Source organism: Mesorhizobium sp. ESP6-5 (genome assembly GCF_020164695.1).
Classification (GTDB): Bacteria; Pseudomonadota; Alphaproteobacteria; order Rhizobiales; family Rhizobiaceae; genus Mesorhizobium; species Mesorhizobium australicum.
On record NZ_JAIUGR010000010.1, the window covers coordinates 1 to 57095 of the forward strand.

The window sequence follows — 57095 nt, forward strand, 5'->3', positions numbered from 1 at the left end:
GCGAGGCGTCACCCGCGGCCGAACCGGCAACCTCCAGACAATTCGTCCCGACACCGAAATAACCAGCCCATTCAAACTATAAAAACAAAACCCCGCCAAAATTGACGGGGTTTGTCAGCAGTCTGGCGGCGCCGCGCGGCGCCGCTTCCGTCTCGGGAGGAGACTTTAGATTTTATGCGGTCGTCAGGCTGCCGTCTTGGCCTCGATCTGCTTGGCCTTGGCCGGAGCCGAGGTGATCGCGATCTTGCGCGGCTTCAGCTCTTCGGGAACGTTGCGCTTGAGGTCGACGAAGAGCAGGCCGTTCTTCAGCGCGGCGCCGACGACTTCAACGTGATCGGCAAGCTGGAAGCGGCGCTCGAACGCCCTGGAGGCAATGCCGCGATAGAGCAGTTCGGAACCCTCGCCGGTGCCCTCGTCCTTGCGCTCGCCCTTCACGGTCAGCACGTTACGGTGAGCTTCGATCGAGATTTCCTCGTCCGAGAAGCCGGCGACGGCCATCGAAATCCGGTAGGAATCCTCGCCGGTGCGCTCGATGTTATAGGGCGGGTAGGTCTGCGCGCCGTCGGGCTGCGCAAGCGAATCCAACATGGTGAAGAGACGGTCGAAGCCGACGGTCGAACGGTAAAGCGGGGAAAAATCAACGTGACGCATGAGGTGTTCTCCTGTTGAGCAACATGGTTTGCGTATGGTCGGTGCGAAACCCGCGAGCGGCGTTTCGGGAGGACCAGCGGCCCCGATTGGCGACCGCAACCCACATCTGGGGAGCGCTCGAAAGCATTTCAAGTTTCGTTTGACGGCAAAAAAGAACGAGGCAGCCAACCTTTAATGAACGGCAGATGAACCGGTGCTTCGGCGCCCGTTCAGACAGCCAGCGCTAAAGTGGCTTTCAAGATCAAGGATTGGCGGCGCCGGATCTGCGAAGGTGCCGCAACGAGGCCGAACCGGGTGTTAACGTCCCTTCCTCCCGGATCGACAGGGGCCGGAAGCGCGCTCAAAGCCGCTTCCGGCCTTACCCGTCGCAGTCCTCCATAACCCGGATTTGCTTTGCTTTTGATGTGTTGGCGTCTATCACCGTGACGAGGCCAGCCGCGACCGGCTGGCGCGCAAGGACGCCGAGCACAAAGCGCCGAATGACGGATCTTTTCCACGACACTCCGCTCTTCCACGAAACCGAGGGCAATCCGCGACCGGAAAACGCCACCGGCGGCTTTTTCACCACGCGTGACGGCAAGAAAATACGTTATGGCCTGTTCGCCGCGGTGGCGCGGCCGATGCGGGGCACCGTGGTGCTGCTCGGCGGCCGCAACGAGTGCATCGAGAAATATTTCGAGACCATCCGTGACCTTGCCGCGCGCGGCTTTGGTGTCGCCATCCTGGACTGGCGCGGTCAGGGCGGTTCGGACAGGCTGATCCGCGATCGCCAGCGTGGCTATGTCAGGTCGTTCCGCGACTATACGGCTGACCTGGAGCAGTTCTTCGAAGAGATCGTGCTGCCGGACTGCCGCGGACCGTACTATATCCTCGCCCATTCGGCCGGCGCTGTGATCGCGCTGCTTGCCGCGCCGTCGATGGTAAACCGCGTGCGGCGCATGGTGCTGATCGCGCCGTTCCTGACATTGCCCGACCTGCCGGTCTCGATAGGGACGGTGCGCCGGATCTGTTCGTTTTTCTGCGCCCTGGGGCTCGGCTGGCTCTATGCCGCCTGGGGTCCAAGGCCGAGACACACGCTGCCCTTCGAAGCCAACAAGGTTACATCGGATCCGCAACGCTATCGCCGTAACACGCGCATCTATGAAGAATATCCGCAAATGGCGCTCGGCGGCCCGACGATCCGCTGGCTGCAGGCGGCGGCGAAGGCATCGGCAGCCGTCAGCGACCCCGACTTCATGGCCCGCATTCAGGTGCCGCTGCTGATCATCGCCGCCGGCGCCGACCAGGTCGTCTCGACCAGGGCGGTAGAGGCATATGCGAGAAATCTACGGCTGGGTTCGCTGTTGATGATCGACGGTGCCAAGCACGAAATCCTGCAGGAAGCCGATCTCTACCGCGAACAATTCCTCGCCGCCTTCGACGCCTTCGTCCCCGGCTCAGATGACCCGACAGCCTGACGGGCCGCGGCTCTTCCGCGAGAGGGCGTAGCTGACACTCCCTTTTTCAGGAAGGAGGCGCTGGCGGCGTTCAGGCAGACCTATGGGCGTACGCCGGCGGCATTCCAGCGGTCGAGAAGCCGCCGACCGGAGGTGATGTCAGCCGCGCAGGGCAGCCATGGCGGCGGCATGAAGCTCCGGTGTGGCGGCCGCTAGAACGTCGCCGCCATTCTCCGCCGGCCCTCCGTCGAAAGTGGTGACGACCCCGCCTGCCTTCTCGATGATCGGGATCAGCGCCACGATGTCGTAAGGCTTCAATCCAGGATCGGCGACGATGTCGACGCTCCCCGAGGCGATCATGGCGAAGGCATAGCAATCGGCGCCATAGCGGGCGAGCTGGATTTGCCGCTCGAACGCGTCATAGCGATTGCGCGCTTCGCCCTTGAACAGCGCCGGCGTTGTGGTGAACAACGTGGCCTCGGCCAGCTTCGTCGTCTTGCGGGTCGTCAGCTTGCGGGGGCCTCCCGGCCCCTCATAGTGGGAACCGGAAGCGTTGGCGTAGAACAGCTCGCCGGTGAAGGGCTGGGCCATCATGCCGGCGACCGCGTGACCATCGACCGTCAGCCCGACCAGCGTCCCCCACACCGGCAGGCCGGAGATGAAGGCGCGGGTGCCGTCGATCGGATCGATCACCCAGACATGCCGGCTGGAGATGTTCTCGCTGCCGTGCTCTTCGCCCAGGATGCCGTGGTCGGGATACTCAGCCGATATCAGCGCCCGGATGGCGCGCTCGGCCTCGCGGTCGGCCTCCGTGACCGGATCGAAACTGCCTTTTTCCTTGTTGGCGACCGCGCCCTGGGCGCGGAAGCGCGGCAAGGTCTCCGCCGCCGCCGCTTGCGCGATACGGCGCATGAAATCGATGCTGATGTCCAACTGATTCTCCCGCTTTGCAGCGCGCCCGAGCCGGGGCTTGCCGCGACTTCACCGCCAAGACAAGCTTGTCTATCGATTTATCCGCCGCGACAACTGTTGCCGGAATGTCACTCCAACGTCATCGAAACGCAATTTCCACATCACTCTGAATTAAAAAAGCCTAAACGTCGCTTGACATTTGTGCGCTGCACAATACCCTCAATCTCGGACAGGGTTTCCTGTCCATGCCCTCCTTGGGCGTTTCCTCCCTAGACTTCGACCGTATCGTGCAAACGATGCGGTCTTTTTTTCACGGCCGCTCCTGGAACGGGCCGTCCAAAGAAGCACACAAAAATCTTGGGCAACGGCACGCACGGGACAAGGCGTGGTCTTCACTCCGCGGCCAGCGGCAGATCGATGAAATGATGGTCCGGCATCGCCATCAGGTCGGCTGAAAACCGCGTCAGGTCGTCGGCCAGCGCGTCGAAGCCGGCGGCTTTCTCGAATGTCCGCTCATTCATGTAGAGCCCGCGATTGACCTCGATCTGCAGCGCGTGCAAATGACGCGCCGGACGGCCGTAATGCTCGGTGATGAACCCGCCGGCGTAAGGCTTGTTGTGGGCAACCGTATAGCCCATCGCGGTCAACAGGCCGATCGCGGTTTCGGTCAGGGCCGCGGTGGCCGAGATGCCGAAACGGTCGCCGATGATGAAATCCGGCCGCAGCCCGTTGTCCCCGACACGGATGCTCGCCGGCATCGAATGGCAATCGATCAGCACGGCAAAGCCGAACCGGGCGTGGGTCCTGGTCAATAGCCGCTTCAGCGTTTCGTGATAGGGCTTGTAGACGGCCTCGATGCGGGCAACCGCCTCGGCGAGCGGCAAGCGGCCCGAATAGATGTCGAGCCCCTCGCCCACCAGCTTCGGCACGGTGCCGAGCCCGCCGGCCACGCGCGCGGAGCGGATGTTGCAGAAGGACGGCACCGGCTCGGCGAACATGCGCGGGTCGAGTTCCCATGGCTCGCGGTTGACGTCGAGATAGGCGCGCGGGAAATTCGCCGCCAGCAGCGGCGCGCCGAGCGCCACGGCGCCGCCGAACAACTCGTCGACATAGCAATCCTCCGAGCGGCGGATGGCATTGCGATCGAGCCTTGCCATGGCAAGGAAGCGTTCGGGATAGTAGCGGCCGCTATGCGGCGAGTTGAAAAGGAAGGGGACGCGCTGCTCGGCGCCCGACCGGATTTCGAAGGGTGGAAAGACCGAAAAATCCTCGGCTGCCGTCTTCAATTTGAACGAACCCGAAAACACCAGTGCATCATGGCATGAAACTGCCACCTTGCTGACCGCATGTCCAGCATTTCGGCGGTCGTGCCGCTGGGCAAATGTGGGTCAGGCGCGTCCGCGTTCACTTGATGTTTACTCTCACCTCCTCATATACAGGATGGTTAACGGGCCTGCCCCACGGCAGTCTCCGGCGGGTGATTCGGACGGGATAACATGGCACGCATTCTTCTGGCGGAAGACGACGACGATATGCGTCGGTTCCTCGTCAAGGCGCTGGAGCGCGCCGGCTATCAGGTCAGCGATTTCGACAACGGCGCCAGCGCCTATGAGCGGCTGCGCGAGGAACCGTTCTCGCTGCTTCTGACCGACATCGTCATGCCGGAGATGGACGGCATCGAACTGGCGCGTCGCGCCACCGAAATCGATCCCGACCTCAAGGTCATGTTCATCACCGGTTTTGCCGCCGTCGCGCTGAACCCGGATTCCAAGGCGCCGAAAGACGCCAAGGTGCTGTCCAAGCCCTTCCACCTGCGCGATCTGGTCAACGAGGTCGAGAAGATGCTGCAAGCAGCCTGAGCCGCTCTTCCGCAAGCCGCCGGACGTCGGTCCACAGCCGCGGCGGGACGACGTGTTTTTCCTCTTTTCCTGCTATTGACGCGCCTGACCAAAAATGGTGTATGCGCGGCTTCGGATGGGCGTGTAGCTCAGCGGGAGAGCACTGCATTGACATTGCAGGGGTCACAGGTTCAATCCCTGTCACGCCCACCATCCAACCCAGATATTCGGACCTTGCATCAATACGCGAGCGTCTTGGCGCTCACCGGAATGGACGACGGGTGATCCGATCGCGAAACGCGTTTTAGGCCCCCGCGACAGCACACAGGCTTTTCATCCGCGAAATGGCAAGGTCGGGGTCGGCCAGCAATCCTGCCTGGTCGGCGAGGCGAAAGACGTCGGCATAATGGCGGATGCCGCGCGCCGACTGCATGCCGCCAACCATCGAGAAATGGTCCTGGTGGCCGTTGAGCCAGGCCATGAAGACAATGCCGGCCTTGTAATATTCAGTCGGCGCCTCGAAGATTTTTCGTGACAGCGGCACGGTCGGCGCTATCAGCGCGTCGTAGCCGGCACGATCGCCGGCAGCCAGCTTCGCCAGCGCGGCATTGGCGGCCGGTGCGATCGCGTCGAAAATGCCGAGCAGCGCATGCGAGTGCCGCTTGCCGTCACCGGCGATCAGCTCGGGATAATTGAAGTCGTCGCCGGTGAACATCATCACGCCGTCCGGCAGCCGGTTCCTGAGCGCCACTTCCTTGCCGGCGTCGAGCAGCGATATCTTGATGCCTTCGACCTTGCCGGCATTGCGCTCCATGATGGCGATCACCGTATCGAGCGCGGTCTCGAAATCGTCACTGCCCCAGTAGCCTTTCAAGGTCGGATCGAACATGTCGCCCAGCCAGTGCAGGATGACCTTGCCGGAGGCCTGGCCCAATATGCGGTCGTAAACCAGGGCGTAATCGTCCGGCCCCTTCGCCACGGCCGCCAGCGCGCGGCTGGCCATCATGATCGCCTTGCCGCCCTGGCTTTCGATGAAAGCGAACTGCTCCTCATAGGCGGCGACCACGTCGTCGACCGTCCGGGCCTTCGACGGCGCCAGATGGTCGGTGCCCGCACCCGAGGCGAGATCGGCGCCAGCGACGGTCCGCGCCTCCGCGATTGAACGGCGGATCAATTGCTGCGCATTCGTCCAATCGAAACCCATGCCGCGCTGCGACGTGTCCATTGCCTCGGCGATGCGGAAGCCGAGCCGCCATAGATGATGACGAAACGCCATCGTCCTGTCCCAATCGACAACGGGCCGCGACCATGGATCTGTCATTCCCAGCGGATCGGCGACGACATGCGCGGCGGCATAGGCGATGCGCGGAAACCGCGCGCCGATCACCGGCTGGACCGGCTGTCCGACAAGGGCGTAGGGTGTGCTGCGGCCACCCTCGCCAGGCAAGGCAATGTCCATGGACGTCTCCCTTCGCAGCCCATTTAAATGGAACGTTCCAATAAATCAAGAAACTTTAGGATTCGAACTGGCCAGCCTAGGCCAATGCTGCACTGCAAACAGAAAGGCCTTGGATGTCCTGCTATTTGACCACCTATGGCGACTTCTTTTTGATCGGGAAAAAATCCCGATTGACTCATCCAGGAAACAAAGATTAGAACGTTCCAATAGAATTCGATTGAAAACCGGGGAGGATATCTGGATGGCCAGCCGGCCGAAGGCGACGATCTTCGACATCGCCCGCGAAGCAGGCGTGTCCAAATCGACGGTGTCGCTCGTGCTCCAGGGCAGCGGCCTGATCCGCCCCGAAACCGCGGTCAAGGTGCGCAAGGCGATCGAGGATGTCGGCTATGTCTATAACCGCGGCGCCGCCAATCTGCGCAAGGCCCACTCCAACGTCATCGGCATGGTCATCAACGACCTCACCAATCCGTTCTTCGCCGAGATGGCGGTCGGCATGGAGCGGGTCTTCCAGTCGGCCGGCATCGTGCCCTTCATCGCCAACACTGCCGAAAATCCGGTGCGCCAGGAAGAAGTGCTGAAGTCTCTGATGGAACAGGGCGTCGCCGGGCTCATCGTTTCCCCGGCGCGCGGCACGACGCCAGGGGCGTTCCGGCGGCTGGAAATAGCCGGTCTGCCGATTGCCTTCGCCATGCGCCGGCTGCCTGAAAGCCGCATTCCGGTGATTGCTCCCGACAATCATCGGGGCGCCTATCTCGCGACTTCGCATCTCGTCGGCAAGGGGCATCGCCGCCTGGCCTTCTTCGGCGGTTCGTCCGACCTCGTCGTTTATCATGAGCGCCTGGGCGGCTTTCGCGAGGCCTGCGAGACGCTCGGCATCGACGCCCGCGATGCGCTTATCATCGAGGGCGAGACCAACCGCAAGGGCGGCATGGCCTGTCTGGAAACGTCGCTGGCAATGGCCGAGCCGCCGACCGCGGCGCTGTGCTTCAACGATGCCGTTGCCTTTGGCGTCATGCTGGCGCTGCGCAAGCGCGGACTTGAGCCGGGCGCGGATTTCGCTGTCGTCGGCTTCGACGATGTGGTCGAGGCCGAACATTATATGCCGCCGCTGACCAGCGTAGCGGTGGACTCCGCCGGTCTCGGCGAACGCGCGGCCCACGTCATGATCAAGATGATCCAGTCGCGCACCACGCGGGCCGAGGATCATGTCGGCGCCGTCAATCTCGTGGTCAGGGAAAGCTGCGGCCCGGATCGCCGCACGCGAAAAAGGCCCGTGGCGGCGGGAACCGCGACATGAGCGTCAAATGGGGGCTGATCGGCGCCAGCACGATCGCCCGGCAATTCATGATCGATGCCATTCGCGCTCAACCCGATGGCGAGATCGCGGCTGTCATGAGTTCCAGCGCGGAACGCGCCACGGCCTATGCAAGGGAAAATGGCATTCCAGCCGCCGTATCGAATCTCGACGCCTTGCTCGGATCCGACATCGACGCCGTCTACATCTCCAGCACCAATGAACTGCATTTCGAACAGGCGCTGGCCGCCGCCAAGGCGGGAAAGCATGTGCTGTGCGAGAAGCCGCTGGCGCTGACCAGCGACGACGCGCGCAAGATGGTCGCCGCGGCCAAGGCGGCTGGCGTCGTGCTCGGTACCAATCATCATCTGCGCAATGCCGGCGCGCACCGTGCCATGCGCGACGCCGTTGCCGCGGGCCGCATCGGCAACCCCATTGCCGCGCGTGTCTTCCATTCCGTCTACCTGCCCGAAAACCTGCAGGGCTGGCGCATCGCCAGGCCCGAGGCGGGCGGCGGGGTGGTGCTCGACATCACCGTGCACGATGCAGACACGCTGCGCTTCGTGCTTGGCGACGATCCGGTCGAGGTTTCCGCTTTCACGCAATCCGCCGGCATGGCCGGGAGCGGGCTGGAAGATGGCGCCATGTGCGTCTGGCGCTTCAAATCGGGCCTTATCGCGCAATCGCATGAGGGATTCACCACCAGATTTGCCGACACCGGCTTCGAGGTGCATGGCTCGCAGGGCTCGCTCATCGCCCGCGATGTGATGACGCAGAAGCCGGTCGGCTCGGTCCTCCTGCGCACAACCAGCGGCGAAGAACAGTTGAGCTTCGACCGCGAGGACCTCTACGCCAGGTCGGTACGCGGGTTCCATGCCGCGGTCCGTGGCGAGGGCCAGCCTTCCGCCACCGGCGAGGACGGCATCTGGTCGCTCGCCTCGGCCGAGGCGGCATTGCAATCGGCGGCTTCCGGCAGGACCGTCAAGATCGACCCGAAACTCGGGAGCATGAATTGAGCAAGGTCGTCTCATCGGCGCAGGCCGCCAGCCTGATCAAGGACGGCATGGTCGTCTCGGTGTCCTCGTCGAGCGGCCTCGGCTGTCCGGACGCCGTGCTCGCCGCGATCGGCGAACGCTTCGATGGCGAGGGCCATCCGAAGGATATCACCACGCTGCACCCGATCGCCGCCGGCGACATGTATGGCATCAAGGGCATCGATCATCTGGCGAAGCCCGGCCTCTTGAAGCGTACGCTGTGCGGCTCCTATCCGTCAGGTCCCTCCTCCGCCGAGCCGCCGCAAATCTGGAAGATGATCGGCGACAATTCAGTTGCCGCCTATAACGTTCCATCCGGCATCCTGTTCGACATGCACCGAGAGGCCGCCGCCAAGCGGCCGGGCGTGCTGACCAAGGTTGGCCTCGACACTTTCGCCGACCCGCGCCACCAGGGCTGCGCCATGAACGCCGCCGCCGCCGAGCCGATCGTGTCGGTGCAGCAATTCGACGGCGAGGAATGGCTCTATTTCCGTGCCATCGTGCCCCAGGTCTCGATCATCCGTGCCACCACGGCTGACGAGCGCGGCAACCTTACCTACGAGCATGAGGGCGCCTATCTCGGCGGGCTGGAGCAGGCGCTCGCCGCCCGCAACAATGGCGGCATCGTCATCGCGCAGGTCAAACGCGTCGTCGAGAACGGCACGTTGAAGCCGCATGATGTGCGCGTACCGGGCGTGCTGGTCGACCATATCGTCATCGCGCCGGACCAGTTGCAGACGACGCTGACGCCTTACGACCCCGCGATTTCGGGTGAAATCTTCCGGCCGCTGTCGAGCTTCCGCACGCCGGAGATGAACGTTCAGAAGGTGATCGCGCGCCGTGTCGCCATGGAGCTTCGCGATGGCATGGCGGTCAACATCGGCTTCGGCATTTCGGCCAACGTGCCGCGTATTCTTCTGGAAGAAGGCCAGCACGGCAAGGTCACCTGGCTGATCGAACAGGGCGCGGTCGGCGGCGTGCCGTTGCTCGACTTCAAGTTCGGCTGCGCCTCCAACGCCGAGGCGATCATGCCCTCGCCGCACCAGTTCATCTATTTCCAGGCCGGCGGCTTCGACGCTTCGCTGCTTTCCTTCCTGCAGATCGACCGCCACGGCTCGGTCAACGTGTCCAGGCTTTCGGCGCGGCCGCATGTCACCGCCGGCGCCGGCGGCTTCGTCGACATCACCTCGCGGGCGAAGAAGATCGTCTTTTCCGGCTTCTTCAATGCCGGGGCCAAGCTGTCGCTCGCCGATGGCGGCATCCGCATCGACGCGGAAGGCAAGGTCAAGAAAGTCGTCGAGGAGGTTGAGCACATCTCCTTCTCCGGCAAGCGCGCCGTCGCGCAGGGACAAGACATCACCTATGTCACCGAGCGCTGCGTCATGAAGCTGACGCCCGATGGGCTGATGGTGACGGAACTGGCGCCGGGCATCGACCTCGATCGCGATGTGCTGGCGCAGGCCGAGATCCCGCTCAACGTAGCCAACGACCTCAAGCTGACGCCGGCGGCGCTCTACCAGGATCGGCCGATCGGCCTGTCGCTGAATGGCGGCGCCTTGCTCGGAGGCGCGCATGGCTGAGCGTCTCGTCACCTTCGAGCAGGATGGCGCGATCGGCATTGTCACCTTGCGCCGTCCGGAAAAATTCAACGCGCTCGATATCCCGATGCTGCGCGCGCTGGAAGCGGCGCTGGACGAGGCGGAAAGCGCTCAGGAGGTCCGCGTCGTCCTCATATGCGGCCAAGGCAAGGGGTTTTGCGCCGGCGGCGACGTCGAGGCCTGGGGGAGCATGAGCGCCGCCGATTTCCAGGTGCAATGGGTGCGCTACGGCCACCGTGTCTTCGACCGGCTGGCGCGGCTGCGGCAACCGATCATCGCCGTTCTGTCCGGTCATGCGCTCGGCGGCGGGCTGGAACTGGCTGTGGCTTGTGATTTCCGCGTCGCGGAAACGCAGGTGAAGCTCGGCTTCCCCGAGACCTCGATCGGCGTCGTCCCCGGCTGGTCCGGCACGCAGCGCGCGGTGCGTCGCTTCGGCGCCCAGACGGTGCGTCGAATGGCTGTCGGTGGCGAGATTTTCCTGGCGCCGGAAGCGCTTGCGCTGGGTATCGTCGACCGCGTCGTCGAAACCGGCAAGGCGTCGGATGAAGCCAGGATCTGGGCTGAAAAAATCGCCGAACGCGGACCGCTGGCGACCGAAGCCGCCAAGCTGATGATTGCGGTGGCGGAAGGCGAGGAAAGTGCCGCTGCGACAGAGGCCTTGGCCAGCGGCTTCATGGCGCTCACCAGCGATCTCAAGGCCGGCGTCGGCTCCTTCAAGACCAAGCAGAAGCCCGTGTTTTCGCGTTCGTAGGACAGAGTGGAAATCACATGAATGCACCTCTGAAGATTTCCATGCCTGCCGAGGCCTCCGTGGCGCCCAAGGCATACAAGCTTCTGATCGACGGCAAGCATGTCGATGCCCGCGATGGCCGCATGCTGGAACGCAAGAGCCCCGGCCACGGCTTCATGGTTTCACACTATGCTCAGGCGGGTGCTGCCGAAGTGGAAGCCGCGATGCAGGCGGCGCACAGGGCCTTCGAGACCGGCCCCTGGCCGCGCATGCAAGCGTCCGAACGCGCCGCGATCCTGCTCAAGGCCGCCGACCTGATCGAGATCCGGCTGGAAGACATCGCCCGGCTCGATGCGCTGGAATCCGGCAAGCCGATCGCCCAGGCGCGCGGCGAGATCGGCGGTGCCGTCGACATCTGGCGCTATGCCGCCTCGCTGGCCCGCACGTTGCACGGCGAAAGCTACGCCAATCTCGGCGATGCCATGCTGGGCGTCGTCCTGCGTGAGCCGATCGGCGTCGTCTCGATCATCACGCCGTGGAATTTCCCGTTCCTCATCGTCAGCCAGAAACTGCCTTTCGCGCTCGCCGCCGGCTGCACGGCCGTGGTCAAGCCAAGCGAAATGACGTCGGCCTCGACCTTCGTGCTTGGCGATATTCTGTTGGAAGCCGGCGTTCCCGCTGGCGTCGTCAATATCCTCGCCGGTCTCGGCGCCGATGTCGGCGCGCCGATGGTCAGCCATCCCCTGGTCGAGATGGTTTCGTTCACCGGTTCCACTCGTGTCGGCAAGATGACCATGGCTGCGGCCTCGAATTCCCTTAAGAAGGTTTCGATGGAACTCGGCGGCAAGAACGGCCAGATCGTCTTCCCCGATGCCGATCTTAAAGCCGCTGCCGATGCTGCGGTATTCGGCGGCTTCTTCAACGCCGGCGAGTGCTGCAATGCCGGCAGCCGGCTGATCGTGCATGAGGCGATCGCCGACGACTTCCTGGGCGCCGTGAAGGCATTGACCGCCAGGGTAACCGTGGGCGATCCGCTCGACGACCTCACCAAGGTCGGCGCGATGATTTCGTCAGACCATTTGGCCAAGGTGACCGACTACGTCGCGGCCGCCGCGAGCGAGGGCGGCAGCATCTACAGCGGCGGCGCGCAACGCCCTTCCAATGCCGGCCAATATCTCGATCCGACGATCTTACGCAACGTCACCGAAAACATGGCGGTCGCACGCGAGGAAGTGTTCGGACCAGTGCTCTCGGTGCTGACTTTTGAATCGATTGAAAAGGCGTTGCGCATCGCCAACAACACGCCCTATGGTCTATCGGCGGGTGTGTGGAGCGCCAGCATCGACACCTGCATGTCGGTGGCGCGGGGCGTGCGTTCGGGGACGGTCTGGGTGAACACGTTCATGGAAGGTTATCCAGAACTGCCGTTCGGCGGCTATAAGCAGTCCGGTCTGGGCCGCGAACTCGGCAAGCGCGCTGTCGAGGATTATACCGAGGAAAAGACAATCCAGTTTCATCGCGGCCAGCGCACCGGTTGGTGGGTCGGCTGAGTTGGGAAGAACCCGGTGGGCTGCCACCGGTCGTGTAATGCAACAAGGGAGGAAGTACATGTTGCGCAAACTGCTTATCGGAACGGCGCTCGCTTCGGGCCTGGCTTTCGCGGCCCATGCCGAGGACGTCAAGGAAGTGCAGATGCTGCATTGGTGGACGTCGGGCGGCGAAGCAGCTGCTCTCAACGTGCTCAAGGGCGATCTGGCCAAGGAAGGCTATGCCTGGAAGGACGTTCCCGTGGCCGGCGGCGGCGGCGATGCCGCCATGACCGCGCTGAAGGCGATGGTCGCGGCCGGCAACTATCCGACCGCCTCGCAGATGCTCGGCTACACCGTGCTCGACTATGCCGCTGCCGGCGTGATGGGCGACCTCACAGAGACGGCGAAGAAGGAAGGCTGGGACAAGTCGGTTCCGGCCGCGCTGCAGAAGTTCTCCGTCTATGACGGCAAGTGGGTTGCCGCTCCGGTCAACGTCCACTCCGTCAACTGGCTGTGGATCAACAAGGCGGTGATGGACAAGATCGGCGGCACCGAGCCTAAGACCTTCGACGATTTCATCGCCCTGCTCGACAAGGCCAAGGCGGCTGGGGTCACCCCGCTCGCGCTTGGTGGCCAGAACTGGCAGGAAGCGACCATGTTCGATTCCGTCGTGCTGTCGACCGGCGGACCTGAGTTCTACAAGAAGGCGATGAACGACCTCGACGACGCGTCGCTCAAGTCCGACACGATGAAGAAGTCGTTCGACAATCTGGCCAAGCTCGTCACCTATGTCGACCCGAACTTCTCTGGCCGCGACTGGAACCTCGCCACCGCGATGGTCATCAAGGGCGATGCGCTGGTGCAGGTCATGGGCGACTGGGCCAAGGGCGAGTTCCACGCCGCCAACAAGACACCGGGTACGGACTTCCTCTGCTATCGCTTCCCGGGCACCGACGGCTCGGTGATCTACAACTCCGACATGTTCGGCATGTTCAACGTTCCGGACGACCGCAAGGCCGCCCAGATCGCTCTGGCCACCGCCACCTTGTCGAAGAGCTTCCAGTCGGCCTTCAACGTCGTCAAGGGTTCGGTTCCGGCCCGCACCGACGTGCCTGACACCGACTTCGACGCTTGCGGCAAGAAGGGTATCGCCGACCTGAAGAAGGCCAATGAAGGCGGCACGCTGTTCGGCTCGCTGGCCCAGGGCTATGGCGCGCCTCCGGCTGTCGCCAATGCCTACAAGGACGTCATCTCGAAGTTTGTCCACGGTCAGATCAAGACCTCGGACGAAGCCGTGACCGAACTGGTCAAGGCGATCGACGACGCCAAGTAAGCGCCGGCCACAAACACCTTCCCCGCTCCGGCGGGGAAGGTTTCCGGTCCGTGAGGCCGATCGGCCGGATGCCGACGGGAGGAACCCCATGAGCAGTGTAGCGACAACCCAGATCAAGCTGACGCCGGAACGGTCGCGCACCTCGGTGCGCTCGCGCCTGCAGGATGCCTTGCCCAAGATCGTGCTGGCGCCGAGCTTCGCCATCACCATCGTCTTCGTCTACGGCTTCATCCTGTGGACGATCTATCTGTCCTTCACCAACTCCAAGACCTTCCCGTCCTATGCCATAACAGGCGCACGCGCCTATCAGCGATTGTGGGGCTGGACCTTCGACACCGACCCGCCATCGAGCTGGTACACGTCGATCACCAATATGGGCATTTTCGGCTTTCTCTACATCTTGATCTGCCTGGCGCTCGGCCTGTTCCTGGCCATCCTGCTCGATCAGAAGATTCGCGGCGAAGGCGTTTTGCGCCCCATCTACCTCTATCCGATGGCGCTCTCCTTCATCGTCACCGGCGTTGCCTGGAAATGGTTCCTCGACCCCGGCCTAGGTCTCGAACAGACGCTGCATCAATGGGGCTGGACGAGCTTCCATTTCGACTGGATCAAGAACAAGGATTTCGTCATCTACACCGTGGTCATCGCCGGCGTCTGGCAGGCCTCCGGCTTCATCATGGCGATGTTCCTGGCCGGCCTGCGCGGTATTGACGGCGAGATCATGAAGGCGGCGCAGATCGACGGCGCCACCACCTTCCAGCTCTATCGCCGTATCGTCATTCCGCTCTTGCGGCCGATCTTCCTGTCGGCCTTCATCGTGCTCGCGCACCTTGCCATCAAATCCTATGACCTGGTCGTGGCACTGACCAGCGGCGGCCCCGGCGGCTCGGCCTGGTTGCCGTCCAACTTCATGTATGAATACACCTTCAAGCGCAACGAAATGGCCGTCGGCTCGGCCAGCGCCGTGATCATGCTGATGACCATCGTCGCCATCATCGTGCCCTATCTCTATTCGGAACTCAGGGAGAAGTCGCGATGAGCGCCGTGACCACTCCCGCCCGCCAGGCCAGCGGCATGAACGTCAAGATCGTCAACCGCATCGTCATCTACGGGCTTCTGGCGCTGTTCGCGCTGTTCTACCTGATGCCGCTGTTCGTCATGCTGGTGACCTCGTTCAAGACCATGGACGAGATCCAGAACGGCAACATGCTGGCGCTGCCAAAGGCGCCGACCTTCGACCCCTGGCTGAAGGCCTGGGGTGAGACCTGCGTCGGCCTCACCTGCGCCGGCATCAAGGGCTATTTCTGGAACTCCATAAAGATGGTGGTTCCGGCCGTGCTGATCTCGACCATGCTCGGCGCGCTCAATGGCTACGTGCTGACCAAATGGCGTTTCCGCGGTGCGACGCTGGTGTTCGGGCTGATGCTGTTTGCCTGCTTCATCCCGTTCCAGTCGGTACTGTTGCCGATGGCGACGATCCTGGGCAGCCTCGGACGGTTTGGCGTGACGCTGCAGAACACGGTCGGAACCAGCTTCGGCCTCGGCAACCCGACGGTGAACCTGGTGTTCGTCCACGTCGTCTACGGCATCGGCTTCACCACGCTGTTCTTCCGCAACTATTACGAGGCGTTCCCGACCGAACTGGTCAAGGCCGCGCAGGTCGACGGCGCCTCTTTCTTCCAGATCTTTCGGCGCATCATGCTGCCGAATTCGATGCCGATCTTCGTCGTCACCGTCATTTACCAGTTCACGAACATCTGGAACGACTTCCTGTTCGCCTCCGCCTATGCCGGCACCGGCGACGCCATGCCAATGACGGTGGCGCTCAACAACGTCGTCAACACCTCGACAGGCGTCGTCGAATACAACGTCAACATGGCGGCCGCGATGATCGCGGCACTGCCCACCCTTCTCGTCTACGTGCTCGCCGGCCGCTACTTCGTGCGTGGCCTGATGGCGGGCGCGGTCAAAGGATAACCCAATGGCTTTTCTGGAAATTGATGGTCTGAGGAAGCGTTTCGGCCAGGTCGAGATCCTGAAGGGGATCAATCTCGAACTGGAAAAGGGCGGCTTCCTGGTGCTGGTCGGTCCTTCCGGCTGCGGCAAATCCACCTTGCTCAACACCATCGCCGGACTGGAGACCATCACCTCCGGCGATATCCGCGTCGATGGCCGCACCATCACGGATCTGCACCCGTCCAAGCGCGACATCGCCATGGTATTCCAGAGCTACGCGCTCTACCCCAACATGACGGTCGCCGGGAACATCTCCTTCGGCATGGAGATGCGCGGCGTGCCGGCCGACGAACGCCAGAAGGCGATCGACAAGGTGGCCAAGGTGCTGCAGATCGGCCATCTGCTGAACCGCAAGCCGAGCCAGCTTTCGGGCGGCCAGCGCCAGCGCGTCGCCATGGGCCGGGCGCTGGTGCGCGACCCCAAGCTGTTCCTTTTCGACGAGCCGCTGTCCAACCTCGACGCCAAGCTGCGCGTCGACATGCGCATCGAGATCAAGCGCCTGCATGCCACCACCGGCACAACCATCGTCTATGTCACCCACGACCAGATCGAGGCGATGACGCTGGCGACCAAAATCGCCGTCATGCGCGATGGCGAGGTGCAGCAATTCGGCACGCCGGCCGAGATCTACAACAACCCCAGCAATGTCTTCGTCGCCGACTTCATGGGTTCGCCGGCGATGAACCTGATCCCGGCGACCATCGACGGCAATGGCAGCGACCTGGCCGTCGTGCTCGATCGCGAGGCACGCCAGCCGATCACTCTGCCGATGGCCAACGCCCCGGCCGGATTGTCGGCGTTCAAGGGCAAGCCGGTCATCTTCGGCGTTCGCCCCGAGGCGCTCACCGATCCGGAAGGCGCGGAGCGCAACGCCTCGCAAATCGCCACCGCCGATTGCCATATCGAGGTGGTGGAGCCGGCCGGTTCCGATACCTTCGCCGTCACCAACCTCGGCGGCAAAGGCGTGGTGGCGCGGCTGCGCGCAGATGCCAACATCCAGCCCGGCACCAACACGCCGCTCGCCTTCAACCTGACCAAGGCGGTGTTCTTCGATCCGGCGACCGAGAGCCGTATCCGCTGATGTGCGTCGCCCAAAAGTGGGTCCGGTTTTGGGGCAACGACATGCATCAAGACAATAGACCTAAAGCGCGTCGCATGTGTCCATTCAAAAGCGGCGCGCTTTAGGCCATGACAAACCCGGATATCGTCATCATCGGCTCCGGCATCGGCGGCGCCACGATCGCCTCCGGCTTAGCCGGCAGCGGCGCCTCGATCCTGATGCTGGAACGCGGCGAGCCGCTGCCGGCAACGCCGCATGCACGCGACACGCGCTCGATTTTCGTTGATGGCCACTACCGGCCGAAGGAGATGTGGCGTGAGGCCGGTGGCGCCGCATTCAACCCGGGCAATTACTACTATGTCGGCGGCAATTCGAAATTCTTCGGCGCGGTGCTGATCCGCTACCGCAAAGAGGATTTCTCCGCCATGGAGCACTTCGGCGGCGTCTCGCCGGCCTGGCCGTTTTCCTATGACGAATTCGAGCCTTGGTATTCCAGGGCAGAGCAGCTGTTCCGCGTGCGCGGCACGCTTGGCGAGGACCCGACCGAGCCGTTCCACTCGATCCCCTATTCCTACAAGCCAGTGCCGGACGAGGCGCCGATCGCCCGTGCCCGCGCCGAGCTCAAGGGGCTGGGCCTGCATCCGGCCTCGCTGCCGCTTGGCGTCGATATCGGCACCTGGCTCAGGGAAGGCAGGACCGGCTGGGACGCTTTTCCGAACACTGGCCAGGGAAAGATGGACGCCCAGACCGCACCGCTGGCGGCGGCACTGAACGATCCTAACATCAAGCTCGAAACCGGCGCCTATGTCGAATATCTCGAGACTGCTCCGGACGGTAAAACCGTATCAGCGGTTCATTACCGCCAGAGCGGCGAGCTGAAAAAGCTGTCGCCAAAACTGGTCATCCTGTCGGCCGGCGCGGTCAATTCAGCGGTCATCCTGCTGCGCTCGCCCTCACCCAGCAATGGCAAGGGGGGCGGCAAAGGCCTGGCCAACCGCTCCGACCAGGTCGGCCGCAACTTCATGAACCACAATTCGAGCGCCATGCTGGCGATCGATCCGCGCCGCCGGAACGATGCCGTCTACCAGAAGACGCTGATGCTCAACGATTATTACCTCTCCGACGGCAAGGGCGGCAAACCGCTCGGCAATGTCCAGCTTCTCGGCAAGATCGACGGCAACATGCTCAAGGCCAATGTGAAACGAGTGCCGAAATTCGCGCTCGATTTCATGGCCGGCCATGCGGTCGACTGGTACCTGATGTGCGAGGACCTGCCAGATCCCGAAAGCCGCATCATGGCCGACGGCAAGGACATCGTCATGCAATGGCGGCGCTCCAACATGCAGTCGCTCGACGGGCTGACCAAGGTGATGCGCGAGAATTTTCGCGCCTGCGGTTATCCCCTGGTGCTGTCGCGCCCTTTCGACAAACGCACGCCCTCGCACCAGTGCGGCACGGTGAAAATCGGAGAGGATCCGGCGACGTCGCCGCTCGATCCGTTGTGCCGTGCCTTCGATCACCGGAACCTGTTCGTCGTCGACGCCGGTTTTCTGCCGAACTCGGCCGCCGTGAACCCGGCGCTGTCGATCGCCGCCCAGGCGCTGCGTGTCGCCGAACACATCCGCAAGACGGACCTCGCCGCATGACCCGCCCGGCGGCCATCGTCACCGGCGGCGCGCGCGGCATCGGCCTTGCCTGCGCCGAAGCGCTGGCCGACGCCGGCTTCGACATTCTCGTCGCTGACCTTGCCCAAACAGCCGCAGGCGAGCTCGCCACTGACATAACCGCACGCGGCGCCAAATTCGCCTATGTCAGCTGCGACATCGCCGATCTTTCCGCCCACGCCGCCCTCGTCGACTCTGCCATGCGCGCGTTCGGCCGCATCGATTGCCTGGTCAACAATGCCGGCGTCGGCGCCGTGGTGCGGGGCGACCTGTTGGACCTCAAACCCGACAATTTCGACCGCGCGCTCGGCGTCAACCTGCGGGGCACCGTCTTCCTCAGCCAGGCGGTCGCCAAGGCGATGCTCCGCCAGCCCAGCGATGATGCGAAATCGATCATCACCATCACATCGGTCAGCGCCGAGATGGCCTCGCCGGAACGCTCCGAATATTGCATGTCGAAGGCAGGGCTTTCGATGTGGGTGAAGAATCTGGCGCTCAGGCTCGCCCCGGAAAACATCGGCGTGTTCGAGCTGCGGCCGGGCATTATCCGCACCGACATGACGGCGGGCGTGACCGCCAAATACGACGCTTTGATAGACGGCGGCCTGGTGCCGGCGAAACGCTGGGGCGAAGTTTCCGACATCGGCGCCATGGTGGCCGCGCTCGCTGCCGGGAGACTGGGCTTTTCGACCGGCTCGATCATCAATGTCGACGGCGCGCTTTCCGTGCCTCGGCTATGAACGGATGAGACAATGACCGACTACATCATCGTGGGCGCCGGCCCTGCCGGCTGCGTGCTGGCCAACCGGCTGAGTGAGGATCCCTCCAACTCCGTGCTGCTGCTCGAAGCCGGTGGCAAGGATTGGCATCCCTATATCCACATGCCGGCGGGCTTTGCCAAGATGACCAAGGGCATTGCGTCCTGGGGCTGGTCGACGGTGCCGCAGAGAAACATGAACGACCGCGTCTTCTGGTACACGCAGGCCAAGGTGGTCGGCGGCGGCTCCTCAATCAACGCCCAGATCTACACGCGCGGTAATGCGCGCGACTACGACGCCTGGGAGAAGGAGGAAGGGCTGGCCGGCTGGGGCTACCGCGACGTGCTGCCCTATTTCAAACGGGCCGAAAACAACCAGCGCTACGCCAACGATTTCCACGGCGACCAGGGCCCGCTCGGCGTTTCGAACCCGATTGCGCCGCTGCCGATCTGCGAAGCCTATTTCCGCGCCGGCCAGGAGATGGGCATTCCCTTCAATCCGGATTTCAACGGCGCTGCCCAAGAAGGCGTCGGCTATTACCAGCTGACCCAGAAGGATGCCCGGCGCTCCTCCGCCTCGGTCGCCTATCTCAGGCCGATCCGCGCTCGCAAGAACCTCACCGTCAGGACCGACGTACTGGTCACCCGCATCGTCATCGAGAACGGTCGCGCCATCGGCGTCGAGGTGGTCGACAGGCCGGGCGGCGAAACAAAAATCCTGCGCTCCGACCGCGAGGTGATCGTCTCGTCCGGCGCCATCGGTTCGCCTAAGCTTTTGATGCAGTCGGGCATCGGCCCGGCCGACCATCTGAAATCGGTCGGCGTCACGCCGGTGCATGACCTGCCCGGCGTCGGCTCCAACATGCAGGACCATCTCGACCTGTTCGTCATCGCCGAATGCACCGGCGACCACACCTATGACAATTATGCCAAGCTGCACCGCACGGCCTGGGCTGGCCTGCAATATCTGCTGTTGAAGAAGGGGCCGGTGGCGTCCAGCCTGTTCGAGACCGGCGGCTTCTGGTACGCCGACCCGACCGCCGCCTCGCCCGATATCCAGTTCCATCTGGGCCTCGGCTCCGGCATCGAGGCTGGCGTCGAGAAGCTGAAAAACCCGGGCGTCACCTTGAACTCGGCCTTCCTGCGCCCGCGCTCGCGCGGCACGGTGCGGCTGAAAAGCGCTGATCCCTCCGACCACCCGCTGATCGACCCCAACTACTGGTCCGATCCCTATGACCGCGACATGTCGCTGAGAGGGCTGCGGCTGGCGCGCGAGATCATGCGGCAGAAGGCGCTTGCCCCTTACGTGCTGCGCGAGGTGCTGCCCGGCCCGTCGCTCGCCAGCGACGATGAGCTGATCGACTATGCCTGCCGCACCTCCAAGACCGATCACCATCCTGTCGGCACCTGCCGCATGGGCCATGATGAGATGGCGGTGGTGACGCCGGACCTGAGACTGCGCGGCATCGAGGGCCTGCGCGTCTGCGACGCCTCGGTGATGCCCCGCGTGCCTTCCTCCAACACCAATGCGCCGACGATCATGGTCGGCGAAAAGGGTGCCGACCTGATCCTCGGCCGCGAGCCGCTGCCGCCGGCAGTGTTTTCCGGCAATCGTGCTGCATAGGGAGTGGTAAAATGATCAGGCACTGCGTTTTCGCCAGATTTCGCAGCGATGTGTCGTCGACCGAGCGCACGGCCATCCACGCCGGCCTCGAGGCGTTGCGACAGGTGGTCGAAGGCATGGACACCGTCCAGTTCAGCACCAATGTCAGCCCAGAGCCTTTCGCGCGCGGGTTCACCTATGGCTTCACCATCGATTTCCGCGATGCCGCGGCGCGCGACGCCTATCTCGTCCATGAGGCGCATCAGCGTGCCGGCGCTCGCCTGGTCGCGGCTCTCGAAGGCGGCGCGGACGGATTGATGGTCTTCGATCTCGATCTTACGAAAAAGTGACCGCCGGCCTTTCGAAAGCCGGCCGATCGCTGTTCTCTTTTGCCGACAGGGCGACATATCGTTCCTTTGGGGGATGCAAAGGAGGACGCCTTGAACCTCACTACCGAGCAGAAGAAAACCGTCCTGGCCTCATTCCTGGGCTGGACGCTCGATGCTTTCGATTTCTTCCTTCTGACATTCCTGCTCACCGATATTGCGACTGAATTCCAGACGGATGTCCCGGCAGTGTCAAAGGCACTGTTCCTGACCTTGGCCACGCGCTTCATCGGCGCGTTCTTCTTTGGCATGCTAGCCGACAAATACGGGCGCAAGCCCATTCTCATGCTCAACATCGTCAGCTATTCGGTGATCGGGGCGCTGGCCGCCTTCTCGCCCAATCTCGGCATCTTCCTGGCGCTGCGCGCGCTGTTCGGCATCGCCATGGGCGGCGAATGGGGCCTCGGCAGTTCACTCGCCATGGAATCCGTCCCGCCGAGCGCCCGCGGCATCGTCTCGGGCATCCTGCAATGCGGCTATCCGGCCGGCTACCTGCTGGCGGCGGTGGTCTATGGCCTGCTCTACCAGCAGACGATCGGCGGCTACACGATCGGCTGGCGCGCCATGTTCCTGCTCTCCTTCGTCCCGGCGCTGGTCGTCCTGTTCATCCGCTCGCATGTGCCGGAATCTCCTGCCTTCGTCGAGGCACAGAAAACCGCTCGACCGGGGATGCTGGAGACCTTGCAGAAGCACTGGGGCGTCGCGCTCTATGCCGTCGTGCTGATGATGTTCTTCAACTTCTTCAGCCATGGCACGCAGGATCTCTACCCGACCTTTTTGAAGAAACAGCACGGCTTTGACCCACACACGGTGAGCTGGATCACCATCGTTGCCAACATCGGTGCCATCGTCGGCGGCCTGGCATTCGGTGCGCTGTCGGAGAAGATCGGCCGCATCAACGCCATTACACTCGCCTGCATCATCGCCCTGCCGGCGATCCCGCTATGGGCCTACAGTTCCACGCCCTTCATGCTGGCCATTGGCGCCTTCGTCATGCAGGTCGCGGTGCAAGGCGCCTGGGGTGTCATCCCGGTCCACCTCAACGAGCTTTCTCCCGGTGCGGTGCGCGCCACCTTGCCCGGCTTCATCTATCAGGCCGGCAATCTCGCCGCTTCCTATGGCGGTCCATATCAGGCCGGGATCGCCGAAGCCCCCGGCGGCAGCTATGGCTATGCGCTGGCGCTTTTTGCCGGTGTGGTCGCCGTCTGCATCATCGTCGTCATCCGCTTCAGTCCGGAGCGGCGCGGCCAGGTAATGACGGTGCTCGGCTGAGAGGTCAACCCATCCTCAACGCGATGACGCCTGCAACAATGCTGAGCGCGGCAGCGCCGCGCCAGCCTGTCATCTTCTCGCCGAGGGCGTAGACCGAGATCATCATGGCAAACAGGATCGAGGTCTCGCGCAGCGACGCCACCGAGGCGATCGGCGCCCTGGTCATCGCCCACATGACAATCCAGTAGGCGGCGCCGGAAAGCACCCCGGTGAACAGTCCCGTCTTCCAGTCGCGCGCCAGAACGGGAAGCGCTTTGGGCCCTCGGAAAACGAGGCACAGCACCAGCGCGCCAAATGCATCGCAGATGAACAACCAGGCGGCATAGCTTTGCGCCGTTGCCGCCAGCCGCGCGCCGCTGCCGTCGGACAGCGTGTAGCTGGCGATGAAGATCGACGTGCCCAGCGCATAGCCGACCGCGCCCAGGTTCAGCTTCTCCAGATGCGCGCCACCGCGAAACGACATCACCAGCGTGCCGGCCGATAACAGCAGGATGCCAAGGATGGCAAGCGGCGCTGGCACTTCGGCGACGACGAACATGCCGCCAATCGCGGCCAGCAGGGGTGCCGTGCCACGCGCCAGCGGATAGGTCTGGGCGAAATCGCCGGCCTGGTAGGCGCCGATCAGGAAGGTGCGATAGCCCATGTGGAAGATCACCGAAGCGATGATGTAGGGCCAGACCTCCGCCTTCGGCAACTCGACGAAGGGCAGCACGACGAGGGCAGCAGTGCCCATGCCGAGCGTCATCAGCGTGATCGACAGGAAGCGGTCGAGATGCACCTTGACCAGTGCGTTCCAGATCGCGTGCATGGCGGCCGCGGCAAGCACCGCGAAAAAGACGAAAAGCGTCATGGGGAGCTCATCGACCTCCCAAGCCGAAGGGCGTCTCGAGATCGATGTCGACCCGGACCGGGAAGTGGTCGGAAGCCACCTCGCCCATGTCTGATCCAACAGAACGCACACGCCCGGCCAGCATGCCGCCGACGAAGCAATGATCAAGCCGGCGCTTTGCCAGTCTGCCGTCGATGATCTTCTCATGCGTATGGAAATCCGCCACCGGCTCGCTGGCGACAGAAGCGGCATCGACGAAGCCGTCGAGATAGGCAGCGCCCCGATGATAGGGCGTGCTGCCGACAATGCGGCGATATTCGGCGCTGCCGGGTTCCATGTTGAAATCGCCCATCCAGATCGTCGCCAGCGGATTTTCCGGCTCGACTTCCCCATGTGTCCAGTTACGCGAAGGTTCATCGTTCGCTCCGCTCCACGGTCCGCCTTCCGATGGTGCCCGGCGATGCTCGGCCATGAGATAATCGATCTGCTCCAGCCGCTCTTCCGCCGCGATGTGCGCGAGATGCAGCGACAGCACCCTGACCGGCCCGGCCGGCGTGCGGATCATGCATTCGAGGGCGGCGTTGCGGGTGTTGAGCGGCCGCAGCGTGCGGCGCATCGGCAGCGCGTGCAGTCGCGACCAGACGATCGGCAGCTTCGACATAACCATGGTGCCGAACTGCCGGCGGCGATTGACCAGGCGGCCGTCGCGCAGCTCGCTGGCATCCATGTCGAAGGCTGGGCCGTAGACCCAGTGATACCCAGGCAGCAATTGGGAAAGCCGCTCCGGCTGGTCGTCGAAATCGCTGCGTTGCCAGTGCCGCTCGACCTCCTGCAAGGCGATGATGTCGGCGCCAGCGACAAGGCGTGCCGCACGCGAAAGATCGTAGCGCCCGTCGCTGCCGAATCCGTACTGGATGTTGTAGCTGACCAGCTTCATTGCTTATCCGGCTCACTTTTCGGTGTTGGCAGTAACGGTTCGGCCGATCGCTTGCAATGTGCAGGAGGACGGACGGGGCTTGGGCCAGCAGGGCAGCGGCCGAGACGCGGTATCTGCTAGTCGGTGGTCAGCGGCTGGAACCGGCCTGCCGGCGATGCCGCAAGTTCCGTCCAGTCGATCTCTTCCTCCAGACGGTGATAGGCTTCGTCACCGATGGTGCCGTTGCGGCGCAGCTCCTCCAGGGCATCGCGCTGGCTTTTGATGGCATAGAGACGCAGCCTGTCATATTCGGTCGCGGCCTGGGCATCCTCGGGATTTTTGGCGATCTTGCGCTGGGCGGCATATTGCTCGCGCACCGCGGCTGCGGCGCTCGAGGTTTTGCCGCTCAATACATCAAGCGCGGCCTGCATGACCACGACGCGCGCCTTCGCTACCTCCCGGTCGACCGTTTCGTCGGGATCCAGCTTCAGGACGCGCAGCAGCGGCTTCAGGCTCATTCCTTGCAGCACCAGGGTGCCGAGCACGACCGTGAAGGCGGCGAGCACGATCGGGTCGCGAGCAGGAAATTCGACCGGCAAGGCGAATGCCGCGGCAAGGGTTACCAGTCCCCGCATGCCGCACCAGCCGATGAGCACGCCGCCGCGAAAGGACGGCGTATCCGGCTGATGCTCGGCGCCGCCAAAGCGGGCAAACCACCTGATGACTGCACCGCAGCCCAGCACCCAGATCAGGCGCGAAACGATGACGACCGCCAGCACAGCCGCGGCAAAGACGAATGCGTCGAGCTCTCCCGTACCGGCGAGCCGTCCGACGATCGACCGCGCCTGCAGACCCATCAGCACGAAGGCCAGCACGTTGAGCACGAACACCGCCGTCTCCCAGACCGAATAGGAACTGACACGCTTTCTCGCCGACATTCGGCGTGGCGCGGTCCGCGCGATGGTCATGGCGTAGACGACGATGGTGATGATCGCCGACAGACCCAACCTGTCCGCCAGGATCCAGACACCGAACGTACCGGCGAACTGCACCACGGTACCGCTGGCGGCGTCCTCGATGCGGCTCAGCGTGGCAAGCGACAGCCGGCCGAGTACATAGCCGGCCAGCAGGCTTCCAACGGTCGACAAGACGACCATGGGCGCGGCGCTGCTCAACAGGAACGGACCGAGTGCGGCGGCGACAGCGATACGGTAGATTAGCAACGCGGTTGCATCGTTGAGCAGGCTCTCGCCTTGCAGGATGGTGGTGATGCGGTGCGGCACCTTGAATTGTCCGAGCACGGCCGACGCCGCGACGGCATCGGGCGGCGCTACGATGGCGCCAAGGGCGACGGCCGCGGCGATCGGCAGGCCTGCCATCTTCCAGCCGAGCAGCGCAACCGCTGCGGTGGTGAAAACGACCGCCCCCAAGGCCAGCAGGGCGAGCGGCAGCCGGTTGCGATTGAGATCGCGCAACGAGGTGTCGTAGGCGGCGTCGAGCAGCACCGGCGCGATGAACAAGGCCAGCGCCAGTTCCGGGTCGATTTCGATGGTGGGCATGCCGGGCAGGAAGGCGATGCCCGCGCCCGCCAGCGCCAGCAGCGACGGATAGGGAACTTGCAGCCGCCGCGACAGCGCCGTCAGCGCGACTGCAATCAACAGGAGGATAAGCGTCAGTTCGAAAAGAGCCATGCTCTATCGTAGCCGCCGAACGAGGCGATTGGCAGTGCCAAAGTCATGGTCGTGGAACAACAGGGACATCTCTGGCACGGACCGTGTCGTCCGCCGACAGCATGAGAAATCCCGACGGCTGGAGCGCCCGTTTGGGAGCGCCTTCCGACAGCGGACTACCTAGTGCAGCACCAGCATATCGCTCGACGAGAACGAAATCTCGGCCTTCTCCCCGACTGCGGGCGGCGGGGTGGCGGAGTTGTTGAAAGTGTCGAGCGACACCGTGTTGCCGCCGATGCCGACACGGACCCGGATAACCGAGCCGAGGAAGTGCACTTCGGAAATCTCTCCGGTCAGGCTGGAGTCGCGGCCGGGCTGGCGGCCGAGCGAAATCGCCTCGGGCCGCAGCGCCAGAGACAGCGTGTCGCCGGACTTCGAGCCGTTGAGCTTGCCCTTGAGCGAGACTTCCTGCGTATTGACCTGCACCTTGCCGGAGGCGGCGTCGGTGACCTTGCCTTCGAGCACGTTCAGCGTGCCGACGAAATTGGCGACGAACTTGGTCGCCGGCCGGTTGTAGATCTCGAACGGCGTCGCGACCTGCTCGGCCTTGCCGCCATACATGACGGCGATGCGGTCGGAGATCGACAGCGCCTCTTCCTGGTCATGGGTCACGAAGATGGTGGTGATGCCGAGCTTCTTCTGGATCGAGCGGATTTCTTCGCGCAGCGACACGCGCACCTTGGCGTCCAGCGCCGACAGCGGCTCGTCGAGCAGCAGGAGCTTTGGTTTCGGCGCGATAGCACGCGCCAGCGCGATGCGCTGCTGCTGACCTCCGGAGAGTTGATAGGGATAGCGGTCCGCCATCTGCGGCAGCCTGATCATGTCGAGCATCTCGGCCACACGCTTGTCGGCGTCGGCTTTCGGCATGCCGGCAACCTTCAACCCGAAAGCGATGTTCTGCGCCACGGTGAGGTTCGGAAACAGCGCATAGGCCTGGAACACCATGCCGACATTGCGCTGGTTGGGCTTCAGCCGGGTGATGTCCTTGCCGGCGACGACGATCTTGCCGGCCGACGGCTCCTCGAAGCCGGCGACCATGCGCAGCACAGTGGTCTTGCCGCAACCGGATGGCCCCAGGAACGAGACGAACTCGCCCGGCTCGACGTCGAGGCTGAAATCCTGCACCACGGTGTTGGACCCGTAGGACTTTCGCACATGCTGGATGGACAGGAATGGCTCGGCCATGGCTTTTTCTCTCAGGTCAATTCGGGCGGTTCGCCGATTTCGGCGCGAAGCGGGACAGAATCTGGATGAGCGACATGCAGCCCCAGGTAATGGCGAAGGCGATGATGGCAAGGGCTGCCGGTTCATAGGCACGGTTGGCGCCGACGTTTTGCAGATACGGGCCGAAGGCCGGACGGTTGAGGAGGCTCGCCATGGTGAACTCACCGATGACGATGGCGAAGGTCAGGAAGGCGCCCGACAGCACGGCGATCAGGACATTAGGCAAGATCACCCGGCCAATGATCGTGCTCCAGCCGGCGCCCAGGATCTGCGCTGCTTCGGTCAATGTCCGCACATCGATGGTGCGCAGCCCGGTATCGACGGCGCGATACATGTAGGGCAGAGCCAGCGTCGCATAGCCGATCACCAGCAGCGCATTCGCACCCATATTGCTGCCCAGGAACGGCAGCGGGGAATTCGAGCCGTACATCCTGATATAACCGAACACGATGACGATGGCCGGAATGACCAGCGGCAACAGCGTGATGAATTCGACGATCGGCCTGAGCTGCGGCAGGCGCAGCCGGATCCAGTATGCCGCCGGCACCACGATCAGCACGCCGAGGATGATGGTGAAGACGGCCGCGACCACCGAATACAGGAAGGTCGACTGGAAGCGCGCGTCGCCCAGCACGATCTGGTAGGCGTCGAAGGAATGGACGCCGCGCCGCATGCGCAACGAGAACTCGACAGTCGCCATCAGCGGAATGAAGAAATAGGCCGCGCCGACAATGAAGACGACCCAGGCCCAGAATTTGCCCGACTTCATTTGAGCCACCTTTCGGACCGGGTCCGGAACCAGATGTAGAAGACGTTGGCCAAGCCCGTGATGACGATCATGCCGAAGGCGATGGCATAGCCGAGCTGCGGGTTGTGCAGCACGTCGCCATTGATCTGCGAATAGAGCTTGATGGGAACGATGTTGAGTGCCGGGCCGGCAAACGCATAAGCCGTGGCGATGGCGCCGAAGGAATTGGCGAACAACAGGATAACGGTGCCGAGGAAGCTCGGCCACAAGACCGGGATGACCACCATGCGCCAATACTGCGACTGGGTGGCCCCAAGCGTGGCGGCGGCCTCGCCCCATTCCTTCTTCAAGCCGTCGATGGCCGGCACGATGATGACCACCATCAGCGGAATCTGGAAGAACAGATAGACCGCGATCAGGCCCGATGTCGTGAGGAAATTGAAGCCCATCGCGTAGATGTTCACATTGAGAACGTCGCGCAGAAGCGTCGTGACGATGCCGACGCGGCCGAGGGTCGCCAGGAAGGCGAAGGCCAGCGGCAAGCCGGCGAAATTCGAGGCGACACCCGAAAAAGTCAGGGTCGCCGAGCGGGTCCAGTTGGGAAGCCCGCCGCGCACGATGGCGATGGCAATCGCGAGCCCGGCAAAGGCACCGATGACAGCCGACCAGAAACTGATCTTGATCGAAACCCAGTAGGAAGCGCTGATCGAGGGATCGCTGACCAGCTGCAGTATATTATCAAGCGTCAGCTGACCGTCGCCATTCTGGAAAGCGCCCAGGACGAGATAGATCGTCGGCAGGATCAGGAACATCAGGACAAAGATGAAGAAAGGCGCCACGCCAATCCACTGCATCGGAAAGCGGAAAGTGGTCGCCTCGTTCGGCGGCGCGGGCTTGGTGGTGACGGACTGATTTGAAAGCGTAAGATCGGTCATGCGCCGGCTACCGTCTTCGAGGGGAAACCGGGCGGCCTCGCGGCCGCCCGGTGGATTTCAAGCCTTACTTGACGTTGGCGCCGACAACGGCGTCCCAATTCTTGCTGATGGTCTCCTTCGCCTTGCCCTGCTCGTCGAGCGTCGGGAAGGCGGCCGAGGCGTAGGATTCCGCCGGCGGCAGCTTGGCCAGAACGTCCGCGGGGATCTTGCCGTTCTTGGCCAGATCGTTGAAGCGAATCGGGTGGCAATAGCCCTTCAGCCAGCCGACCTGGCCTTCGTCGGAATAGAGATATTCCATCCACAGCTTGGCTGCATTCGGATGCGGCGCGAACGCGCTGATCGCCTGCACGTAAACACCGGCGACAACGCCGGTCTTCGGCACGATGACGTCGACGGGCGGGTTGCCCTTCAGCGTGTCGCGACCGGCGAGCGCGTTGTAGTCCCAGTTGATCAGGATCGGGGTCTGGCCCTGGGCAAGCGTTGCCGGCTTGCCGACGACCGGCACGAAATTGCCGGCGGCGTTGAGCTTCTTGAAGAAGTCGAGACCGGCGGTGCCAGCGGCTTCACCAGCAGCCGCGCCACCGGAAAGGCCCGCGGCGTAGACGGCCTGGATGGCCTGGTTCGAAGCGCGCGGATCGCCGGCGACGGCGACCGCGTTGGCGAATTCGGGCTTGAGGAGATCGGCCCAGTCCTTCGGCGATTCCTTGATCAGGTCCTTGTTCACCATGAACGACAGCACGCCATAATAGTCGCCGTACCAGGCGCCATCGGCATCCTTGGCGCTGTCCGGGATCGAGTCCCAGGTCGACACCTTGTATGGCATCAACAGGCCATCGGCCTTGGCGGTCGGGCCGAAGGACAGGCCGACGTCGATGACATCAGGAGCCTGCGGGCCCTTGTTGTCCTTGTTGGCCTTGATCGCCTCGACTTCGTCGCCGGAGCCGGCGTCGGGGTTGAGTTCGTTGACGGTGATTTCCGGATACTTCGCCTTAAAGCCGGCGATGACGTCGCCGTAACCGCACCAGTCATGCGGCAAGGCGATCGTGGTGAGCTGGCCTTCGGCCTTGGCGGCCTTGATGAGATCGTCCATCGAAGCGGCGGACGAAATCACCGACGACACCATCAGGGTCGCGGCCGAAAGGGAAAGCACTTTCCCCGTGAATTTGAACATGTGTTCTCTCCATTGAACTGACGCCGTTGGACGTCTGCGATGCGGTATCGTTTTCGTGTGACAGCCAGATGAAAGCTTTGTGAAACCGGCGCCTCGCAGCGTGAAAAGTTAACTCTTTTTAACGGACTGTAGCAATTAGCCATCACTTAATTTTCCGGCTAATCATTAATCCGCCCCTATATCGCCCTTCCCCTCTCCTTTCCCCTCGTTTCCCGATCAACTTCCGCATCCAGGAACCGGCCTCAGACCGTCCCGGCGATGGCGTTTTCGAGCAGTGTCAGCGCCGCCTTCTTGGTCAGCTTGACCGGGTTGCCGCCGGCCGTCGGATCGACCACCGCCATGTCGGCGATCAGGCTCTTGCGCTTCTTGTCCATGTCGAGCCCCTTGATCAGGCCCGGCAGCGCGTGCGGCACCTTCAACTCCTTGCGCAGCTTGATAACAGCCTTGGCGAAGCCGTCGAAACCGCCCTTGATGCCGCAATAGGCGGCGAGCCGGGCGATACGCTCCTCGATGGAGTCGCGATTGAAGGCCAGCACATATGGCATGAACACGGCATTGGTCATGCCATGATGGCTGTCGTAGAGCGCGCCGATCGGATGCGACAGCGAGTGGATGGCACCCAGCCCCTTCTGGAAGGCCGCGGCGCCCATGGCGGCCGCGCTCATCATGTGGGCGCGGGCGACGAGATCTTTGCCATTGGCATAAGCCTTCGGCAGGTTCTCGAACACCAGGCGTATGCCTTCGACGGCAATGCCGTCGGCCATCGGATGGTAGCCCGGCGCGCAATAGGCCTCGAGGCAATGGGCGAGCGCGTCCATGCCGGTGCCGGCGGTGATGAAGGAAGGCATGCCGACCGAAAGCTCCGGATCGGCGATGACGATCGCCGGCAACAACTTCGGATGGAAAATGACCTTCTTGGTATGCGTCTCCTCGTTGGTGATGACGCCGGCGCGGCCGACCTCCGAGCCGGTGCCGGCGGTGGTCGGCACCGCGATGATCGGCGCGATGGCGTCGGAGTTGGCGCGCGTCCACCAGTCGCCGACATCCTCGAAGTCCCAGACCGGCCTGACTTGGCCGGCCTGGAAGGCGATCAGCTTGCCGAGGTCGAGCGCCGAGCCGCCGCCGAAGGCGATGACGCCGTCATGCTTGCCCTTCTTGAACACCGCGATGCCAGCGGTGAGGTTGGACTCGACCGGGTTCGGCTTCACCTCGGAGAACACGCCATAGGGCACCTTGGCCTCGTCGAGAATCCTGAGCGTCGAGGCGACGACCGGCAGTTTCGCCAATCCCGGATCGGTGACGAAAAGCGGCCGCTTGATGCCGGTGGCCGCGAGCACCTCCGGCAGTTCCTTGATGCGCCCGGCGCCGAAGCGAACGGTGGTGGGGTAGTTCCATTTGGAGATGAGCTTGGACATTTTTGTCTTTCGAATTAGATGGCTTCACGCAGATGGAAGGATTTCGGCCGGGTCAGATTGTCATAGCCCAGCGCCGACAGGGCAACGCCCTTGCCGGTGTCCTTGACGCCGGTCCAGACCAGCGCGGGATCGAGATAGTCGCAGCGGTTCATGAACACCGTGCCGGTCTCGACGCGGTCGCCGATCGCCACCGCATGCTCGGTGTCGCGCGTCCAGATCGAGGCCGTCAGCCCGTAGGGGCTGTCGTTCATCAAAGCGATCGCCTCCTCGTCATTGCGCACCTTCATGATGCCGACGATCGGGCCAAAGCTTTCCTCACGCATGACGCTCATCTGATGGTCGACTTGCGTCAACACCTCCGGCGCCAGGTAAGGCGAGCCGGCCTTGTCGTTAGCCACCTTCATGTCGATGTGCGCCTTGGCACCCTTGCGCAGCGCTTCGGCCTTCTGCTCGCGGATCAGGTCGGCAAAGCGCGCCTGCGCCATCGGTCCCATCGTCGTCGCCTGCTCCAGCGGATTGCCGACGACATAATTCCTGGTCTCGGCGATGAAGCCTTCGACGAACTCGTCATAGACTTTTTCGTGCACATAGACGCGTTCGATGCCGCAGCAGCACTGGCCGGAATTGAAGAAGGCGCCGTCGACCAGATTGGCCACGGCATGGTCCATCTTGGCGTCGGGCAGCACATAGGCCGGATCCTTGCCACCGAGTTCGAGCCCAAGCGTCATGAAGGTGCCTGCCGCCGCCTTTTCGATGGCACGGCCGCCAGCGACCGAGCCGGTGAAATTGACATGGTCGATCTTGCCGGAACCCAGCAGTTTTTCCGTCTGTGCATGGTTGAGCACGACATTCTGGAACACGCCCTTTGGCAGGCCGGCCTTGTCGAAAGCCTGTTGAAAGCGCTCGCCGACCAGCAACGTCTGCGCGGCATGTTTCAGGATGACGGCGTTGCCGGCCATCAGCGCCGGCACGATGGTGTTGACCGCTGTCAGATAGGGATAGTTCCATGGCGCGATCACCATGACCACCCCAAGCGGATCCTTCTTCACATAGCGCCGGAAGCCGTCCTTCGGGTTGGCGGCCGGCACGGACTTGAGCGCCGCTTCCGCGATCTCGACCATATAGTTGGTACGCTCCTTGACGCCGCCGAACTCGCCGCCATAACGAACGGGACGCCCCATCTGCCAGGCGATCTCCGGCACGATCTCGTCGGTCATCGCGACCAGTGCTTCCAGCATCGCCAGCATGTACTTGCCGCGCTCGACGATCGGCGTCTGCGCCCACTTCTCCTGCGCCGCCTTGGCACGCTCGACCGCGGCGTTGATCGCCTGGTCGGTAGCGATCGGCCGCTCCGCATAGATCGAGCCGTCGATGGGGGATTTGAGTTCTACGGTTTCCAAAAGGTGCTCCATTTAGCAGGCTAATGTACGCAGATGGCCGTTGCGGCTGTAGCGAAGGATGGGCTCGTCTCGCGTCACAAGAACCATGTCCAAGGCCCTTGCAGTGGCAATCAGTATTCGATCCATGGGATCGCCATGGGGCGAACCCGGCAAGTTGGAGGACGCGATCAGAATAGCCGGCGAAATCGCGCTGAGTTTTGCGGACATGCGCTCAATGAATCGCTCTACGAAATCGAGCGGCGCTATGGGCAAGTTGAGCCGGCCCTTGGCCACACCGATGCCGATCTCCCATGCTGACATCGGCGAGAGATAGAGGCGGCCATCATAGGCCGCGTCGGAAATCTTCTGACTTGCCTGAGGGTCGATTTTGCTGTCGTTTGCAATGAAGATCATCGCGCACGTGTCCAGCAGCAGGCTCGGCTCTTCACTCATTTGCGCATCACGTGTTTACCATGCTGCGCCTGAGTTTCACCGCCCAGATAACCCCGATCCCAAGGCTCATCATCGAACGGTTTGGTGACATCAAACCCGGCCTCGATTGCTATCAAGCCCTTCATGAAACCAAATCCAGGGTGACGGTGCGTACGCACAGCGGGTGCGGCGTCACCGGTCGGCATCTTGCGAACGCGGCGAAAGACAAGCTTGCCAGCGCCTACGTTGACGGATTCGGTTTCGAACCCGGCCTCGAGCCACTCCCTGGTCATGGGATTGTTGCTCGGATTGTTGCTCCACCACGCGGGGTATCGCTTCGATGCCGGCAACGGCAGACTAAGCACGCTTTCGATCTGATCGAACGACATAGGGACACGGTCGGCATTCTGGGCGACCAGAAATTCCTTCAGCGGCGCATATTTGGACATTGCGAACTCCCCAACAATTGCAGCTTGCAGCCTTCATATGAGCTACATTAACTACATTGTCAACATAAAGCTGCATAAAGCTTTAGTAACGCTCGAACCCTCTGTGCAGTTCCCAATCCGTAATACGCCGATCGTATTCGAACTGCTCCCACTTCGCTGTGTGGACATAGTGCTCGAGCACATCCTCGCCGAGCGCCTGTTTCAGCATCTTCGATTTCGCCAGCGTCTCGGTCGCATCGCGCAGCGTCTTTGGAATTTCCGGCAAACGAGAAGCCTGATAGGCGTCGCCGACGAAAGGCTTCTGCAATTCCAGCTTCTCGTCGATACCGGCGAGGCCGGCCGCGATCAGCGCCGCGAAGGCGAGATAGGGATTGAGGTCGGCGCCGCCGATGCGGCATTCCATGCGGATGCCCTTGGTGCCCTCGCCGCACAGGCGGAAGCCCGCGGTGCGGTTGTCTTCGCTCCACATGATCTTGGTCGGCGCGAAAGTGCCGGCCTGGAAGCGCTTGTAGGAATTGATGTAGGGCGCCAGGAACCAGGTGAATTCCTTGGCGTATTTCAGCTGCCCGGCCGCCCATTGCTGGCCGAGCGTCGACAAGGTCCAGTCGGCTTGTCTGTCGAAGAACAGCGGCGTCTTGCCGTCCGCGCTCCACAGCGAATTGTGGATGTGGCTGGAATTGCCGGCGAGACCGTAATTATACTTGGACATGAAGGAAATCGCCTTGCCTTCGGACTCGGCAATCTCCTTGGCGCCGTTCTTCAGGATGACGTGGCGGTCGGCCATGTCGAGCGCCTCGGCGTAGCGCACATTGATCTCTTCCTGGCCCGGACCCCACTCGCCCTTGGAATTCTCGATCGGAATGCCGGCGGCTTCCATCTCGTTGCGAAGCCGGCGCATGACGCCTTCTTCCTTGGTGGTGATGCCGATCTGGTAGTCGCCAATATAGGGCGAGGCTGTATCGAGCCCCTGCCAATGCTTCTTTCGGGCGGAATCGTAGGTCTCGTTGAACAGATAGAATTCGAGCTCGGAAGCGAAATAGCCGATATAGCCGCGCTCACTCAGCCGCTTGACCTGCTTCTTGAGGATGGCGCGCGGCGAATGCGGCAGGTCGTCATGGGTGTGGTGGTCGAGCACGTCGCAAATGACGAGCGCCGTCTTTTCCAGCCAGGGAATGCGCCGCAGCGTCGCCAGGTCCGGCTTCATGACGAAGTCGCCATAGCCCTTCGACCAGCTTGCCGCCTTGTAGCCCGGCACCGGCTCCATATCGATGTCGGCCGCCAGCAGGTAGTTGCAGCCATGCGTCTCGTCATGCGCGGAATCGACGAAGTATTGCGCCAGGAACCGCTTTCCCGCCAACCGGCCCTGCATGTCGACAATGCATGCCAGCACCGTGTCGATCTCGCCGCTGGAGACCGCTTTCTTCAACTGATCGAACGAGAAACTTCCGGCCATTCCTTTGGCACTCCAGTGCTTGGCGTTTCGGGCTTGTCACATGAACGAGAACAAAAAACCGTGGCGAGCGAACCCGCCACGGCTTGATTGGTTGTTTAGGCGGATTCGCCGACGGCCTTTTCGGCCGCTGCGATGGTCGCCCTGCGCTTGGCGATTGCCGTCTCGCCGATGGGCGGCCCCTGGAAGCGGCGGTTCTCGACGGCGAACCACAAAACGACGAGCAGAACGATCAATCCGATCGCATAGTTGATCAAGATGTCGAAGGGCGGTTGGATGCCGGCATACATCAACACCAGAACACCAAGCACGGTGATGACCGCGAACGGCTTTGACCAGATGCCGAGCCGGAATGGTCCGAACTCGGTCCAGCTCTTTCCTTCCGCAAGAAGTCCGGCCGCGATCGGCATGGCGTAGGAGACATAGAGGAAGAGTGCGCAGCCGGCTGCCAGCGCCGCGAAAGCCGGCGAATAGAGCGTGGCGGCAATCGACAGAACGACGCCGAGCCAGATGGCCGGGACGGGCGTGCGCCAGGTCGGCGAAACCTGCTTCCATAAAGATGACCCTGGCAGACCTCCGTCACGCGAAAAGGCAAAGATCATGCGCGAGGTCGAAGTGAGCCCTGCTAGCGCGCACAGATAGTTCGACAGCACGATGGCGATGCCGAGCAGAGCCTTGAGCCAGGTTGGCGCCGGCAGATTGTTGAACAGGTTGAACCAGGCATTGCCGCCGTCCTTGGCGGTCGCCACGAGATCGGGGCTGGCAAGGACGAAGGAGACCGCCATGACGAAACCGAAGACGAGAGACCAGAGGACCGCGTGGATCATGCCTCTGGGCACAGCGACGCGGGCATTGTGCGTTTCCTCGGCGGTATGCGCGGAGGCGTCAAAGCCGGTGATCGTGTAAAGCGGGTAGAGAAGGCCAATCAGGAAGGCCACGAGTGCGGTGCGGGCCGTCGGAACATAGCCACCACCGAGATCGCCGGTCGTGTTGACGAAAGTCGTCAGCCGCGCGAGGTCGAAGCCATGCGCGCCCCAGATCAGGAAGGTCAGCGTCAGCACGACCGCGACAACGAGGATGAGGTAGCCGGAAAAATCGGTCAACATCGTCGTCGTCTTGATGCCGAGATGATTGAACAGACCTTGGGTAACTGTAATCAAGACGACTGCCGCCGTCTGTTGCCAGAAGCCCCAGGCCGATGTGTCCCAGCCGAAGATCGGGCCAGCAACGAGCCCCTGAAACAGCAGGTAGACGCCGACATTCACCGAAGCGACGACGAAGATCAGGCCGAGCAAGTTGATCCAGGCCGTGGCCCAGCCCCAGCCGCGTCCGCCCAGGATCGAGGACCAGTGATAGAGGCCGCCGGCTGTCGGATAGGCCGATCCGATCTGGCCGAGAGACGCCGCGACCACGAGCGCAAAGACGCCGCCGATGACCCAGCCGATGGTCGCCTCGAAACCGCTGCCGGTCGCCATGGCCAGCGGAAAAGACGTAATGCCGCCCGCCAGAATGCAGATGATCGAGAAGGAAATGGCGAAGTTGGAGAAGCCGCTCATGCGGCGCGCTAGTTCCTGGGCGTAGCCCATACTGTGGAGGATTTTTGTGTCCTCCGACTTGTCAGAGTGATCAGGTGTTGTCATGTCAGAGTTCCCCTGTTGGTTCTTAGCTGGCCGATTGAACTGACTTTCCGACTGCGCTTCGTCGAGAGCCCTTGGCCTCCTCTGGCTCCAGATCCGAAAAAATGCCCGTGAGCATATCCGCCCATTTCCGCTGCCCGGTTTCGCCGGAGATTTCATCGTTGCGGATTTCGATCATCGCGCAGGGTAGCCCGCGCGAGCGCGCATGCCGTTCCAGCGTGAAATAGACGCGGTCGGCCGGCGAATAGGGTTCGTTGATGCCGACGGTGATGCCTGAGAGCCGTTGCAGCGCCGATATCAGCGGCGACGCCAGCCGGCGATCATCGTCATGGATGATGCCGATATGCCAGGGCCGATTGCGGCCTTTATAGACCGGCGTGAAGGAATGAACGGAAACCAGGCGGGTCTCCTGGCCGCGCGCCAACCGGTCCTCGACGATGCGCTCGATGGCGCCATGGAACGGTTGCCATGACAGGGCGACCCGCGCCGCGCGCTGTTTTTCCGACAGGCCGGTATTGCCCGGTATGGCAGTGGTTTCGCTGACCGGCGGCACCAGGTCCGGCGCATCGAGCGGCCGGTTGCAGTCGATGACGAGACGCGAAATGCGGGCTTCGACCAGCGTCGCATCGAGCGCCTGCGCCATCCGCAGCGCAACCGGCAAAGCACCGGGATCCCAAGCGATATGGCGGGACAGGTCGTCGACGGCAAGGCCGAGCGTGCCGAATTCAGCCGGAAGGAAATTGGAAGCGTGATCGCAGGTCAGCACGAAGGGGCTCGATCCGCCGGGGTTCGTCACCCTCACGGTATCAGACGATGCAAGGCTGGCGGGCCGCGCTGTCTCCATAGTCCTGCCGTCCCCTGGGAGCGCTGTATCGTATGTTACGTATTTTGTTTCATTGCGTCCCGGTGGATGATTTCATACAGTTTGTTTGGCTTTGTCAAATGCGATCTGGGGAAAAGACGGTCGGCGGGCCAAGGGTGGGGAAAAGATGATTTCCAACATTGCCGAATTGATTGCCGACCGTATCGGCGCGATGCCCGCCGGCGAACGGCGCGCAGCGCAGACGCTGATCGCGAGCTATCCGATGATCGGCCTCAAGACAGTCGCCGAATTCTCATCCGCGGCCGGCGTCTCCTCGCCGACGATCCTGCGTTTCGTCGCCCGGCTGGGCTTCCAGAATTACCCCGAGTTCCAGTCGAGCCTGCAGGATGAACTGGCGGCGCAATTGCAATCGCCGGCGATACGAACGCTCAACCCGCCCTCGCCTAGTGGCGGCACGGTGTCGCCCATGCTGGAAGCAACGCTCGACAATATGCGCGAGACCTTCAGGCACCTGTCCGACAAGCAGCTTGCCGACATTGCCACCAGGCTGGCCGAGCGGCGTGGCAAGACATTCCTGATCGGCGGCCGCTTTACCGACCCGCTGGCGCGCTACATGGCCGCCCATCTCGCCGTCATCCAGCCCGATGTCTTTCACCTCGCCGGCCAGGAGAGCATGTGGCGTGACCGGCTGATTGACATGGGCAAGCGCGACGTGCTGGTGATCTTCGACATCAGGCGCTACCAGGACAGCCTCGTCCGCTTCGCCGAGAAGGCGCATCAGCGCGGCGTTCAGATCGTACTGTTCACCGACCAGTGGCTGTCGCCGATCGCCCGCTTTGCTCGCCATGTCATCGCCGGACGAACCGCCGTGCCTTCCGCATGGGATTCCTCGGCGGCACTTTTCGTCGTCGCCGAAACGCTGATCGGCGCCGTCACCAGGCAACTCGAGGCCGACGGCGCCCGGCGCATCCGCGAGATGGAAGGCCTGCGATAAGCAGAATCCTCCGGATCACTGCATCGGCTTCGCGGCCGTCTCGGTTTCACGTTACCGAGATTTAATGTGCACGATTGCGTGATAATTGCCATAAACCGCTGATATCGGGGTGTGGCGTGGCCGGATTTTTGCCGCCCGCCCGCATCGTCGCTGTGCCGTTCCTTTGCGAATGGCCGACGATTTCTGAAACCGGAGTGTCGATGCGGACCTGGAAGCAAATTGTCGTTGCGCTTGTGATCGTGGTCGCCGCCGCGGCCGCCTGGGCACGCTTCTATCCAGGCGCGCCGGCAGTGCTGGCGCGCTGGGGGATGGATTGGGCCTACGCGGCAACGCCTCCCGCCGGAAGCGGTGCGGACGGCGCGAAACAGGCTGGCAATCGCAATGGAGTCCGGCAGGTCAACGTCGTCGCCTTGCCTGCCGGTACGGCCACCATAAACGACCGCCTGCAAGCGATCGGCACCGGCCGTGCCAACGCCTCGGTGACCGTCAATCCCTACAGTTCCGGCCGTCTTGCCGAGTTGCTGGTCGAATCCGGCACTCATGTCGACAAGGGACGGATCATCGCAACGCTCGATTCCGAGACGGAGATCATCGCACAGGACCGCGCCAAGCTTGCCTTGCAGGATGCTCAGTCCAAGCTCGACCGCGTCAAGTCGCTGCGTGCCTCCAACGCGGCGACACCGGTCGCGGTCGCCGATGCCGAAGTGGTTCTGGCCGGCGCCAAGCTGGCGCTTCAGGATGCCGAGCTTGCACTGCGGCGCCGCTCGATCCTGGCGCCGATCACCGGCACGGTCGGCATCCTGCCGATCTCGGCCGGCAATTACGTCACCAACCAGTCGGCGATCGCCACGCTTGACGACCGGTCCTCTATCCTGGTCGATTTCCAGGTACCCGAGCGCTTCGCCGCCGCCGTCAAGGTCGGCGCGCAATTGACGGCGACGCCGATCGCCAATCCGAGCAACGCGTACACCGGCACGGTTTCGGCGATCGACAATCATATCGACGAAAAGAGCCGCACGCTTCTGGTCAAGGCCACCATCGCCAATCCGGCCGATTCGCTGCGCGCCGGCATGTCGTTCTCCATCACCATGAAATTCCCCGGCGAGACCTATCCGGCCGTCAGCCCGCTGGCGATCCTGTGGGGTTCGGACGGCGCCTATGTCTGGCAGGTCGAGGACGGCAAGGCCAGGCGCGTGCCGGTGCGCATCATCCAGCGCAACACCGAGACCGTATTGATCGACGCGGAGATCGACAGCGGCGACATGGTGGTCACCGAAGGCACCCAAAGTGTCAGCGAAGGCGGCGAGGTTCGCATCGCCGGCCAGGAGCAGCGCGCCGCCAACGCCGCGGAAGGCTCATGACCGGCTCCGTCAACGCCGCCAGCGATACCGGCTTCACCGCGCTATTCATCCGCAGGCCGGTCATGGCGTTCGTGCTGAACACTCTTATTGCCGTTGCCGGCCTCGCTGCCTTCTACGGTGTCGAGATCCGCGAACTGCCCGACGTCGACCGCGCCGTCGTCACGGTCTCCACGACCTTCGAAGGCGCGGCCGCCGAAACCGTCGACCGCGAACTGACCGACACGATCGAGGGCGCCGTCGCCCGCGTCTCCGGCGTCAAGTCGATCTCGTCTTCCTCCTCCTTCGGCTCGAGCCGCGTCACCATCGAGTTCAACGACGGTGTCGACCTCAACGTCGCCGCCTCGGATGTGCGTGATGCCGTCGGCCGGGTCGCCAACCAGATGCCCGATACCGCCGATCCGCCGCGCATCGTCAAGGCCGATGCCAATTCCGACGCGGTGATGCGGCTGGCGGTGACTTCGGACACCATGTCGATCCAGGACATGACGGTGGTGGTCCAGGACCAGATCGAGGACGAACTGGCCGCCGTGCCCGGCGTCGCCGACGTTCAGGTCTATGGCGACCGCGACAAGATCTTTCGCATCGATGTCGACCAAAACAAGCTCGCCAGCCTCGGCTTCACGGTCGCCGACCTCCGGGCGGCGCTTGCCTCCGTCGCCTTCGATTCCCCGGCCGGATCGATCACAACGACCAACCAGGACCTGATCGTCCGCACCACGGCCGACGTGACGACGCCCGAGGAATTCGAAAACATCATCATCGGCGGCACGACGCGCATCCGCGATGTCGCGACCGTCACGCTCGGCCCCGATGTTGGCCAGACGACGCTGCGTTCGGACAGCAAGACCGGAATCGGCCTCGGCATTATCCGCCAGGCGGAATCGAACACGCTGGACATTTCGACGGGCGTCCAGGTCGCCGTCGCCAAGCTGCAGGAGAACCTGCCCAAGGGCATGTCGATCAAGATCACCAGCGACGACGCTGTCTTCGTCAAGGGTGCGGTGCACGAGGTCGAGATCGCGCTTGGGCTGTCGGTTACCATGGTGCTGATCGTCATCTACATCTTCCTGCTCGACTGGCGCGCCACGCTCATCCCCGGCCTGTCGATGCCGGTCGCCATGATCGGCACCATCGCCGCCATCTATCTGGCCGGCTTCTCCGTCAACATCCTGACGCTGCTCGCTTTGGTGCTGGCGACGGGCCTTGTGGTCGACGACGCCATCGTCGTCTTGGAAAACATCGTGCGACGGCGCAACGAAGGCATGGGGCCGCGTGCGGCGGCCGTGCTCGGCGCGCAGGAAGTGTTCTTCGCCGTCGTCGCCACGACACTGACGCTTGTCGCCGTCTTCGTGCCGATCTCGTTCCTGCCCGGCCAGACCGGCGGCCTGTTCCGCGAATTCGGCTTCGTGCTTGCGATGTCGGTGCTTCTGTCCTGCGTGGTCGCGCTGACGCTTTGCCCGATGCTTGCTTCGCGCATGCTGACCAGCGCGCCGCTTCACCACGAAGGCGGCCAAGGCGTCGGCGCTCGCATCGGCGGCGTCTTGAATGCCGGCTACAAGCGCGCGCTGCACGCTTGCCTCGATGCGCCCTGGATCGTGGTTCTGGTCGCGGTGCTGTTTGCCGGCGTCGCCTTCGCGCTATTCGGCACCATCCGCCAGGAACTGACGCCGACCGAGGACCGCGCCGCCGTGCTGTTGCGCATCAACGGCCCGCAAGGCGTCAGCCTCGACTACACGACGCAGCAGATGCAGAAGATCGAGCGGCTGATCCAGCCGATGCGCGATTCCGGCGAGATCCGCTCGACTTTCGAAAACGCCGGCCAGAACGGCTCCTACAATTCTGGCTTCATGGTGATGACGCTGGCGCCGTGGGACGAGCGCAGCCGCAGCCAGCAGGAGATCATGGCCGAGATCAGTCAGTTGACCAGACAGGTGCCCAGCGTGCGGATCTTCCCGGTCCAACCCAACAGTCTCGGCATCCGCGGCGCCGGCAACGGCCTGCAATTCGCTCTGGTTGGCAACGACCGGAAGGCGCTTGGCGATGCAGCGATCAAGATCATCGCCGAAATGCAGAAGGATGAGCGCTTTCAGACGCCGCGCCTGTCGATCGACCCGACGCAGCCGCAACTGGCCGTAGCTATAGATCGTGAGCGCGCCTCCGATCTCGGCATCGACATCACGGGGCTCGCCAACACCATGCAAGCCATGCTCGACGGCAACGACGTCGTCGATGTCTACATTGCCGACCGCAGCTACGGCGTGAAGCTGGTCTCGACGACCAATCCGATCAACGACCCGACCGACCTGGAAAATGTCTTCCTCAAGACCGCGGATGGCCGCTTCGTGCCGATGTCGACCATCGCCACCTTAACCGAGCGCGCCGTGCCGCCGTCGCTGTCGCGCGAACAGCAGCAGCCATCGGTGGCGATCACCTCCAACCTCTCTGGCAATTTCGCGCTTGGCGATGCGCTGACACGCGCCGAGCAGATCGCCACGCCGCTCCTGCCGCCCGGAAGCCGCATCCTGCCCCTGGCCGAGGCTGCGACTTTGGGTGAAACCAACAGCGCCATGGTCACCATCTTCGGCTTCGCCCTGGTCATCATCCTCCTGGTGCTGGCCGCTCAGTTCGAGAGTTTCGTCAGCGCCGTCATCATCATGGCGACGGTGCCGCTCGGCCTCGCCTGCGCCATTTTCGCGCTGCTGCTTTCGGGCACCAGCCTCAACGCCTACAGCCAGATCGGCCTGGTGCTTCTGGTCGGCGTCATGGCCAAGAACGGCATCCTGATCGTCGAATTCGCCAACCAGCTACGAGATCGGGGCCTGGGCGTGCGCGAAGCGATCGAGCAGGCTTCCACCATCCGCCTGCGGCCGGTGATGATGACGATGATCTGCACCATACTTGGCGGTGTGCCGCTCGTGCTGGCCGCCGGCGCGGGCGCCGAGGCACGCGTGGCGCTCGGCTGGGTCATTGTCGGCGGGCTTGGCCTGGCCACCATCTCGACACTGTTCCTGACCCCGGTCGCCTATCTCCTGCTTGGCCGCTTCGTCACGCCGAAGACCCATGAGGAAGCACGGCTGAAGCGCGAACTCGAGGAAGCCGCCTACACCAACGTGGAACCGGCGGAATAGAGATACCCTATTTCAGCAGCCGGCCCTCGATCGACCAACGCGCGGCAAGGAAGTTCAGCACGGCCGCCACGATGACCCCGCCGATCTTTGCCGGCCACACACCGCCGATGCCGGCGAAGAGTGCGATCGACAGGCTGGACACGCCGAGCGAAATCAACGCCCCAGCCGAGACGAAGCGCAGGAAGGCATCATGCAGCCGAATGGCGTGATTGCGTTCGAACGACCAGAAGCCATTCGCCACGAAAGAGAAGATGACGGCAATCGACCACGAGATGACATTGGCGGACAGCGGCGGGGCGTGCAGCTTGAGCAGCAGGAAAAAACCGGCAAGGTCGATGGCCGTATTTGCCAGTCCGACCAGCGCAAAACGGACGATCTTGCTGCCGGTCGAACGCCGTGGCTGAACGCCATTCATTCCCGGCCGTCCAAGATCTCGACACCGGCTCGGGCCAGGCTCGCGCCGAACGCATCCGAAGCCAGAACGCCGAATTCCACTTCGCGCACGCCTTGCATCGGGTCACGCGCGCACAGCGTTTGGTCGACATGGCCGGGGTGGCACATGAACAGCCCACGGTCCGACAGCGCCTCGACGGCAGCCTCCAGCAGGGGGGCGAACTTTTCGGGTTGCCGCCAGTCATAGATGCCGGCGAGCGGCTTCAAAACGGCAAAGCCGGCGCGCTGCATCGATTGGTTGAAGCCGGCGGCCACGGCAGCGATTGCCGCGATTTTCGGTGCGGCGGCGACATCGCTCAGCGCCGGAGCGCCGCGCAGCACCGGCCTGCCGGCAGTGTCGGGAAATCGTGTCCGCAGCCAGCCGCGCACGACAGGCAGGAAATGCACGTGCTGATGACCGTCGATGAAGTCGGGCTTGCGGCCCAGCGCCTCGACGAAACGGCTATATTGCGCATCGAGTTCGGCATGGACGTCGCGCTCGTCGACCCGCCCGCGCAGGATCGGCAGTGCCAGCGAACGAAGCGGCGGCAACCGGCCCTCGGGCGCCAGGCTCGACTTGCCTGTGACCGCTGGCTGGTCCGTAAGGGTCAGGTGCAGCCCGATCGCCGCGCGGCCGCGCAGCGGCTTTATGCGCGCCGCCGCCTCGGCCCATTCCGGAAAACCGGTCATGCAGCTGGTGCCGGTCAGGCGTCCGCGGTCGAGCAGGTCGAGAATGCCGGCGCAAACCCCTGGTGCCAGCCCGTAGTCATCGGCGATCAGGCGAATGCGCCGCGTCATCCGCGGGACGCGCCCGGCGGCTTGTCGTGAGCGGTCTCGCTGAGCACCACATCGCGCACCAGATAGACCGGCCGGTCCTTGCTCTCCGACAGCGTGACCCAGACATATTCGCCGATCAGGCCGAGCAAGGTGAGGTTGAGGCCGCCGAGCAGCACGACGGCGACCATCAAGCTGGGGTAACCAGGCACGGCAACGCCGTAGAACATCACCTCGAAGAACACTTTGGCGCCGTAAACGACGCCCGCCAGCGCCGCCAGCATCCCGCTCAAGCTGATGATGCGCAGCGGAATGACGGAAAACGATGTAAACCCTTCCAGCGAAAAGGCGATCAGGTTGAGCCGGCTCCATTTCGACGTGCCGATGGCGCGGTTTTCCGGCGAATAGGATATGGCTTTCTGACGGAAACCGGCCCAGGCGAACAGGCCCTTGTTGAAGCGCCGCTTGTCGCGCAGGCTGGTCAGCGCGCGCACCACGGGACCACGCATGACGCGGAAATCACCGGCGTTCTCCGGAATGTCGAAACGCTGGCTGCTGTTGATCAGGCTGTAGAAAAGTCGCGCCAGCTGGCTGCGCCGCCAGCTCGCCTCGCGGCGGTCGTTCTGCGCGTATACGACGTCGATGTCTGGGCTTTCCACCAGCTCGGCGATCATCTTCAAGCTGATATCCATGGAATGCTGCAGATCCGAATCCATGATCAGCACCATGTCGCCCCGCGACTGGTCGAGGCCGGCGAGCACCGCGACCTCCTTGCCGAAATTGCGGCTGAGGCGAACGATCTCCCACGATCCCGACAGGGCTTGCGAAAATCGCCTGGCGCCATCGTCGAGGCTGCCGTCGTCGACCAGGATCTTGTGGACGGCCATGCCGAAACGGCTTGATACCGCTTCCTCGAGCCTGTCGAGCAGGGCGGCAAAGGCCGGCGCCGATTGCGCCTCGTTGAAGAAGGGCGCCACGATGTCGAGTTTTTGACGCAGATCAGCCATGTGCAACGGGTCCGACGCTCACGATCTTTTCGCGCGCCTTGGCCCAGAACCACCAGATCAGCGAACAGGCGATGAAGGTGACCGCGATCGGCCGGAACCAAGGGTAGAAGAAATCATGCATGTGGCGCTCGACGCTGGTCAAACCTGTGAGGAACAATACCGTCGACAGCACCGTGGCCAGGACGCCGCCACGCTCCTCCCGCCACAGTGTGGCGATAGCGAGGCCGGCGGGCACGGCGATCATGGCATAGGTGTTTGGCTCGACACGCGGATTGAAGACGCACATGTAGAAGGCTGCCGCCAGGAAGATCGCCAGTCCGGCAATTCCAGGCTGGAGCTTGCGGTCGAACCAGAAGACGGTCGACAGCGTAAGCAATGCCCCGACGATGCGCACGATCGTGGCGGCGAACTCAGGCATGGGCAGCCCGGCCGAGGTGAAAGGCGCCGTGAAGTCGGTAGGGACAAAGTGGCCGGACTTGTCGACGGCCATGGAGGTCAACATGCGGGCGAAATCACCGTACTGCTGGTTGAGGTAGCCGGCAGGCGCGAACGCGTACGGTATGGCCAGTACCAACAGCACTGCCAGCACGAGCACGGGTATCAGCCGCAGGCGCAGGGCTCCCACCAGCAAAAGCATGATGATCGCGGTCGGTTTGGCGATGATGGCGACCGAAGCCCAGAAGAAGGTCTCGGCGCGCCGCCCTTCGAGCGCCGACAGGGTCAGGAGCCAGCAGGCCGCGGTCAAAAGGATCGTCGCCTGGCCGTTGCGGATGGCACCCAGCGCCATCGGCAGTGCAAGGAAGAGGCCGAAGGAAAGCAGCCATGGCAATTCCTCACCGCCGATTTTGCGCACTTGCCGCATCGCCGCGAAGGTGAGCGCTGCGAAGCCCACCACATGCCACACCACGCCGCCCAGATAGGGTCCGAGCTTCAGCACCGGCAGGTAAAGCGCGGCGAAGGCTGGCGCATACAGGTACCCCATCTCGGATTGAAGATTGTACAGCGGCCGCCCGGTCAGGAACGCTTCGCTGCCATATCCATAGGCCTGCGTCACCGTGCGCGTGCCGGGCGACCATAGCACCAGGCCGAGAACGATCAGGAATGCCCCGATCCACATGCCCAGCCCCAAACGATCGAAAACCGGCTTGGAAATCGTCATCAATTCACCCCGCACGCCATTTGGCAAGACGCCTCAGCCTTGGCGCCGTCCCGGCATTCGATGGCGGCGACATATCACGGACAAAGCGACGAGGCATAGGGGCCGAAAGACGCGGCGATCAATTTCGGGGATTGTCAAGGATGGTCGACCGAACTGGAAAAAGCGTCCAGAAAGCCTGCGATCGCCCTTCCGGCGCCGCATAAGACGGCATCAGGGCCGGATGAACACCTTGCCGTTGGGCTTGGCCAGTTCCGCCGGCATTCGCGCCATTGCCTCGGCCAGCGGAATGACCGCCGTCACGTCGGTCGACCAGCGTCCGTCGGAAAAACGCTTCTGTGCCTCGAGGACCGCCGGACCTCGCCGATCCCTGGATTGCCGCATCCACTCGCTCAGCCAGAAGCCTTCGATGTGCTTGTGCTGGAAGATCAGCTGGCCAGGCTCGCGGATGATCGTTGCCTCGGGATCAAGCCGGCCGTAGATGATCCAGCGCGCCCTTTTTGGCATCGCGTTGAAGATGGCTGACGCCAGCGGCCCGGTGACGGCATCGAGGAAGATGCGCGGCTGTTCGGCCTTCATCACCTCGCGCAGCGTGGCCTCGAAATCAGGCACCTTCTCGTTGAGGACATGCGCCGCTCCAAGTTGTTTCAGCAACGCGATCTGCTCGTCACGGCGCACCGTGACAACAGGCCGAAACCCTTCCTCCCTCGCCAGCCCGATGATCAGCTTGCAGAGCTGGCTCGCACCGGCGGTCATGACGAAGGCCTTTTCGCCTTCCTGCTTGACGATGTCGAACATGGCGATCGCGGTCAGCGGATTGACGATCATCGCAGCGCCATCCTCGTCTCGAACCGTATCGAGAAGCGGAATGCAGGCCGCCGCCTCGGCGACGGCATATTCAGCCCACGAGCCCCAATTGCTCAGACCGGTGGCGAAAGCGACGCGCTTGCCGACAAGGCTCTTGGGATAGGGCTCCTCGCTGCCCGCGACGACCGTGCCGACACCCTCGAAGCCGGCCGGACGGCCCATAACGCGCGGCTGGCCGTACTGGCCCTTGATGAAGGCGACATCCGATGGATTGATCGAAGCGAGGCTGACCTTGATCAGCACTTGGCCAGGTCCGGGCGCAGGCACAGGGATGCTGCCCGGCTCGAGATACGGCTCCATCGCCTCGAGCGCACTGCCGCTCGGCGTCCTCGTATAGCCGTCACCGACCAAGAGCAGCGCCTTCATTTCGGAGGGGATCGTCATTGACGGTATTCCTTGTTTGTCGGCGGCAACGCTGCCGGGCAGCGCTCAGACCTTTTCCTGCGTGTATTTCTTCAGCTCCATGCGCGCCACCTGCCGCCGATGCACTGCATCCGGCCCGTCGGCGAGGCGCAGCGTCCTGAGATGCGTCCACGAGCGGGCGAGAGGCGTATCCTGGCTGATGCCTTGCGCACCGAACATCTGCACCGCCTCGTCGGTGACCTTGAGCGCCACACGCGGCGCGATGACCTTGATCTGGCTGATCCAGGGGGCCGCGGCCCGCGCGTCGCCCTGATCGATCATCCATGCCGCCTTGAGGCAGAGCAGCCGGGCCATCTCGATCTCCATGCGACATTCGGCAATGATGTCGAGATTGGCGCCGAGTTTCGCCAGCTTCTGGCCGAAGGCCTCGCGGCGTAGGGAACGCTGGCATAGCATCTCCAGCGCCATCTCGGCCTGGCCGATGGCGCGCATGCAGTGATGGATGCGGCCGGGGCCGAGCCGGCCTTGCGCGATTTCGAAGCCCCTGCCCTCGCCGAGGATCAGGTTCGACGTCGATATCCGCACATTGTCGAAGCGAAGATGCATGTGGCCATGCGGCGCGTCATCGTCGCCATAGACCTGCATCGCCCGGACCTTGGTCACGCCCTTCGCGCCCGAGGGAACCAGGATCATCGAATGGCGGCGGTGCTGTGGCTCTTCATCGCCGGCGGTCCGCACCATGACAATGTAAATGGCGCAGCGCGGATCACCGGCACCCGACGCCCACCATTTCTCGCCGTTGAGCACATAGTCGCCGCCCTGCCGCTCGCAGCGCATGGAAATGTTGGTGGCGTCGGAGGAGGCGACGTCCGGCTCCGTCATGAGATAGGCCGAGCGGATCTTTCCGTCCAGCAGCGGCTCGAGCCATTCCCGCTTGTGCTCGGCCGAGCCGTAGCGTTCCAGAACCTCCATGTTGCCGGTGTCGGGTGCCGAGCAGTTGAAGGTTTCGGCGCCCAGATGCGCCTTGCCCATCTCCTCGGCCAAATAGGCGTATTCGACGGTGGACAGGCCGTAGCCGCGTTCCGAGCCGGTCAGCCAGAAGTTCCACAGGCCGCGCTCCCGTGCGGTCTTCTTCAAACCCTCAAGGATCTCCCTCTGGCGCTTGCTGTAGACCCAACGGTCGCCGGCCTTGCCGACCTCGCTCAGGAATTCCTTGTCGAGCGGCATGATCTCGTCGCGCACCATGGCCGCGACGCGGGCGTGGATCGGCTTCAACCGCTCGGTCATGCCGAGATTCATCTCCGTCATCGGTCGCTAACCCTTCATGCAGGCCGGGCATTTTGTCAGTGGCAAGGATGACCGTACTTCGGATAGCCTTGTCAACGCGAACTGTTTGCCCGCAGGCCGTGCGGAGGATTGTGATGAGCTATCTGGACGAGCTGTTTTCGGTCACCGGCAAGACCGCGCTGGTGACGGGAGCCGCGACCGGCATCGGCCGCATGGCGGCGACCGCGCTGATCAAGGCCGGCGCCAGCGTGATGATCGCCTCGCGCAAGGGCGAGGACTGCGTCAAGGTGGCCAGTGAATTGAACGGGCTTGGCGCTCCGGGCCAAGCGGAAGGCTTTGCCGGCGACGTCTCCAGCGAGGCCGGCATTGCCGCCTTGGTCGGCGAGGTCAAGGCGCGCACCGGCAAACTCGATATCCTCATCAACAATGCCGGCGTGTCCTGGGGTGCGCCGCTGGAGAGCTTCCCTTATTCGGCATGGGCCAAGGTGTTCGGCGTCAATGTCACCGCGGTTTTCCATCTGACGCGCGAATTGCTGCCGCTGCTCGATGCCGCCGCCAGCGACGAAGATCCTGCCCGCGTGATCAATCTGGGCTCGGTGATGGGAACGCAGCCGCTGGCCGACGACGCCTATTCCTACACCGCCTCCAAGGCGGCCGTTCATCACCTGACACGCACGCTGGCGCTCGAATTCGCCGGCCGCCGCATCACCGTCAACGCCTTTGCCCCCGGTCCCTTCCAGAGCCGTATGACCGCATTTGCCACCGGCACGGACGAGCAGGCCAGGCATGTCGGCGGCCATGTCCCGATCGGCCGCATCGGCACACCGGATGACATTGCCGGCGCAACGCTCTATTTGTGCAGCCGTGGAGGCAGCTATGTCACCGGCGCCATCCTTCCGATCGACGGCGGGCAGTCGGTGCAGCATGGGTTGACCTTGTTCAAGGAATGACATTTTCCGGCCGCAGAAGCCGGAGGTGAACTGGAGGACATGAGCGTGGAACCAATCAGTCTCGATGTGCTTCTGGCCAGTGTCGGCAAGGAGGTCGGCGTTTCGCCCTGGCGGGTGGTCACGCAACGCATGATCGACCAGTTCGCCGACGCCACCGACGACCACCAGTTCATCCACTGCGATCCGGAGCGGGCCAAGCGCGAAACGCCGTTCGGCGGCACCATCGCGCATGGCTTCCTGTCGCTGTCGCTGCTGTCGGCGATGACGTTCGAGACCATGCCGCCGCTGGAAAACGGCAAGATGGGCGTCAATCACGGTTTCGATTCGCTGCGCTTTCTCGCCCCGGTGAAGACCGGCGCGCGCATCCGCACCCGTTTCGTGCTGGCCGACGTCAAGGTCAGGCCGTCGGGCTGGGTGCAGACGGCGCACGACGTGACCATCGAGATCGAAGGCTCCAAAAAACCGGCGCTCACCGCCCGTTGGCTGACGCTGACCTTACTTGAACGCCAGCCCGAGACAGCATGAACGAGGCCAACGCGCTCGACCAGGCGACGCTCGCGCCTTACCTCGACGCGCATATCCCGGGTTTTTCCGGACTCGCGGCCATCGAAAAATTCAAATCCGGCCAATCCAACCCGACCTATCTCCTGACGGCGGCAAGCGGCCGTTACGTGCTGCGCGCCAAGCCGCCAGGCCAACTCCTGAAATCGGCTCACCAAGTAGACCGCGAATTCCGTGTGATGAAGGCGCTTTCCGGCACCGCCGTACCAGTGCCCGAAATGCTGCACCTGTCGACCGAGGATTCGCCCATCGGCCGCATGTTCTACGTCATGGATTTCCTGGACGGCCGCATCTTCTGGGATCCGGCACTGCCGGAGGCGCACGGCAACGAGGAACGCGCCGCGATCTACGACGCCATGAACGCCACGCTCGCCGCCCTGCACGATGTCGATGTCGAGGCCGTGGGTCTTGGCGATTTCGGACGCCCCGGCAATTACTTCGAGCGGCAGCTGGCACGCTGGACCGGCCAGTACCGTGCTTCCGAAACCGGCATCATTGCCGACATGGACCGGCTGATCGCCTGGCTGGAAACCCACCTGCCGGTCGATGACGGCCTGATATCGCTGGTGCATGGCGACTATCGGCTGGACAATCTGATCTTTGCGCCGGACCAGCCGAGGGTACTGGCGGTGCTCGACTGGGAATTGTCGACATCGGGCCACCCCTTCGCCGACATCGCCTATCAATGCATGCAATGGCGCCTGCCGCATGCCTCCGGCTTTCGCGGCCTTGGCGGCATCGATCGCCCGGCACTCGGCCTGCCCTTGGAAGAGGACTATGTCGCTGCCTATTGCCGGCGGCGCGGTCTCGCCGGCATCGGCAACTGGACGTTCTTCCTCGCCTTCTCCTTCTTCCGTCTGGCGGCAATCTGCCAGGGTGTCTACAAGCGGGCGCTGGACGGCAATGCTTCCAATCCGAAAAAAGCCAGAACCTATGGCGAGGCGGTGAAGCTGCTGTCGCACCTCGCCGCCGAGCTGATCGACAAGGAAGACTAAGCAATGGGCCGCTTTGATGGAGCCACGGTGCTGATCACGGGCGCGGCCGGCGGCCTCGGCCGTGGCGCCGCCAAGGGCTTTGCCGCCGAAGGCGCCCGGCTGGTTCTCTCGGACCTGAATGAAACGGCCCTGATGAGTTTCGCCGAGACGCTCGATACCGAGACCGCGATGCTGGCAGGCAACATTGCCGAGGAGGCACTGTCGGAAGCACTGGTGGCGCTGGCGTTGGAAAAATTTGGCCGCCTGGATGTCGCCGTCAACAATGCCGGCATCGTTCAGAGTTTCGTGCGCCTGCCGCAGGTTCCATCGGACGAAGCCCGCCGGGTGCTCGAGATCGACCTGCTCGGCGTCTTCTACGCCATGAAGCACCAGATCCCGCAAATGGAGCGGCAGTTCAAGGCGACCGGCAAGGGCGGCGCCATCGTCAACATTGCCTCGGCCGCCGGCCTTTCGGGCGCGCCGAAGCTTTCGGTCTATGCAGCCGCCAAGCATGGCGTGATCGGCCTGACCCGGTCGGCGGCGGTCGAATATGCCAGCAAGGGTCTGCGCATCAATGCCATCTGCCCCGCCCACACCAGAACGGGCATGATAGACGGTTTCGTGAGCGTCTCCGGCATTCCGGAGGCAGAGGCGTTGGCCGAGCTGACCCGTGGCATACCGATGAAGCGCGTGGCGGAAGTCGACGAGATCACCACGGCCATCCTGTTTGCCGCCGACCCAGCCAATTCCTTCATGACCGGCCATGCGCTGGCCATCGATGGCGGTGTCGGCGCGATCTGACGCCTGCCGCATGGGAACCCGCGGCGCCCTTGTCCGTTTCCGTACAGCGTATATAATTTAGCCAGGCACCAACCAGACAAGGGCAACGGACTTGCCGCTGAGCGTCCAGAAACGCCGCGAGAAACAAAAGGCCGAACTGCGCTCGGAGCTTGTCGCGGCCGCGCACAAGCTCGTCCAGGAAGAAGGCTATGAAGGCTTGACCATCCGCAAGCTGGCCAAGCGGGTCGGCTATGCGCCGATGTCGGTCTATTCCTACTTCGCCGACAAGCAGGACATCCTGTTCGCCCTGGCCGAGGACGCGTTCGAAACGCTCGCCCGACGCATCGAGGAGCACCCGTCCGACGATCCGATCGAGGCCTTGCAGGCGGTCATGACCGAATATGCCGCCTTCGGGCTCGGCAACCCCAACGAATACCGCACCGTCTTCATGACCGAAAAGACCAAGCTGCCGGAAGGCAGGAGCTACGAGGACATGGAGGAAAGCAACCCCGCAATGAAGGCGCTGATCAGCAGGGTCGAGGCCTGTGTCGCCGCCGGCAAATTGCATGGCGATCCACGCGCCATCGCCACCATATTGTGGGCCGTCGGCCATGGCACGATCTCGCTTTTGATCACCTTCCCCTTCTACCCGTTCGGCGACCCGCAGGCTTTCGTGAAGCGGATGTGCGACTTCACCCTTGCCACGCTCAGCACGCAATATGTGCCGCCACTGACCGAGACACCGGTCAACTGCTGAGCGCTATATCCTTTGTTCTCCCAGATTCCGCATAGCCCCGAGCCCGCCGCGGCGAGTTTCTTGGTTAACAAAAAACTACCGTACGCGTACGATTTTCTCTTGAACTTCGCGATCGACGGACGTATTTGTACGAACCAACGTACATGTACGGAAAAGAATTCACCCGCCGAAACCGGAGACAGACCATGAAAAAGACACTCCTCACCCTCGCCGCCGTGCTGGCACTTTCGGGCTCCGCCTTTGCCGCCGACGCCACCCACGCGGTCAAGCACGTTCCCGCCGCGACCTGCGTCGACACCAAGACCAATGTGAAGCTCGATTGCGCTTCGACCGGCTCGGTCGGCAAGAAGGCCTCCACGGAAGCCACGACCGACGGCAAGGGTCCCCGGCTCGGCATCACGGTGAACCCGTGGATCATGCCGAGCGCCTACTGAGATTTTCGGAGAGTCGGTTCTGGCCGGCTCAGCCGGCCAGATGATGATTTCAGCCGATCGAGACCGGCAGCTTGGTCGCTGAACTTTCGAAGGCCGCGTCGATCAGCCTTTGCATGTCGGCGGCCCGCCGGAACGACGGATCGCCGTTCTGTCCCGTGTCCAGCGCATCGACAAAGCGCCGGGCGTTGTGCTTGACGCCAGGTGGCGTCAGCGTCCGCCAACGGTGCTGATCGACGTCGTCACCCAGGCAAGCGGACAGTTTCGAAACCTTGCCGTCGGTCTCGACCTTGATCGCGCCCTTGGTACCGTGCAGGGCCAGCGACAAATCATTGCCGTGGCCTGTCGTGTAGCGGCTGGCCATGATCGTGGCCAGCGCGCCTGAACCGAGCCGCGCCGTTATCGCCAAGCTGTCATTGACGTCGAGCACATAGTCGCCGATGCGATCGCCTTCCGCCTTCGGAAAGGTCACAAGATCGGCATGCAGGCTGACGATATCCTCGGCCGCCCCATAGGTCGCGAAGTCGAGGATATGGATGCCGACGTCGCCCAGAACGCCTGTCGAACCGTGCCGGCCCGACAGGCGCCACAGCCATTTGTCGTCGACCCGCCAATCGCCCCAGAACTTGCTGACCAGCCAGCTTTGCCGGTAGCTCGCCTCGACATGGCGCAACTCGCCGATCTCGCCGGCCTGCACCATGCGCCGCGCCTCCTGGATCACCGGAGTGTTGCGATAGGTCAGGTTGACCATGTTGACGAGCCCGGCCGCCTCGGCGGCATCGCTCATCGCAAGCGCATCGGCGTGGTTCGGCGCCAGCGGCTTTTCACAGAACACATGTTTCCCGGCGGCCAGCAGGGCCAGCGTAGTCGCCTTGTGAACCTGGTCGGGCGTGGCGTTGATGGCGGCATCGAACTCGCCCCAAGCGATCGCCGCATCGAGGCTTTCAAAGAAATTGCCTATTTTGTTGGCGGCTGCGAACGCCGCCGCGCGGCCCGGCAGGTGGTCCACGCAAGCGACGATGGCGCAGCCCGGGACCTGCCCGAACTCCTCGATATGATGCGCCGCGATCCAACCGGTGCCGAGCAAGAGCAGGCGGTGCATCAGCTCAGCCCCTTGTCACCGTCCGCATGCAGGCGCAGGCCTTTCTGGACGATCTTCTCCTTGGCCTTGTCCGTCGGCACGTTTGGCGCATTGGTGATGCCGGACCAGGCCGGGGCCGGGTTATGCGCCCAATGCACGGCGTTGCGCAGCACCTGCTGAACGCCTTTATTGTGATAGATCGGATAGGTCTCATGGCCCGGCGAGAAGTAGAAGATTTTTCCCGCCCCGCGCTGATAGGTCAGCCCCGATCGGAACACCTCGCCGCCTTCGTACCAGGAGATAAATACCGTCTCCAGCGGCTCCGGCACGGCGAACGGCTCACCATACATTTCCGTCTCGCCGATCTCCAGGCATTCGCCGATGCCTTGCGCGATCGGGTGGCCGCGGTTGATCGCCCAGACACGCTCGCGCTCGCCCGCCTCACGCCATTTCAGCGAACAGGGCGTGCCCATCAGCCGCTTGAAGATCTTCGAGTAGTGGCCGGAATGGAGCACGATCAACCCCATGCCTTCCCAGACCCGCTTCTGCACGCGCTCGACGATCTCGTCCTTGACCTCGCCGTGGGCGGCATGGCCCCACCATAAAAGCACGTCGGTGGCGGCTAGGCGCGTCTCGCTCAGGCCATGCTCGGGTTCCTGCAAGGTGGCGGTGGTCGCTTCGACGTCCTTGTCCTGGTTGAGTGCGGCGGCAATGGTGCCATGCATACCCAGCGGATAGAGGTCGCGCACGGCGGCATTGGTCTGTTCATGGACGTTTTCACCCCAGACAACGGCTCTAACAGGCATTTTTCCTCTCCAAAGCGCTTTGAATATCGCATCCACGGAGGTCTTGGGAAGAGGCCGTCAGCCAAAAATTCTGAAATCAGGGTTTGCGGGTCTTGCGGCCGGGGACGGTCTTGGCCTTGCCGGGTTTCGCCGGTGCTCCAGGAATGGACGACCCGGTAATCGACACGGGATCGCTGGCCGGGAACGTGTCCTCGAGGCCTTCCTCAAGTTCCTCTTCGGCGTCGGCCTCGTAATGCCGCTCATGTTCGAGCGAACGGACCGCCGCGGTTTTCGGCGATTTCGGCGCGGACTTCGACGGCATCGGCATCTCTCCCTCGACTGTCGCCGCTCAACGGACGCGGGCGGCAAACGTTCCGGGGTCAGCCGGCGGCGTCGCGGGCCCCCTCGGACAGGAAAGTAAAGACATAGTCCGAGAAGGAACGCCAGCACTCGACCCGGAAGGCCTCGTCGGCCGTGCGCAGCAGCACGATCTCGGCCTTGCCGAGAATGGTGCGCGAAGCGGCGCCCACCGGGAAGGCGTCGAGCGACAGGTCCTGCGGGCAGCCCGAATTGATCGCGGCTTCCGCCGCCGGACCGGCGACTAAAATCGCGATGTTGCGATGCGAGATGCCGACCGACGAATGCAAGGCGGAAACTCCTGCGCAATCGGCGAGTGGGTCCTTGCCGGCCTCGTCGATGACAAGCCACTCGTCCGGGCCAAGCCACAACGCCGTACGCCCGCCCTTCGACGCCGAGGTTTTCGGCTTCTTCGGCAAGGTCAGGCCGAGCGCCTTCGACAAAGCGGCGACTGAAGCCTCCGGGGCGCGCAGAGAGATACGCTCGGCCGGCGGCAGCACTTCGACCTTGACACTCGTTGCGGAGACAGTGCGCCCGGCCAATGCCGGACGCCGCTCTGCTGATGATGAAGCCATCGTGGCCGTCTTTGCAGCAGCCTTAGCCATTGAGGCGCCCTCCCGTCTCGTCGAAGAACACCATGCCGGTAACCTCCACTTCGATCACCCCGTCCGGCATCGGCACATAGAGCGTGTCGCCCATCCGGTCACGGCCGCCGGCGACCAGCGCCAGCGCGATGGAACGGCCGCAATTTTGCGACCAATAGCTCGAGGTGACATGGCCGATCATCTTCATCGGGATCGCCTGCTTGGGATCCTCGACGATCTGCGCGCCTTCTTCCAGCACCACCTTTGGATCCTTGGTCTTCAGGCCGACCAGTTGCTTGCGGCCCTTGGCGACGAGATCAGGCCGCGTCAGGCCGCGAATGCCGAGGAAATCGGCCTTCTTCTTGCCGACCGCCCAGTCGAGGCCGGCATCGTTTGGCGTCACCGTACCGTCCGTATCCTGGCCTACGATGATGTAGCCCTTCTCTGCGCGCAGCACGTGCATCGCCTCGGTGCCGTAAGCGGTGGCGCCATGCTTCTGGCCCTCGGCCCACAACGCTTCCCAGACCGCCTGGCCATGGTCGGCCGGCACATTGACCTCGAAACCGCGCTCGCCGGTGAACGACATGCGGAACAGCCTCGTCGGCACGCCGCAGATCTTGCCCTCGCGCACCGACATGTGCGGCAGCGCCTCGTCGGACATGTCGATGCCTTCGACCAGCGGCGCAATGATCTCGCGCGACTTCGGCCCCTGGACGGCAATGACCGCCCACTGCTCGGTGATCGAGGTCAGCC

General features: G+C 63.3%; 54 protein-coding genes and 1 tRNA gene (1 of these 55 running past the window's edge). 26 read left to right on the top strand and 29 right to left on the bottom strand.

The window, feature by feature from the left end:
- Nucleotides 1-183: 183 nt before the first annotated feature.
- A complete protein-coding gene (locus LB524_RS17375) occupies nt 184-651 on the bottom strand; it encodes an Hsp20 family protein (RefSeq protein WP_224528723.1) in 468 nt (155 codons plus the stop codon).
- Nucleotides 652-1130: 479 nt separating this feature from the next.
- Between LB524_RS17375 and LB524_RS17380 the strand changes: the two genes are divergently transcribed.
- A complete protein-coding gene (locus LB524_RS17380) occupies nt 1131-2108 on the top strand; it encodes an alpha/beta fold hydrolase (RefSeq protein ID WP_224528726.1) in 978 nt (325 codons plus the stop codon).
- Nucleotides 2109-2246: 138 nt separating this feature from the next.
- Here the strand turns inward: LB524_RS17380 and hisN are convergent, their stop codons facing one another.
- Nucleotides 2247-3020, bottom strand: a complete 774-nt coding sequence (gene hisN / locus LB524_RS17385) for a histidinol-phosphatase (RefSeq protein ID WP_224528730.1) — start codon at nt 3018-3020, stop codon at nt 2247-2249.
- A gap of 371 nt (nt 3021-3391) precedes the next feature.
- On the bottom strand, nt 3392-4333 hold the full coding sequence (locus LB524_RS17390) for an N-formylglutamate amidohydrolase (RefSeq protein WP_140721345.1): 942 nt from the start codon (nt 4331-4333) through the stop codon (nt 3392-3394).
- A 162-nt stretch (nt 4334-4495) separates the two neighbouring features.
- Here LB524_RS17390 and cpdR point away from each other — a divergent pair, with 162 nt between their 5' ends.
- Together cpdR and LB524_RS17400 are read left to right on the top strand one after the other, a co-directional pair.
- Nucleotides 4496-4858, top strand: coding sequence for a cell cycle two-component system response regulator CpdR (cpdR, locus tag LB524_RS17395; RefSeq protein ID WP_006199474.1), 363 nt, complete (start codon nt 4496-4498; stop codon nt 4856-4858).
- A gap of 117 nt (nt 4859-4975) precedes the next feature.
- Nucleotides 4976-5050, top strand: a tRNA-Val gene (locus LB524_RS17400).
- Between the two features lie 91 nt (nt 5051-5141).
- Here the strand turns inward: LB524_RS17400 and LB524_RS17405 are convergent.
- Nucleotides 5142-6296 carry a dihydrodipicolinate synthase family protein gene (locus tag LB524_RS17405; protein ID WP_224528733.1) on the bottom strand — a complete coding sequence of 385 codons (1155 nt, stop codon included), beginning with the start codon at nt 6294-6296 and terminating at the stop codon, nt 5142-5144.
- A 241-nt stretch (nt 6297-6537) separates the two neighbouring features.
- Between LB524_RS17405 and LB524_RS17410 the strand changes: the two genes are divergently transcribed.
- The 14 genes from LB524_RS17410 to LB524_RS17475 all read left to right on the top strand — a co-directional run bounded on the left by LB524_RS17410 (nt 6538) and on the right by LB524_RS17475 (nt 22575).
- A complete protein-coding gene (locus LB524_RS17410) occupies nt 6538-7596 on the top strand; it encodes a LacI family DNA-binding transcriptional regulator (RefSeq protein ID WP_140875197.1) in 1059 nt (352 codons plus the stop codon).
- A complete protein-coding gene (locus LB524_RS17415; RefSeq protein WP_224528735.1) occupies nt 7593-8609 on the top strand; it encodes a Gfo/Idh/MocA family protein in 1017 nt (338 codons plus the stop codon). Before LB524_RS17410 ends, LB524_RS17415 begins: the two co-directional genes overlap by 4 nt.
- Complete coding sequence (locus tag LB524_RS17420; RefSeq protein ID WP_224528738.1) at nt 8606-10207, top strand: acyl CoA:acetate/3-ketoacid CoA transferase; 1602 nt, start codon at nt 8606-8608, stop codon at nt 10205-10207. The genes LB524_RS17415 and LB524_RS17420 overlap by 4 nt, the downstream gene beginning before the upstream one ends.
- Entirely contained in the window at nt 10200-10976 is a 777-nt protein-coding gene (locus tag LB524_RS17425) for an enoyl-CoA hydratase/isomerase family protein (protein ID WP_224528742.1), read from the top strand. The genes LB524_RS17420 and LB524_RS17425 overlap by 8 nt, the downstream gene beginning before the upstream one ends.
- A 17-nt stretch (nt 10977-10993) precedes the next feature.
- Entirely contained in the window at nt 10994-12505 is a 1512-nt protein-coding gene (locus LB524_RS17430; protein ID WP_224528755.1) for an aldehyde dehydrogenase family protein, read from the top strand.
- A gap of 58 nt (nt 12506-12563) precedes the next feature.
- Complete coding sequence (locus tag LB524_RS17435; RefSeq protein WP_140789006.1) at nt 12564-13817, top strand: ABC transporter substrate-binding protein; 1254 nt, start codon at nt 12564-12566, stop codon at nt 13815-13817.
- Nucleotides 13818-13905: 88 nt separating this feature from the next.
- Entirely contained in the window at nt 13906-14856 is a 951-nt protein-coding gene (locus tag LB524_RS17440) for a carbohydrate ABC transporter permease (protein ID WP_015315823.1), read from the top strand.
- Nucleotides 14853-15794, top strand: a complete 942-nt coding sequence (locus LB524_RS17445; protein ID WP_224528759.1) for a carbohydrate ABC transporter permease — start codon at nt 14853-14855, stop codon at nt 15792-15794. The genes LB524_RS17440 and LB524_RS17445 overlap by 4 nt, the downstream gene beginning before the upstream one ends.
- 4 nt (nt 15795-15798) lie before the next feature.
- A complete protein-coding gene (locus LB524_RS17450) occupies nt 15799-16914 on the top strand; it encodes an ABC transporter ATP-binding protein (protein WP_140619343.1) in 1116 nt (371 codons plus the stop codon).
- 107 nt (nt 16915-17021) lie between these two features.
- Nucleotides 17022-18539, top strand: coding sequence for a GMC oxidoreductase (locus LB524_RS17455; RefSeq protein WP_224528762.1), 1518 nt, complete (start codon nt 17022-17024; stop codon nt 18537-18539).
- On the top strand, nt 18536-19297 hold the full coding sequence (locus LB524_RS17460) for a 3-ketoacyl-ACP reductase (RefSeq protein ID WP_224528765.1): 762 nt from the start codon (nt 18536-18538) through the stop codon (nt 19295-19297). The genes LB524_RS17455 and LB524_RS17460 overlap by 4 nt, the downstream gene beginning before the upstream one ends.
- Nucleotides 19298-19309: 12 nt before the next feature.
- Nucleotides 19310-20938, top strand: a complete 1629-nt coding sequence (locus LB524_RS17465; RefSeq protein WP_224528768.1) for a GMC family oxidoreductase — start codon at nt 19310-19312, stop codon at nt 20936-20938.
- Between the two features lie 11 nt (nt 20939-20949).
- Complete coding sequence (locus LB524_RS17470; RefSeq protein WP_015315817.1) at nt 20950-21267, top strand: Dabb family protein; 318 nt, start codon at nt 20950-20952, stop codon at nt 21265-21267.
- 90 nt (nt 21268-21357) lie between these two features.
- Entirely contained in the window at nt 21358-22575 is a 1218-nt protein-coding gene (locus LB524_RS17475) for an MFS transporter (protein WP_181171422.1), read from the top strand.
- A 4-nt stretch (nt 22576-22579) separates the two neighbouring features.
- Here LB524_RS17475 and LB524_RS17480 read toward each other — a convergent pair whose 3' ends face one another.
- The 14 genes from LB524_RS17480 to LB524_RS17545 all read right to left on the bottom strand — a co-directional run bounded on the left by LB524_RS17480 (nt 22580) and on the right by LB524_RS17545 (nt 37734).
- Nucleotides 22580-23425 carry an EamA family transporter gene (locus LB524_RS17480; RefSeq protein ID WP_224528770.1) on the bottom strand — a complete coding sequence of 282 codons (846 nt, stop codon included), beginning with the start codon at nt 23423-23425 and terminating at the stop codon, nt 22580-22582.
- Between the two features lie 7 nt (nt 23426-23432).
- A complete protein-coding gene (locus LB524_RS17485) occupies nt 23433-24341 on the bottom strand; it encodes an endonuclease/exonuclease/phosphatase family protein (protein WP_224528772.1) in 909 nt (302 codons plus the stop codon).
- Nucleotides 24342-24457: 116 nt separating this feature from the next.
- Nucleotides 24458-26011, bottom strand: coding sequence for a cation:proton antiporter (locus LB524_RS17490; RefSeq protein WP_140875175.1), 1554 nt, complete (start codon nt 26009-26011; stop codon nt 24458-24460).
- 159 nt (nt 26012-26170) lie between these two features.
- Nucleotides 26171-27235, bottom strand: a complete 1065-nt coding sequence (locus LB524_RS17495) for an ABC transporter ATP-binding protein (protein WP_015315812.1) — start codon at nt 27233-27235, stop codon at nt 26171-26173.
- Nucleotides 27236-27251: 16 nt separating this feature from the next.
- Nucleotides 27252-28043 carry an ABC transporter permease gene (locus tag LB524_RS17500; RefSeq protein WP_140721305.1) on the bottom strand — a complete coding sequence of 264 codons (792 nt, stop codon included), beginning with the start codon at nt 28041-28043 and terminating at the stop codon, nt 27252-27254.
- Complete coding sequence (locus LB524_RS17505; RefSeq protein WP_140619323.1) at nt 28040-28957, bottom strand: ABC transporter permease; 918 nt, start codon at nt 28955-28957, stop codon at nt 28040-28042. Before LB524_RS17505 ends, LB524_RS17500 begins: the two co-directional genes overlap by 4 nt.
- Nucleotides 28958-29021: 64 nt before the next feature.
- Nucleotides 29022-30128 carry an ABC transporter substrate-binding protein gene (locus LB524_RS17510; protein ID WP_224528774.1) on the bottom strand — a complete coding sequence of 369 codons (1107 nt, stop codon included), beginning with the start codon at nt 30126-30128 and terminating at the stop codon, nt 29022-29024.
- A gap of 242 nt (nt 30129-30370) precedes the next feature.
- Entirely contained in the window at nt 30371-31543 is a 1173-nt protein-coding gene (locus tag LB524_RS17515; RefSeq protein WP_224528776.1) for an iron-containing alcohol dehydrogenase, read from the bottom strand.
- Between the two features lie 14 nt (nt 31544-31557).
- The gene (locus tag LB524_RS17520) at nt 31558-32955 is read right to left on the bottom strand and encodes an aldehyde dehydrogenase family protein (protein ID WP_224528778.1); all 1398 of its coding nucleotides are present in this window, start codon (nt 32953-32955) and stop codon (nt 31558-31560) included.
- Nucleotides 32956-33375 (bottom strand): type II toxin-antitoxin system VapC family toxin, encoded by a 420-nt coding sequence (locus LB524_RS17525; RefSeq protein WP_140793300.1) that lies wholly within the window; start codon nt 33373-33375, stop codon nt 32956-32958.
- On the bottom strand, nt 33372-33803 hold the full coding sequence (locus LB524_RS17530; protein WP_140618744.1) for a hypothetical protein: 432 nt from the start codon (nt 33801-33803) through the stop codon (nt 33372-33374). Before LB524_RS17530 ends, LB524_RS17525 begins: the two co-directional genes overlap by 4 nt.
- 82 nt (nt 33804-33885) lie before the next feature.
- Nucleotides 33886-35256 (bottom strand): glutamine synthetase family protein, encoded by a 1371-nt coding sequence (locus tag LB524_RS17535; RefSeq protein WP_015315804.1) that lies wholly within the window; start codon nt 35254-35256, stop codon nt 33886-33888.
- 95 nt (nt 35257-35351) lie between these two features.
- Nucleotides 35352-36893: an amino acid permease gene (locus LB524_RS17540; protein WP_140618746.1), complete on the bottom strand. Its 1542-nt coding sequence runs from the start codon at nt 36891-36893 to the stop codon at nt 35352-35354.
- 22 nt (nt 36894-36915) lie between these two features.
- Entirely contained in the window at nt 36916-37734 is an 819-nt protein-coding gene (locus tag LB524_RS17545; RefSeq protein ID WP_224528780.1) for an N-formylglutamate amidohydrolase, read from the bottom strand.
- Between the two features lie 145 nt (nt 37735-37879).
- On the opposite strand from LB524_RS17545, the gene LB524_RS17550 reads away from it, so the two are divergent.
- The 3 genes from LB524_RS17550 to LB524_RS17560 all read left to right on the top strand — a co-directional run bounded on the left by LB524_RS17550 (nt 37880) and on the right by LB524_RS17560 (nt 43196).
- A complete protein-coding gene (locus LB524_RS17550) occupies nt 37880-38707 on the top strand; it encodes a MurR/RpiR family transcriptional regulator (protein WP_015315801.1) in 828 nt (275 codons plus the stop codon).
- A 200-nt stretch (nt 38708-38907) separates the two neighbouring features.
- Entirely contained in the window at nt 38908-40068 is a 1161-nt protein-coding gene (locus LB524_RS17555) for an efflux RND transporter periplasmic adaptor subunit (RefSeq protein ID WP_224528782.1), read from the top strand.
- Complete coding sequence (locus tag LB524_RS17560) at nt 40065-43196, top strand: efflux RND transporter permease subunit (protein WP_224528785.1); 3132 nt, start codon at nt 40065-40067, stop codon at nt 43194-43196. Before LB524_RS17555 ends, LB524_RS17560 begins: the two co-directional genes overlap by 4 nt.
- Before the next feature lie 7 nt (nt 43197-43203).
- On the opposite strand, the gene LB524_RS17565 is transcribed toward LB524_RS17560, so the two are convergent.
- From LB524_RS17565 to LB524_RS17590, 6 genes are all read right to left on the bottom strand, one after another.
- Nucleotides 43204-43611: a GtrA family protein gene (locus tag LB524_RS17565; protein WP_224528787.1), complete on the bottom strand. Its 408-nt coding sequence runs from the start codon at nt 43609-43611 to the stop codon at nt 43204-43206.
- Nucleotides 43608-44426: a ChbG/HpnK family deacetylase gene (locus LB524_RS17570; RefSeq protein ID WP_224528789.1), complete on the bottom strand. Its 819-nt coding sequence runs from the start codon at nt 44424-44426 to the stop codon at nt 43608-43610. Before LB524_RS17570 ends, LB524_RS17565 begins: the two co-directional genes overlap by 4 nt.
- The gene (locus tag LB524_RS17575) at nt 44423-45409 is read right to left on the bottom strand and encodes a glycosyltransferase family 2 protein (protein ID WP_224528791.1); all 987 of its coding nucleotides are present in this window, start codon (nt 45407-45409) and stop codon (nt 44423-44425) included. The genes LB524_RS17570 and LB524_RS17575 overlap by 4 nt, the downstream gene beginning before the upstream one ends.
- Nucleotides 45402-46568, bottom strand: coding sequence for a glycosyltransferase 87 family protein (locus LB524_RS17580; protein WP_224528793.1), 1167 nt, complete (start codon nt 46566-46568; stop codon nt 45402-45404). Before LB524_RS17580 ends, LB524_RS17575 begins: the two co-directional genes overlap by 8 nt.
- A gap of 210 nt (nt 46569-46778) precedes the next feature.
- Nucleotides 46779-47816 carry a zinc-binding dehydrogenase gene (locus tag LB524_RS17585; protein ID WP_015315794.1) on the bottom strand — a complete coding sequence of 346 codons (1038 nt, stop codon included), beginning with the start codon at nt 47814-47816 and terminating at the stop codon, nt 46779-46781.
- A 45-nt stretch (nt 47817-47861) separates the two neighbouring features.
- Nucleotides 47862-49103: an acyl-CoA dehydrogenase family protein gene (locus LB524_RS17590; RefSeq protein WP_224528795.1), complete on the bottom strand. Its 1242-nt coding sequence runs from the start codon at nt 49101-49103 to the stop codon at nt 47862-47864.
- A 113-nt stretch (nt 49104-49216) separates the two neighbouring features.
- On the opposite strand from LB524_RS17590, the gene LB524_RS17595 reads away from it, so the two are divergent.
- The 6 genes from LB524_RS17595 (at nt 49217) to LB524_RS17620 (ending at nt 53538) form a co-directional block, all read left to right on the top strand.
- Nucleotides 49217-50032: an SDR family oxidoreductase gene (locus LB524_RS17595; RefSeq protein ID WP_224528797.1), complete on the top strand. Its 816-nt coding sequence runs from the start codon at nt 49217-49219 to the stop codon at nt 50030-50032.
- Nucleotides 50033-50071: 39 nt separating this feature from the next.
- Nucleotides 50072-50557, top strand: a complete 486-nt coding sequence (locus tag LB524_RS17600; protein WP_023770549.1) for a MaoC family dehydratase — start codon at nt 50072-50074, stop codon at nt 50555-50557.
- A complete protein-coding gene (locus tag LB524_RS17605) occupies nt 50554-51588 on the top strand; it encodes a phosphotransferase (RefSeq protein WP_224528800.1) in 1035 nt (344 codons plus the stop codon). The genes LB524_RS17600 and LB524_RS17605 overlap by 4 nt, the downstream gene beginning before the upstream one ends.
- Before the next feature lie 3 nt (nt 51589-51591).
- Entirely contained in the window at nt 51592-52368 is a 777-nt protein-coding gene (locus tag LB524_RS17610; RefSeq protein ID WP_140661749.1) for an SDR family NAD(P)-dependent oxidoreductase, read from the top strand.
- A 91-nt stretch (nt 52369-52459) separates the two neighbouring features.
- Entirely contained in the window at nt 52460-53104 is a 645-nt protein-coding gene (locus LB524_RS17615) for a TetR/AcrR family transcriptional regulator (protein ID WP_140618770.1), read from the top strand.
- A gap of 185 nt (nt 53105-53289) precedes the next feature.
- The gene (locus tag LB524_RS17620; protein WP_140875158.1) at nt 53290-53538 is read left to right on the top strand and encodes a DUF680 domain-containing protein; all 249 of its coding nucleotides are present in this window, start codon (nt 53290-53292) and stop codon (nt 53536-53538) included.
- A gap of 49 nt (nt 53539-53587) precedes the next feature.
- Here LB524_RS17620 and LB524_RS17625 read toward each other — a convergent pair whose 3' ends face one another.
- The 5 genes from LB524_RS17625 to LB524_RS17645 all read right to left on the bottom strand — a co-directional run.
- Nucleotides 53588-54637, bottom strand: coding sequence for a Gfo/Idh/MocA family protein (locus LB524_RS17625; RefSeq protein ID WP_140618774.1), 1050 nt, complete (start codon nt 54635-54637; stop codon nt 53588-53590).
- Nucleotides 54637-55422 (bottom strand): ThuA domain-containing protein, encoded by a 786-nt coding sequence (locus LB524_RS17630; protein WP_224528815.1) that lies wholly within the window; start codon nt 55420-55422, stop codon nt 54637-54639. Before LB524_RS17630 ends, LB524_RS17625 begins: the two co-directional genes overlap by 1 nt.
- A 76-nt stretch (nt 55423-55498) precedes the next feature.
- Entirely contained in the window at nt 55499-55723 is a 225-nt protein-coding gene (locus LB524_RS17635; protein ID WP_041163323.1) for a hypothetical protein, read from the bottom strand.
- Between the two features lie 58 nt (nt 55724-55781).
- The gene (locus LB524_RS17640; RefSeq protein WP_015315783.1) at nt 55782-56363 is read right to left on the bottom strand and encodes a sarcosine oxidase subunit gamma; all 582 of its coding nucleotides are present in this window, start codon (nt 56361-56363) and stop codon (nt 55782-55784) included.
- A protein-coding gene (locus LB524_RS17645; protein ID WP_224528817.1) for a sarcosine oxidase subunit alpha crosses the window boundary here: on the bottom strand, nt 56356-57095 show its final stretch. The gene runs 2254 nt beyond the window's last position; the window shows 740 of its 2994 coding nt (coding positions 2255-2994); its start codon lies off the right edge, out of view; its stop codon occupies nt 56356-56358. Before LB524_RS17645 ends, LB524_RS17640 begins: the two co-directional genes overlap by 8 nt.

Bases quoted from the DNA above. Each gene is read 5' to 3' on its own strand.
- LB524_RS17375 (WP_224528723.1), bottom strand. From the start codon at position 651: ATGCGTCACGTTGATTTTTCCCCGCTTTACCGTTCGACCGTCGGCTTC.
- LB524_RS17380 (WP_224528726.1), top strand. From the start codon at position 1,131: ATGACGGATCTTTTCCACGACACTCCGCTCTTCCACGAAACCGAGGGC.
- cpdR (WP_006199474.1), top strand. From the start codon at position 4,496: ATGGCACGCATTCTTCTGGCGGAAGACGACGACGATATGCGTCGGTTC.
- LB524_RS17405 (WP_224528733.1), bottom strand. From the start codon at position 6,296: ATGGACATTGCCTTGCCTGGCGAGGGTGGCCGCAGCACACCCTACGCC.
- LB524_RS17410 (WP_140875197.1), top strand. From the start codon at position 6,538: ATGGCCAGCCGGCCGAAGGCGACGATCTTCGACATCGCCCGCGAAGCA.
- LB524_RS17415 (WP_224528735.1), top strand. From the start codon at position 7,593: ATGAGCGTCAAATGGGGGCTGATCGGCGCCAGCACGATCGCCCGGCAA.
- LB524_RS17425 (WP_224528742.1), top strand. From the start codon at position 10,200: ATGGCTGAGCGTCTCGTCACCTTCGAGCAGGATGGCGCGATCGGCATT.
- LB524_RS17430 (WP_224528755.1), top strand. From the start codon at position 10,994: ATGAATGCACCTCTGAAGATTTCCATGCCTGCCGAGGCCTCCGTGGCG.
- LB524_RS17435 (WP_140789006.1), top strand. From the start codon at position 12,564: ATGTTGCGCAAACTGCTTATCGGAACGGCGCTCGCTTCGGGCCTGGCT.
- LB524_RS17440 (WP_015315823.1), top strand. From the start codon at position 13,906: ATGAGCAGTGTAGCGACAACCCAGATCAAGCTGACGCCGGAACGGTCG.
- LB524_RS17445 (WP_224528759.1), top strand. From the start codon at position 14,853: ATGAGCGCCGTGACCACTCCCGCCCGCCAGGCCAGCGGCATGAACGTC.
- LB524_RS17450 (WP_140619343.1), top strand. From the start codon at position 15,799: ATGGCTTTTCTGGAAATTGATGGTCTGAGGAAGCGTTTCGGCCAGGTC.
- LB524_RS17455 (WP_224528762.1), top strand. From the start codon at position 17,022: ATGACAAACCCGGATATCGTCATCATCGGCTCCGGCATCGGCGGCGCC.
- LB524_RS17460 (WP_224528765.1), top strand. From the start codon at position 18,536: ATGACCCGCCCGGCGGCCATCGTCACCGGCGGCGCGCGCGGCATCGGC.
- LB524_RS17465 (WP_224528768.1), top strand. From the start codon at position 19,310: ATGACCGACTACATCATCGTGGGCGCCGGCCCTGCCGGCTGCGTGCTG.
- LB524_RS17470 (WP_015315817.1), top strand. From the start codon at position 20,950: ATGATCAGGCACTGCGTTTTCGCCAGATTTCGCAGCGATGTGTCGTCG.
- LB524_RS17480 (WP_224528770.1), bottom strand. From the start codon at position 23,425: ATGACGCTTTTCGTCTTTTTCGCGGTGCTTGCCGCGGCCGCCATGCAC.
- LB524_RS17485 (WP_224528772.1), bottom strand. From the start codon at position 24,341: ATGAAGCTGGTCAGCTACAACATCCAGTACGGATTCGGCAGCGACGGG.
- LB524_RS17490 (WP_140875175.1), bottom strand. From the start codon at position 26,011: ATGGCTCTTTTCGAACTGACGCTTATCCTCCTGTTGATTGCAGTCGCG.
- LB524_RS17495 (WP_015315812.1), bottom strand. From the start codon at position 27,235: ATGGCCGAGCCATTCCTGTCCATCCAGCATGTGCGAAAGTCCTACGGG.
- LB524_RS17500 (WP_140721305.1), bottom strand. From the start codon at position 28,043: ATGAAGTCGGGCAAATTCTGGGCCTGGGTCGTCTTCATTGTCGGCGCG.
- LB524_RS17505 (WP_140619323.1), bottom strand. From the start codon at position 28,957: ATGACCGATCTTACGCTTTCAAATCAGTCCGTCACCACCAAGCCCGCG.
- LB524_RS17510 (WP_224528774.1), bottom strand. From the start codon at position 30,128: ATGTTCAAATTCACGGGGAAAGTGCTTTCCCTTTCGGCCGCGACCCTG.
- LB524_RS17515 (WP_224528776.1), bottom strand. From the start codon at position 31,543: ATGTCCAAGCTCATCTCCAAATGGAACTACCCCACCACCGTTCGCTTC.
- LB524_RS17520 (WP_224528778.1), bottom strand. From the start codon at position 32,955: ATGGAGCACCTTTTGGAAACCGTAGAACTCAAATCCCCCATCGACGGC.
- LB524_RS17525 (WP_140793300.1), bottom strand. From the start codon at position 33,375: ATGAGTGAAGAGCCGAGCCTGCTGCTGGACACGTGCGCGATGATCTTC.
- LB524_RS17530 (WP_140618744.1), bottom strand. From the start codon at position 33,803: ATGTCCAAATATGCGCCGCTGAAGGAATTTCTGGTCGCCCAGAATGCC.
- LB524_RS17535 (WP_015315804.1), bottom strand. From the start codon at position 35,256: ATGGCCGGAAGTTTCTCGTTCGATCAGTTGAAGAAAGCGGTCTCCAGC.
- LB524_RS17540 (WP_140618746.1), bottom strand. From the start codon at position 36,893: ATGACAACACCTGATCACTCTGACAAGTCGGAGGACACAAAAATCCTC.
- LB524_RS17545 (WP_224528780.1), bottom strand. From the start codon at position 37,734: ATGGAGACAGCGCGGCCCGCCAGCCTTGCATCGTCTGATACCGTGAGG.
- LB524_RS17550 (WP_015315801.1), top strand. From the start codon at position 37,880: ATGATTTCCAACATTGCCGAATTGATTGCCGACCGTATCGGCGCGATG.
- LB524_RS17555 (WP_224528782.1), top strand. From the start codon at position 38,908: ATGCGGACCTGGAAGCAAATTGTCGTTGCGCTTGTGATCGTGGTCGCC.
- LB524_RS17560 (WP_224528785.1), top strand. From the start codon at position 40,065: ATGACCGGCTCCGTCAACGCCGCCAGCGATACCGGCTTCACCGCGCTA.
- LB524_RS17565 (WP_224528787.1), bottom strand. From the start codon at position 43,611: ATGAATGGCGTTCAGCCACGGCGTTCGACCGGCAGCAAGATCGTCCGT.
- LB524_RS17570 (WP_224528789.1), bottom strand. From the start codon at position 44,426: ATGACGCGGCGCATTCGCCTGATCGCCGATGACTACGGGCTGGCACCA.
- LB524_RS17575 (WP_224528791.1), bottom strand. From the start codon at position 45,409: ATGGCTGATCTGCGTCAAAAACTCGACATCGTGGCGCCCTTCTTCAAC.
- LB524_RS17580 (WP_224528793.1), bottom strand. From the start codon at position 46,568: ATGACGATTTCCAAGCCGGTTTTCGATCGTTTGGGGCTGGGCATGTGG.
- LB524_RS17585 (WP_015315794.1), bottom strand. From the start codon at position 47,816: ATGACGATCCCCTCCGAAATGAAGGCGCTGCTCTTGGTCGGTGACGGC.
- LB524_RS17590 (WP_224528795.1), bottom strand. From the start codon at position 49,103: ATGACGGAGATGAATCTCGGCATGACCGAGCGGTTGAAGCCGATCCAC.
- LB524_RS17595 (WP_224528797.1), top strand. From the start codon at position 49,217: ATGAGCTATCTGGACGAGCTGTTTTCGGTCACCGGCAAGACCGCGCTG.
- LB524_RS17600 (WP_023770549.1), top strand. From the start codon at position 50,072: ATGAGCGTGGAACCAATCAGTCTCGATGTGCTTCTGGCCAGTGTCGGC.
- LB524_RS17605 (WP_224528800.1), top strand. From the start codon at position 50,554: ATGAACGAGGCCAACGCGCTCGACCAGGCGACGCTCGCGCCTTACCTC.
- LB524_RS17610 (WP_140661749.1), top strand. From the start codon at position 51,592: ATGGGCCGCTTTGATGGAGCCACGGTGCTGATCACGGGCGCGGCCGGC.
- LB524_RS17620 (WP_140875158.1), top strand. From the start codon at position 53,290: ATGAAAAAGACACTCCTCACCCTCGCCGCCGTGCTGGCACTTTCGGGC.
- LB524_RS17625 (WP_140618774.1), bottom strand. From the start codon at position 54,637: ATGCACCGCCTGCTCTTGCTCGGCACCGGTTGGATCGCGGCGCATCAT.
- LB524_RS17630 (WP_224528815.1), bottom strand. From the start codon at position 55,422: ATGCCTGTTAGAGCCGTTGTCTGGGGTGAAAACGTCCATGAACAGACC.
- LB524_RS17635 (WP_041163323.1), bottom strand. From the start codon at position 55,723: ATGCCGTCGAAGTCCGCGCCGAAATCGCCGAAAACCGCGGCGGTCCGT.
- LB524_RS17640 (WP_015315783.1), bottom strand. From the start codon at position 56,363: ATGGCTAAGGCTGCTGCAAAGACGGCCACGATGGCTTCATCATCAGCA.